At 31.3% G+C, this 57,671-nt stretch carries 55 protein-coding genes and 1 tRNA gene (1 of these 56 only partly in view); 37 read left to right on the forward strand and 19 right to left on the reverse strand.

Annotated elements, in window-relative coordinates; all coding sequences use genetic code 11:
- The 5 genes from porK to IM744_RS15350 all read left to right on the forward strand — a co-directional run.
- A protein-coding gene (gene porK / locus IM744_RS15330; protein ID WP_449421302.1) for a type IX secretion system lipoprotein PorK/GldK crosses the window boundary here: on the forward strand, nt 1-1,067 show its 3' portion. 298 nt of this gene lie to the left of the window's left edge; only the last 1,067 of its 1,365 coding nucleotides appear in the window; its start codon lies off the left edge, out of view; the stop codon is at nt 1,065-1,067.
- An 82-nt stretch (nt 1,068-1,149) separates the two neighbouring features.
- On the forward strand, nt 1,150-1,782 hold the full coding sequence (gene porL / locus IM744_RS15335) for a type IX secretion system motor protein PorL/GldL (RefSeq protein WP_194509032.1): 633 nt from the start codon (nt 1,150-1,152) through the stop codon (nt 1,780-1,782).
- A gap of 47 nt (nt 1,783-1,829) precedes the next feature.
- Complete coding sequence (gene porM / locus IM744_RS15340) at nt 1,830-3,389, forward strand: type IX secretion system motor protein PorM/GldM (RefSeq protein ID WP_194509033.1); 1,560 nt, start codon at nt 1,830-1,832, stop codon at nt 3,387-3,389.
- A gap of 35 nt (nt 3,390-3,424) precedes the next feature.
- Nucleotides 3,425-4,324: a type IX secretion system ring subunit PorN/GldN gene (gene porN, locus IM744_RS15345; RefSeq protein ID WP_194509034.1), complete on the forward strand. Its 900-nt coding sequence runs from the start codon at nt 3,425-3,427 to the stop codon at nt 4,322-4,324.
- A gap of 141 nt (nt 4,325-4,465) precedes the next feature.
- Nucleotides 4,466-5,512 carry an NAD(P)/FAD-dependent oxidoreductase gene (locus IM744_RS15350; RefSeq protein ID WP_194509035.1) on the forward strand — a complete coding sequence of 349 codons (1,047 nt, stop codon included), beginning with the start codon at nt 4,466-4,468 and terminating at the stop codon, nt 5,510-5,512.
- A 40-nt stretch (nt 5,513-5,552) separates the two neighbouring features.
- Here IM744_RS15350 and IM744_RS15355 read toward each other — a convergent pair whose 3' ends face one another.
- Nucleotides 5,553-5,936, reverse strand: coding sequence for a DUF983 domain-containing protein (locus IM744_RS15355; protein ID WP_194509154.1), 384 nt, complete (start codon nt 5,934-5,936; stop codon nt 5,553-5,555).
- 83 nt (nt 5,937-6,019) lie between these two features.
- On the opposite strand from IM744_RS15355, the gene IM744_RS15360 reads away from it, so the two are divergent.
- The 7 genes from IM744_RS15360 to IM744_RS15390 all read left to right on the forward strand — a co-directional run bounded on the left by IM744_RS15360 (nt 6,020) and on the right by IM744_RS15390 (nt 15,322).
- The gene (locus tag IM744_RS15360; RefSeq protein ID WP_194509036.1) at nt 6,020-7,927 is read left to right on the forward strand and encodes an ABC-F family ATP-binding cassette domain-containing protein; all 1,908 of its coding nucleotides are present in this window, start codon (nt 6,020-6,022) and stop codon (nt 7,925-7,927) included.
- Nucleotides 7,928-8,024: 97 nt separating this feature from the next.
- A complete protein-coding gene (locus IM744_RS15365) occupies nt 8,025-9,212 on the forward strand; it encodes an efflux RND transporter periplasmic adaptor subunit (protein ID WP_194509037.1) in 1,188 nt (395 codons plus the stop codon).
- A gap of 3 nt (nt 9,213-9,215) precedes the next feature.
- Entirely contained in the window at nt 9,216-12,413 is a 3,198-nt protein-coding gene (locus IM744_RS15370) for an efflux RND transporter permease subunit (protein WP_194509038.1), read from the forward strand.
- Entirely contained in the window at nt 12,403-13,722 is a 1,320-nt protein-coding gene (locus IM744_RS15375) for a TolC family protein (RefSeq protein ID WP_194509039.1), read from the forward strand. The genes IM744_RS15370 and IM744_RS15375 overlap by 11 nt, the downstream gene beginning before the upstream one ends.
- 19 nt (nt 13,723-13,741) lie before the next feature.
- On the forward strand, nt 13,742-13,924 hold the full coding sequence (locus IM744_RS15380; protein ID WP_194509040.1) for a CPXCG motif-containing cysteine-rich protein: 183 nt from the start codon (nt 13,742-13,744) through the stop codon (nt 13,922-13,924).
- A gap of 140 nt (nt 13,925-14,064) precedes the next feature.
- Nucleotides 14,065-14,976, forward strand: coding sequence for a leucine-rich repeat domain-containing protein (locus IM744_RS15385; protein WP_194509041.1), 912 nt, complete (start codon nt 14,065-14,067; stop codon nt 14,974-14,976).
- 273 nt (nt 14,977-15,249) lie between these two features.
- Nucleotides 15,250-15,322 (forward strand) — tRNA-Met (locus IM744_RS15390).
- Here IM744_RS15390 and IM744_RS20920 read toward each other — a convergent pair.
- The 3 genes from IM744_RS20920 to IM744_RS15410 form a co-directional block, all read right to left on the reverse strand.
- Entirely contained in the window at nt 15,282-16,922 is a 1,641-nt protein-coding gene (locus IM744_RS20920) for a recombinase family protein (RefSeq protein ID WP_379660216.1), read from the reverse strand. The genes IM744_RS15390 and IM744_RS20920 overlap by 41 nt on opposite strands.
- A gap of 7 nt (nt 16,923-16,929) precedes the next feature.
- Entirely contained in the window at nt 16,930-17,097 is a 168-nt protein-coding gene (locus IM744_RS15405; protein WP_194509042.1) for a hypothetical protein, read from the reverse strand.
- 65 nt (nt 17,098-17,162) lie between these two features.
- Nucleotides 17,163-18,017 (reverse strand): hypothetical protein, encoded by an 855-nt coding sequence (locus IM744_RS15410; protein WP_194509043.1) that lies wholly within the window; start codon nt 18,015-18,017, stop codon nt 17,163-17,165.
- Nucleotides 18,018-18,112: 95 nt separating this feature from the next.
- Here IM744_RS15410 and IM744_RS15415 point away from each other — a divergent pair, with 95 nt between their 5' ends.
- Nucleotides 18,113-18,484 carry a hypothetical protein gene (locus IM744_RS15415; RefSeq protein ID WP_194509044.1) on the forward strand — a complete coding sequence of 124 codons (372 nt, stop codon included), beginning with the start codon at nt 18,113-18,115 and terminating at the stop codon, nt 18,482-18,484.
- On the forward strand, nt 18,477-18,695 hold the full coding sequence (locus IM744_RS15420) for a hypothetical protein (protein WP_194509045.1): 219 nt from the start codon (nt 18,477-18,479) through the stop codon (nt 18,693-18,695). The genes IM744_RS15415 and IM744_RS15420 overlap by 8 nt, the downstream gene beginning before the upstream one ends.
- Before the next feature lie 10 nt (nt 18,696-18,705).
- Here IM744_RS15420 and IM744_RS15425 read toward each other — a convergent pair whose 3' ends face one another.
- The 15 genes from IM744_RS15425 to IM744_RS15495 all read right to left on the reverse strand — a co-directional run bounded on the left by IM744_RS15425 (nt 18,706) and on the right by IM744_RS15495 (nt 37,751).
- The gene (locus IM744_RS15425; protein ID WP_194509046.1) at nt 18,706-21,561 is read right to left on the reverse strand and encodes a hypothetical protein; all 2,856 of its coding nucleotides are present in this window, start codon (nt 21,559-21,561) and stop codon (nt 18,706-18,708) included.
- 478 nt (nt 21,562-22,039) lie between these two features.
- Complete coding sequence (locus IM744_RS15430) at nt 22,040-22,654, reverse strand: lipid-A-disaccharide synthase N-terminal domain-containing protein (RefSeq protein WP_194509047.1); 615 nt, start codon at nt 22,652-22,654, stop codon at nt 22,040-22,042.
- Nucleotides 22,647-23,366, reverse strand: a complete 720-nt coding sequence (locus tag IM744_RS15435) for a glycosyltransferase family 2 protein (protein WP_194509048.1) — start codon at nt 23,364-23,366, stop codon at nt 22,647-22,649. Before IM744_RS15435 ends, IM744_RS15430 begins: the two co-directional genes overlap by 8 nt.
- 6 nt (nt 23,367-23,372) lie before the next feature.
- Nucleotides 23,373-24,260, reverse strand: coding sequence for a DUF6268 family outer membrane beta-barrel protein (locus IM744_RS15440; protein ID WP_194509049.1), 888 nt, complete (start codon nt 24,258-24,260; stop codon nt 23,373-23,375).
- 153 nt (nt 24,261-24,413) lie between these two features.
- Nucleotides 24,414-25,421 (reverse strand): S1C family serine protease, encoded by a 1,008-nt coding sequence (locus IM744_RS15445; protein WP_194509050.1) that lies wholly within the window; start codon nt 25,419-25,421, stop codon nt 24,414-24,416.
- 78 nt (nt 25,422-25,499) lie between these two features.
- Entirely contained in the window at nt 25,500-27,143 is a 1,644-nt protein-coding gene (locus IM744_RS15450) for an ArnT family glycosyltransferase (RefSeq protein ID WP_194509051.1), read from the reverse strand.
- A gap of 52 nt (nt 27,144-27,195) precedes the next feature.
- Nucleotides 27,196-27,579 (reverse strand): YHS domain-containing (seleno)protein, encoded by a 384-nt coding sequence (locus IM744_RS15455; RefSeq protein WP_194509052.1) that lies wholly within the window; start codon nt 27,577-27,579, stop codon nt 27,196-27,198.
- 99 nt (nt 27,580-27,678) lie between these two features.
- A complete protein-coding gene (locus IM744_RS15460; protein ID WP_194509053.1) occupies nt 27,679-28,539 on the reverse strand; it encodes a sulfite exporter TauE/SafE family protein in 861 nt (286 codons plus the stop codon).
- A 7-nt stretch (nt 28,540-28,546) separates the two neighbouring features.
- Nucleotides 28,547-29,953 (reverse strand): FAD-dependent oxidoreductase, encoded by a 1,407-nt coding sequence (locus IM744_RS15465; protein WP_194509054.1) that lies wholly within the window; start codon nt 29,951-29,953, stop codon nt 28,547-28,549.
- A gap of 2 nt (nt 29,954-29,955) precedes the next feature.
- A complete protein-coding gene (locus IM744_RS15470) occupies nt 29,956-30,699 on the reverse strand; it encodes a hypothetical protein (RefSeq protein WP_194509055.1) in 744 nt (247 codons plus the stop codon).
- Nucleotides 30,700-30,737: 38 nt separating this feature from the next.
- The gene (locus IM744_RS15475) at nt 30,738-34,304 is read right to left on the reverse strand and encodes a metallophosphoesterase family protein (RefSeq protein WP_194509056.1); all 3,567 of its coding nucleotides are present in this window, start codon (nt 34,302-34,304) and stop codon (nt 30,738-30,740) included.
- Nucleotides 34,301-34,690 (reverse strand): hypothetical protein, encoded by a 390-nt coding sequence (locus IM744_RS15480; protein ID WP_194509057.1) that lies wholly within the window; start codon nt 34,688-34,690, stop codon nt 34,301-34,303. Before IM744_RS15480 ends, IM744_RS15475 begins: the two co-directional genes overlap by 4 nt.
- A 6-nt stretch (nt 34,691-34,696) precedes the next feature.
- Entirely contained in the window at nt 34,697-36,382 is a 1,686-nt protein-coding gene (locus IM744_RS15485; protein WP_194509058.1) for a CRTAC1 family protein, read from the reverse strand.
- Complete coding sequence (locus IM744_RS15490) at nt 36,382-37,041, reverse strand: DUF6796 family protein (protein ID WP_194509059.1); 660 nt, start codon at nt 37,039-37,041, stop codon at nt 36,382-36,384. Before IM744_RS15490 ends, IM744_RS15485 begins: the two co-directional genes overlap by 1 nt.
- Nucleotides 37,038-37,751 (reverse strand): Crp/Fnr family transcriptional regulator, encoded by a 714-nt coding sequence (locus IM744_RS15495; protein ID WP_194509060.1) that lies wholly within the window; start codon nt 37,749-37,751, stop codon nt 37,038-37,040. The genes IM744_RS15490 and IM744_RS15495 overlap by 4 nt, the downstream gene beginning before the upstream one ends.
- A 370-nt stretch (nt 37,752-38,121) precedes the next feature.
- Here IM744_RS15495 and IM744_RS15500 point away from each other — a divergent pair, with 370 nt between their 5' ends.
- The 23 genes from IM744_RS15500 to IM744_RS15610 all read left to right on the forward strand — a co-directional run bounded on the left by IM744_RS15500 (nt 38,122) and on the right by IM744_RS15610 (nt 57,578).
- Nucleotides 38,122-38,886, forward strand: coding sequence for a hypothetical protein (locus IM744_RS15500; protein WP_194509061.1), 765 nt, complete (start codon nt 38,122-38,124; stop codon nt 38,884-38,886).
- A 79-nt stretch (nt 38,887-38,965) separates the two neighbouring features.
- The gene (locus IM744_RS15505; RefSeq protein ID WP_194509062.1) at nt 38,966-39,724 is read left to right on the forward strand and encodes a DUF547 domain-containing protein; all 759 of its coding nucleotides are present in this window, start codon (nt 38,966-38,968) and stop codon (nt 39,722-39,724) included.
- Nucleotides 39,725-39,753: 29 nt separating this feature from the next.
- Nucleotides 39,754-40,338 carry a sigma-70 family RNA polymerase sigma factor gene (locus IM744_RS15510; protein WP_194509063.1) on the forward strand — a complete coding sequence of 195 codons (585 nt, stop codon included), beginning with the start codon at nt 39,754-39,756 and terminating at the stop codon, nt 40,336-40,338.
- 24 nt (nt 40,339-40,362) lie between these two features.
- Nucleotides 40,363-40,635 carry a hypothetical protein gene (locus IM744_RS15515; protein WP_194509064.1) on the forward strand — a complete coding sequence of 91 codons (273 nt, stop codon included), beginning with the start codon at nt 40,363-40,365 and terminating at the stop codon, nt 40,633-40,635.
- Between the two features lie 225 nt (nt 40,636-40,860).
- A complete protein-coding gene (locus IM744_RS15520; RefSeq protein ID WP_194509065.1) occupies nt 40,861-41,328 on the forward strand; it encodes an OB-fold protein in 468 nt (155 codons plus the stop codon).
- A 34-nt stretch (nt 41,329-41,362) separates the two neighbouring features.
- On the forward strand, nt 41,363-41,908 hold the full coding sequence (locus tag IM744_RS15525) for a YceI family protein (RefSeq protein ID WP_194509066.1): 546 nt from the start codon (nt 41,363-41,365) through the stop codon (nt 41,906-41,908).
- A gap of 72 nt (nt 41,909-41,980) precedes the next feature.
- Nucleotides 41,981-42,532 carry a carboxymuconolactone decarboxylase family protein gene (locus IM744_RS15530; protein WP_194509067.1) on the forward strand — a complete coding sequence of 184 codons (552 nt, stop codon included), beginning with the start codon at nt 41,981-41,983 and terminating at the stop codon, nt 42,530-42,532.
- Between the two features lie 68 nt (nt 42,533-42,600).
- Nucleotides 42,601-43,104 (forward strand): DinB family protein, encoded by a 504-nt coding sequence (locus IM744_RS15535; protein WP_194509068.1) that lies wholly within the window; start codon nt 42,601-42,603, stop codon nt 43,102-43,104.
- A gap of 5 nt (nt 43,105-43,109) precedes the next feature.
- On the forward strand, nt 43,110-43,793 hold the full coding sequence (locus IM744_RS15540) for an NRDE family protein (protein WP_194509069.1): 684 nt from the start codon (nt 43,110-43,112) through the stop codon (nt 43,791-43,793).
- The gene (locus IM744_RS15545) at nt 43,790-44,836 is read left to right on the forward strand and encodes an ATP-grasp domain-containing protein (protein WP_194509070.1); all 1,047 of its coding nucleotides are present in this window, start codon (nt 43,790-43,792) and stop codon (nt 44,834-44,836) included. Before IM744_RS15540 ends, IM744_RS15545 begins: the two co-directional genes overlap by 4 nt.
- A 2-nt stretch (nt 44,837-44,838) precedes the next feature.
- Complete coding sequence (locus IM744_RS15550) at nt 44,839-45,525, forward strand: hypothetical protein (protein WP_194509071.1); 687 nt, start codon at nt 44,839-44,841, stop codon at nt 45,523-45,525.
- A 39-nt stretch (nt 45,526-45,564) separates the two neighbouring features.
- A complete protein-coding gene (locus IM744_RS15555) occupies nt 45,565-47,079 on the forward strand; it encodes an FMN-binding glutamate synthase family protein (protein ID WP_194509072.1) in 1,515 nt (504 codons plus the stop codon).
- A gap of 144 nt (nt 47,080-47,223) precedes the next feature.
- Nucleotides 47,224-49,239 (forward strand): polyphosphate kinase 1, encoded by a 2,016-nt coding sequence (gene ppk1, locus IM744_RS15560; protein ID WP_194509073.1) that lies wholly within the window; start codon nt 47,224-47,226, stop codon nt 49,237-49,239.
- Entirely contained in the window at nt 49,233-50,048 is an 816-nt protein-coding gene (locus IM744_RS15565; protein WP_194509074.1) for an SdiA-regulated domain-containing protein, read from the forward strand. Before ppk1 ends, IM744_RS15565 begins: the two co-directional genes overlap by 7 nt.
- Complete coding sequence (locus IM744_RS15570) at nt 50,045-51,100, forward strand: DUF2652 domain-containing protein (RefSeq protein WP_194509075.1); 1,056 nt, start codon at nt 50,045-50,047, stop codon at nt 51,098-51,100. Before IM744_RS15565 ends, IM744_RS15570 begins: the two co-directional genes overlap by 4 nt.
- Nucleotides 51,101-51,112: 12 nt before the next feature.
- Nucleotides 51,113-52,282 carry a Pycsar system effector family protein gene (locus IM744_RS15575; protein WP_194509076.1) on the forward strand — a complete coding sequence of 390 codons (1,170 nt, stop codon included), beginning with the start codon at nt 51,113-51,115 and terminating at the stop codon, nt 52,280-52,282.
- On the forward strand, nt 52,267-53,037 hold the full coding sequence (locus IM744_RS15580; protein ID WP_317175398.1) for an alpha/beta hydrolase family protein: 771 nt from the start codon (nt 52,267-52,269) through the stop codon (nt 53,035-53,037). Before IM744_RS15575 ends, IM744_RS15580 begins: the two co-directional genes overlap by 16 nt.
- Nucleotides 53,038-53,094: 57 nt before the next feature.
- Entirely contained in the window at nt 53,095-54,009 is a 915-nt protein-coding gene (locus IM744_RS15585) for a patatin-like phospholipase family protein (RefSeq protein ID WP_194509077.1), read from the forward strand.
- 1 nt (nt 54,010) lies between these two features.
- Nucleotides 54,011-54,706 carry a DUF547 domain-containing protein gene (locus tag IM744_RS15590; RefSeq protein WP_194509078.1) on the forward strand — a complete coding sequence of 232 codons (696 nt, stop codon included), beginning with the start codon at nt 54,011-54,013 and terminating at the stop codon, nt 54,704-54,706.
- A gap of 92 nt (nt 54,707-54,798) precedes the next feature.
- Nucleotides 54,799-55,824 carry a hypothetical protein gene (locus IM744_RS15595; protein ID WP_194509079.1) on the forward strand — a complete coding sequence of 342 codons (1,026 nt, stop codon included), beginning with the start codon at nt 54,799-54,801 and terminating at the stop codon, nt 55,822-55,824.
- Nucleotides 55,825-56,015: 191 nt separating this feature from the next.
- The gene (locus IM744_RS15600; RefSeq protein WP_194509080.1) at nt 56,016-56,687 is read left to right on the forward strand and encodes a hypothetical protein; all 672 of its coding nucleotides are present in this window, start codon (nt 56,016-56,018) and stop codon (nt 56,685-56,687) included.
- Between the two features lie 68 nt (nt 56,688-56,755).
- Nucleotides 56,756-57,214, forward strand: a complete 459-nt coding sequence (locus tag IM744_RS15605) for a DUF2062 domain-containing protein (protein WP_194509081.1) — start codon at nt 56,756-56,758, stop codon at nt 57,212-57,214.
- Nucleotides 57,195-57,578: a rhodanese-like domain-containing protein gene (locus IM744_RS15610; protein ID WP_194509082.1), complete on the forward strand. Its 384-nt coding sequence runs from the start codon at nt 57,195-57,197 to the stop codon at nt 57,576-57,578. Before IM744_RS15605 ends, IM744_RS15610 begins: the two co-directional genes overlap by 20 nt.
- Nucleotides 57,579-57,671 lie beyond the last annotated feature (93 nt).

Raw genomic sequence — 57,671 nt, forward strand, 5'->3', positions numbered from 1 at the left:
CTAAATTGGCAATTTTAGCTGATGAAATTGGTGAAACTCCTGGAAATGGTGGTATTGGAGAATTTGCATTTAATGATGCAGATCCAGAAAACATGACCGTTTACGAAAAGTATATGGATAACAACTATAGTGGCCTTGGACCTACAGGCTATGAAGGTAGAAAATTAAACAAAGATGTTGATTTGATTTTTGATACTGCAGATTATCCAGATGAATACTATGCTGAAGTAATGGATACAATGCATCTTCCAATTGAAGAATCTTACAATGGTCAACGTACTTGGGATGTTAAGAAATTTAAATTCCAGTATAAGTACATGGATATTCAAAAAGCTGCTAAGAATAGAGATTTGAAGCGTAGTGATGCTATCATAACAGAAGAAGTAGTTGTTTATCCAGATACAACTGCTTGGATTAGAGATTTCTCTTATTCATATAATGAGCCAATGCACAATGATTATTTCTGGCATGACGCTTATGGAGAATATCCAGTAGTAGGTGTGTCTTGGAAACAAGCTAAAGCATTTTGTCAATGGAGAACATTATATCATAACGCTTATAGAAAATCAAAAGGAAGACATTTTGTGAATTCTTATAGATTACCATCAGAAGCAGAATGGGAATATGCTGCTAGAGGTGGTCTTCAGGGAGCAACGTATCCTTGGGGTGGACCATATGCTAAGAATGATAGAGGATGCTTTATGGCAAACTTTAAACCATTACGTGGTGATTATGCAGCAGATCAAGCTTTATATACAGTAGAGGCTGATGCTTACGAACCAAACGATTTCAACCTTTATAATATGGCTGGTAACGTTTCAGAATGGGTACAAGGATCTTATGATGCTGCTTCATATGAGTATATGGCATCATTTAATCCAAATGTGAACAATCCAGATAACGAACGTAAAGTTGTTCGTGGAGGTTCTTGGAAAGATGTGGCATACTTCTTACAAGTAAGTTCTAGAGATTACGAATATGCAGATTCTGCAAGAAGCTACATTGGCTTTAGAACCGTTCAAGATTACATGGGGACTGAGGTAACTAAGAACGCTGCAACAAACTAAACAACAAGTAAATAATTAACAACTAAACTAAATATTAATCAACTTAAGTTTACAACTGACTTAAAAAACTAAAAAGAAAATTATGGCACAGAAAAAATTATCTACAATGAATATGGTCTACGGACTAGGAGCTGCAATCGTTATTATTGGAGCATTATTTAAAATTCAACACTGGCCTTATGGATCATTAATCCTAACAATAGGTATGATTGTAGAAGCTATAGTATTTACAATTTCAGCTTTTGAAAAGCAAGGTAATGATTTAGATTGGTCTCTTGTATATCCTGAGTTAGCTGGTGGTCAGTCTTTAGCTGGTAAAAAGAAAGTTGAAGCACCTAAAGATGCTGAAGGTTTATTATCTAAAAAATTAGACAACTTATTAAAAGATGCTAAAATTGATGGAGAATTAATGGCAAGCTTAGGGAACAGTATCAAGAATTTTGAAGGTGCTGCAAAAGGAATTAGCCCAACTGTTGATGCTATGGCATCTCAAAAGAAATATGGTGAAGAAATGTCTTTAGCTGCTGCTCAAATGGAGTCTTTAAATAGTCTTTATAAAGTACAAATGGAAAGCGCTAGTCGTCAAGCGACAATCAACGAAGAGTCTGTTGTTAACGCTGAGAAATTAAAAGAACAAATGAAATCATTAGCTTCTAACTTATCATCATTAAATGGTGTTTATGGAGGAATGTTAACAGCAATGAATAAAAACTAATTAGTTTTTTTAACTATAATATTAACAACTAAAAAAGACTAATTAACATGGCAGGAGGAAAACAGTCCGCAAGACAAAAAATGATTAACCTAATGTATTTGGTGTTCATTGCAATGATCGCAATGACCATGTCAAAAGAAGTATTATCTGCTTTTGGCTTAATGAATGCAAAGTTTGTCAGAGCAAATGAACTAGCTACATCATCTAACATGGGAATGCTAGAAGGTTTAGCATTAAAGGCAGAGGAAAAACCGGAAGAATTTAGAGTTGCATCTAATAATGCTACTCAAATAAATACAATATCAGAAGGCTTTTTTAAATATCTTGATTCTCAGAAAGCACTTATTCTTGAAAAAGGAAAGTTTGAAAGAGAAGAAAACGGAGATCTTCCTTCAGAAGAGATGGACAAAGGTGATTTTTTAGATGAATACTGGTTTACTGGTGATCGTTTAACTAAAGCTGGAGAAGCTTTTATGGAACGTTTGAATAAGTATAAAGCAGATGTAAAAGCTATACTAGGTGATGACATCAAGTATGAAACAGCAATCGCTAACTTTGATAAGCGTTTTGATACGAATGAAGTCGTAAATAATGATGGAAAGAAGCAACAATGGTTAGATTATCATTTTCAAGGTTTTCCAGCAATTGCATCTTACACTAAAATAACAGCAATGCAAAATGATGTAAAAGCTACAGAAACAAATATGTATAATTTGTTTTTAGGTAATACATTAGATGCAGCAGTTTCTCTTAAAAACTATACTGCAATCGTAATTGCAGATAAGTCTGCATTTTTCGCAGGTGAGAAATTTCAAGGTAAAGTAGTATTAGGTAAATATGCTAATGTTACTCCAACAGGTTTAAGCATTGGAGGTCAATCTATAGATTTAAATAATGCAATTGATTCTACTGGAGCTGCACGTCTTGACTTTAATGTCGGTGGTGTTGGTGAACAGGAGATTAAAGGTACATTCACGTTTTTAGAAGATGGTAAGCCATTAGAAATTCCTATTAAAGGAAACTATGTGGTAGTACCTCGTCCAAACTCTGCAACGATTTCTGCAGATAAGATGAACGTTGTATATCGTGGTGTTGTTAATCCAATGACAATTTCTTTTGCTGGTGTACCTGATAACAAAGTAAGAGCAACTGGTGCTGGATTAAAATCTGCATCTGGTATGGGTAAATATACTATGGTTCCTACGTCTGGTCGTGAAGTTACGATTAGTGTAAGTGCTACTTTAGATGACGGTTCAAACGTAAATGATAAAGCAGTATTCAGAATTAAAGATATTCCTAAGCCTGCTGGTCAAATGGCAGGTAAGAGTGATCCTAAATTACCGAGAAACAATGTTGCTGTAGGTAAAGTTGAGGCAGTCCTAGAAGATTTTGATTTTGATTTACCACTAACAGTAACAGGTTTTAAAATGAAAGTAGAGGGTAAGCCTTCTGTAGTATGTTCTGGAAATAGATTAAATGGTGCTGCAAAATCTGCTTTAGCTAGTGCTAAGCGTGGTTCTCAAGTTCAAATTTTTGATATTAAATCAAGAAGTAATGGACCTGCAATCAAACCAGCATCACCAATTATTATTACTTTAACGAACTAATTCTCTATTATATAACCCAAATTAAAATTAGAAAGATGAATTATAAATTTTTATTATCAATTGTTACCACAGTTTGTATCACATCTAGTATGTTTTCTCAAGCTAACATTTTAAATGCCAAAAATCCTGGAGAGGTTGGTGTTAAAACTGAAGCGCAATTAGCATTAGATTATGACAAACCATTAGAGTATGGTTATGTTGATGATAGAGACATTTTGTTTTCAAAAATGACTTGGGAAAAAGTTGTTTTAGATGAACGTGTTAATTTTCCATTATACTTTCCTGTAGACACCAATAATATTGGTAAAGAAAGACGCTCTTTATATCATACATTGATTAAAGCAGTAAGAGATGGGAAAATAACAAATGTGTATAATGATTCTTATTTTTCTCAAAAAAGAACACAAAAGGAACTTCAAGACATTACAACTAAAATTGATACTTTAGATATTGGTTACGATCAATTAAATGCAGATGGTTTTGTAGATCCTGAGTATATCACAACAACTACTATTGAAGCTTATCATATTAGTGCTTATTTAATTAAAGGCCTTTGGTATTTCGATAAACGTCATGGAGAATTAAAATATAGAATTCTCGGTATTGCACCAGCAGCACCAGATGTTAACTTTTTAGATTCTGAAGATGAGGCTCAAAAAATGCCTAATGCATTATTTTGGGTATTCTATCCAGAGGCTAGAGAAGTTTTACATGAAGGTAAAGCGTTTAACAACAAAAACAGTGCTATGCCATTGACTTTTGATCACTTGTTAAATTCTAGACGTTTTAATGGTTACATGTACAAAGAAGAAAATGTATATGGTGATAGAGAAGTTAAAGATTACGTCGCAGATAATGCGTTAATGCAACTTTTAGAATCAGATCGTATTAAAGAGAAGATTCGTAACTTCGAACAAGACATGTGGTCTTACTAAGAAAAACATAAATTATATAAAAATGCTCACTTTTAAAGTGAGCATTTTTTGTTTTATGACTTCGGAAATTCGAAACTTTTAACAAAAGTCAAATTATTCTTATGAGTTCTTCTTTACATTTGTAATTAAATTGATAAAACTGTGAAACAAGTAGATTATATCATAGTAGGTAATGGATTAGCAGGTATTGCTTTTTGTGAGCAATTGAGAAATGCTAACAAAGATTTTGTTGTTTTTGATAATAACTCACAACAATCATCAAGTGTTGCAGCAGGATTATACAATCCTGTAACTTTAAAGCGGTTTACTAAAGTTTGGAATGCTAAAGAACAGTTAATCTTAGCAATGCCAAAATATAAAGTACTTGAGCAATTACTAAATGTAAAGTTAGATTATCAATTACCTGTATATAGAAGATTCATGTCGGTTGAAGAGCAGAATGATTGGTTCTCAGCTTCAGATAAACCGGTCTTAGAAGACTTCTTATCCACTAATTTGGTTAAGAATACTAATGCTGTTATAAATGCAGATTTCGGTTTTGGAGAGGTGTTGCATTCAGGTAGAGTTAATACTTCGCAACTTGTGAAGTTGTATAGAAATTATCTTCTTGAAAACGATAAACTCGAAGGTGAGGAATTTCAGTATGAATTATTGGAAATAGAGCAAGAGTATGTTCAGTATAAAGACATAAAAGCAAAACATATTGTGTTTGCTGAAGGCTTTGGGGTTACTAAAAACCCATTTTTCAGTCATTTACCACTTAATGGTACAAAAGGAGAAATGCTAACCATAGAAGCTTCAGATTTAAAGATGGATTTTATTATGAAATCATCTGTGTTTATTGTTCCGTTAGGAAAGAATTTGTTTTGGATTGGTGCTACTTATGAGAGAGAAGATAAGACTCATAATATTACTGAAAATGCAAAGGATCAATTAGTAGATAAATTAAAACAGATTATCAAATGCGATTTTAAAATCGTAAAACAAGTTGCAGGTATAAGACCAACAACAAAAGATAGGCGACCTTTGGTTGGATCACATTGCGATTATAAAAATGTTCATGTACTAAATGGATTAGGAACGCGAGGTGTTATGATTTCTCCATATGTTGCTGAGCAATTATTCAATCATATTGAAAAAGGAGAATTATTAGATCCAGAAATAGATATTAAAAGAATTAAAAATTAGAAGTACAGCCAATTTCCGAAGTTGAAATTTAAAACAGACCTTATTTTTTTACCAATTTTTTGTCGTAATTCACAAACATATTAATCCAAATATTTCTTGAAAGACGCATGATGATTGGTCCAAATACTAATAAAGTTATTACAATAGCTATGAAAGCGGTCAATAAAGATGATTCAAAGCCTAAAAAACTAATCAAAAAAGCAGGAACAGCAAATGCAATTCCAACGCCATAACTCACATACATAGATCCATAGAAAAATGAAGGTTCAAGGCGGTATTTAAAATTACAATGAGAACAATTATCATTAATTTTTAATACATCACTAAGCACATAAGGGTTTTTAGTTTTATACATAGATTCCTGTTGACATTTTGGACAAGTTCCCGTAAAAATGCTATAAATTTTAGTGCCTTTTAACATGATATAAATTTGATTACTTTTGCGCTTTGTAAATAAAATACAAATTTAAGGTTTTAATAAATAATTCATTGTAACAAAAGTAGCAAATGCTCAATATTCATAATCTTTCCATTTCATTTCAAGGCGAATACTTGTTTGAAGATATCACCTTTAAATTAAGTCCAGGAGACCGTATAGGATTGATCGGTAAAAATGGAGCAGGTAAATCTACAATGCTCAAAATTTTGTCTAAAGAACTAGAACCAGATTCGGGACAAATTGCAGCAGATAAAAACCTGAGCTTTGGTTTTTTGAAACAAGATATTGATTTTGTCTTGGGGAAAACAGTACTCCAAGAGTCTTACGAGGCATTTAAAGAAATCAAAGAACTAGAAGCTAAAATGGAGTATGTGAATACCCAACTAGTAGAACGTACTGATTATGAAAGTGAAATTTATCACCAATTGATGGTTGATTTAAATGATATTCAACATCAATATGAAATTATTGGAGGTTATAATTATCAAGGTGAAACTGAAAAAATATTACAAGGATTAGGTTTTAAACGTGAAGATTTTGATAAACTTACAGATACCTTTTCGGGTGGATGGAGAATGCGAATCGAATTAGCAAAACTACTTCTTCAAAATAATGACATATTATTGTTAGATGAGCCAACCAATCACTTGGATATAGAATCTATTATTTGGTTAGAAAACTTTTTAAAAGGGTACTCTGGAGCAGTAGTAATTGTGTCTCACGATAAAATGTTTTTAGATAACGTAACTAATCGTACTATTGAGATTTCTCTTGGTAGAATTTACGATTACCCAAAAGCATATTCTCAATTTTTAGTGCTTAGAAATGAACTTAAAGCGCAACAATTAGCATCACAAAAGAATCAACAAAAGCAAATAGAACAGACTGAGAAACTTATTGAGAAGTTTAGGGCCAAAGCTAGTAAAGCAACAATGGCTCAATCGCTTATCAAGAAGCTAGATAGAATGGATCGTATAGAGGTTGATGAAGATGATAATAGTGTGATGACTTTAAATTTTCCTGTGTCTATAACACCTGGTAAAGTGGTTGTAGAAGCAGAGAATATCTCCAAAAATTATGGAGATAATCATGTGCTTTCAAATGTTAATTTACTTATAGAAAGAGATAGTAAAACTGCTTTTGTTGGGCAAAACGGACAAGGGAAATCTACACTAGCAAAAATCATTGTTGGAGAATTAAAACATCAAGGCGATTTAAAATTAGGACACAATGTGCAAATTGGTTATTTCGCTCAAAATCAAGCAGAATATCTTGACGGTAGTAAAACGGTTTTAGACACTATGATTGATGCTGCTAATGAAACGAATAGAAGTAAGGTTCGTGATATTTTAGGATCATTTTTATTTAGAGGTGACGAGGCAGAAAAGTACGTGCGTGTCTTATCTGGAGGAGAACGAAATCGTTTAGCTTTAGCAAAATTGATGCTCCAACCACTTAATATGTTGGTGATGGATGAGCCAACAAATCACTTGGATATTAAATCTAAAAATGTACTCAAAGAAGCCCTTAAGAAATTTGAAGGCACCTTAATTTTAGTATCACATGATAGAGATTTTCTTCAAGGTTTAACTAATAATGTATACGAATTTAAAGATCAAAAAATAAAAGAATATTTAGGTGATATAGATTTCTATTTAGAAGAGCGTAATGTTGAAAATTTACGTGAAGTAGAAAAAAGAACTGTCATTAAAGAAACACCTAAAGAGACCAATAAGCAAACTTATAAAGATCAGAAAAAACTAAAATCTTTAAATAATAAATTGAGCAATATTGAGTCTAAGATTAATGTCTTAGAAAAAGATATCAAAAAAGATGATGTCGAGTTAGCTACTAATTATGATGCTACTGCTGCAGACGCTAGTTTTTTTGAACGTTACCAAACTAAAAAGGATAAACTAAAAAAGTTAATGGCAGATTGGGAAATAATTACACTGGAATTGGATGAATTGAGTTGAAAATAACCAATTTTATTTTTTTTAAGGAATAATTAACAACCATACACTAAACTTACCAATATTTTTGCGGTCTAACTAGTTCAACCAAATTAGATCAATGCGTAATATTATACTCTCCATTATTGGTGTCGTTTTAATTGTAGGCTCATTTTTTATAGCCAAACGATTAATTGATAATAAGAAAAAACCCAAACCAGTACCCGAAAAAGTTGTTAAAACAGTTTTTACCGATACGGTTCAAAATAGTACAATACAAATTGTAATTCCTGCAAATGGTAGTTTAGTAGCTAAACGACGTGTAGAGCTTTATGCAGAAGTCCAAGGTGTTTTTAGAACCAGTGGAAAACTTTTTAAACCAGGTCAAGAATATCGTCAAGGCGAAAATTTAATTCGAATTGATGCTGCGGAATATTATGCAAGCGTTCAGTCCTCAAAAAGCAATCTGTATAATTCTATTGCTGCAATTATGCCAGATTTAAGATTGGATTTTCCAGATGTATTTCCAAAATGGCAAAGTTATCTCAATGGTTTTGATTTAAATAAATCGACACCTAAGTTACCTGAAATGACTTCGGAAAAAGAAAACTATTTTATAACTGGTCGTGGCATTGTATCTAATTACTATAACGTCAAAAATTTAGAGCAACGATTGGCAAAATATAATATAAGAGCACCTTTTAATGGGATATTAACGGAAGCGCTAGCTACTGAAGGTTCTTTAATTAGAAGCGGACAAAAATTAGGAGAATATATTGATCCTTCGGCTTATGAAATGGAAGTCGCTATTAGTAAAACCTATGCTAATTTATTGAAAGTAGGAGAAGATGTTGCTTTAAATAGTTTAGATAAAACCGAAATATATACAGGGAAAGTATCTCGTGTAAACGGAAGCATAGACGCTACCACACAAACCATTACTGCGTATATAGAAGTCATAGATGAAAACCTAAAAGAAGGTGTGTATTTAGAAGCTAATTTAAATGCTAAAGAAGAAAATGATGCCATAGAACTTGATAGAAACCTATTATTAGAAAGTCAACAAATATTTGTGGTTAAGGATAGTTTGTTGGATGTTATTGATGTAAAACCTGTATATTTTTCAGATACTAAGGTGGTTTTAAAAAATATACCAAACGGAACCATTATCCTTAAAAAAGCAGTTCCAGGTGCTTATGCAGGAATGCTAGTTAAAGCTTTTAAAGACGAAAAAGAAGAGCAGCCAATTTCCGAAGAAAAAGAAGAAACAAAAAAGGACATTGTAACAAAATCTAAAAAAGCAAAATAGGTCATGAGAAAACTCATTGAATATTTTATCAGGTACCACGTTGCAGTTAATATTTTTATTTTCGCTTTTATTGTTTTTGGTATTATAGGTGTACTGTCTTTAAAATCATCTTTCTTTCCATTGACAGATTCTAAAATAATAACAGTAAGTGTTACTTATCCAGGAGCTTCGCCTCAAGAAATTGAAGAAGGTATTGTGCTTCAAATAGAAGATAATCTCAAAGGTTTAAAAGGTATAGATAGAGTCACTTCTGTATCTAGAGAAAACAGCGGAACTATTACTGTTGAAATAGAAAAGGACGAGAACATTGACTTCATGTTATTAGAAGTTAAAAATGCTGTAGACCGTGTGCCTTCATTTCCTTCAGGAATGGAACCTCTAATTGTTGCAAAACAAGAAGCTGTTAGAGAAACTATTTCTTTTGCTTTAAGTGGTGAAAATATTCCGTTAGTAACTTTAAAACAAATTGGTAGACAGGTAGAGAATGATTTAAGAGCTATTGATGGTATTTCACAAATTGCGATTTCTGGGTATCCAGATGAAGAAATAGAAATAGCTGTAAATGAAACCAGTTTATTAGCTTATAATTTGACATTTGGTGAAGTTTCACAAGCAGTTAGTAGGTCAAATATTTTAACAACTGGTGGTACTATTAAAACAGATACAGAAGAGTATCTTATTAGAGCGAATAATCGTTCTTATTATGGAGATGAGCTTTCAAATGTTGTAGTAAGTGCTTCTAATGATGGTAAAGTAGTGCGTTTAAAAGACGTAGCTATTATTCGTGATCGTTTTTCAGAAACACCTAATGCAACATATTTTAACCAAAAATTATCTATAAATATATCCATAACTAGTACTAATACCGAGGATTTAATATCCTCTGCAGATAGAGTAAAAGAATACATAGAAGCCTACAATCAAAAACATAATAACGTACAGTTAGATGTGGTTAGAGATTTATCTAAAACACTAAACCAACGTACCGATTTACTAACAGAAAATGCAGTTATTGGGATGTTACTCGTGTTGTTGTTTTTATCTGTTTTCTTAAACACGCGTTTAGCGTTTTGGGTTGCTTTTGGGTTGCCGATTTCGTTTTTAGGAATGTTTATTTTTGCAGGTCAGTTTGATGTCACCATAAATGTTTTATCACTCTTCGGAATGATTATCGTTATCGGAATATTAGTAGATGATGGAATTGTTATTGCTGAAAATATCTATCAACATTACGAAAAAGGGAAATCTCCAATTGAAGCAGCAATAGATGGTACAATGGAAGTAATTCCTCCAGTAGTATCTGCAATTATTACAACCCTTTTAGCATTTTCATTATTTCTGTTTTTAGATAGTAGAATTGGTGAGTTCTTTAGTGAAGTAGCTGTAATTGTTATACTTACGTTAACCGTTTCATTAGTTGAAGCACTCATAATCCTACCAGCGCATTTAGCGCATTCTAAAGCATTAAGAAAGCAGGTTGTAGAAGAAAATCCTTCAAAAATGAAGCGATTCTTCTTAAAGATGCGAATCATTAATAAGGCTGGAGATAATTTCATGAACTTTTTAAGAGATAAAGTATATGCACCAGCAATTACTTTTGTTTTGAATTTTAAACTACTTTCTCTTGGTATTTTTACTGCATTATTAATTTTAACTTTTGGAGCAATTGGAGGAGGAGTTATTGGTATGACGATGTTTCCATCTGTTGCTAGTGATCGAGTTTCTATAGAATTAGATATGCCAAATGGTACGAATGAGAAAGTAACAGATTCTATCATTTCAATGATAGAAGAAAAATCATTTATAGTAAATCAAGAGTTAACCGAGAAGTATTTAAAAGGAACAGATAAGCAGCTTTTTGAAAATACTATTCTAACAATAAATAGTAGCTCGAGCGCAAGCTTACGAATAAATTTATTGCCAGGTGAAGAAAGACCAAATGCAATAAAATCTGATTTAGTAGCAAATAGATTACGTGAATTGGTTGGTCCTGTTATTGGTACAGAACGTTTAATTTTTGGTTCTGGTGGTAACTTTGGTGGTAGTCCAGTTTCTGTATCGCTTTTAGGAAATAATATTGATGAACTTAAAGCAGCTAAAATAGAGTTAAAGCAAGTTTTAGAATCTAACCCTTTATTAAAAGATATAGAAGACAATGATCCTGCAGGAATTAAAGAAATTCGCATTGAACTTAAAGAAAGTGCTTACTTATTAGGCTTAAATTTAAGTACAGTTATGAGTCAAGTACGTTCTGGTTTCTTTGGTACACAAGCACAGCGTTTTCAAAGAGGACAAGATGAAATTCGCGTTTGGGTTCGTTATGATAGAAGTAATAGAGCATCTATTAACGATCTGGATGATATGAGAATCGTAACTCCAATAGGAGAGCGAGTAACACTTAAGGATATTGCTTTTTACACCATAGAAAGAGGAGATGTTGCTATTAACCACTTAGAAGGACAACGAGAAATTCAAGTATCGGCAGATTTAAAAGATCCAAGTACAAGTACTACAGATATTATAGACGATTTAAAAAATATTACTATAGTAGATTTAAAATCTAAATACCCAACCATTTCTGCATCTTTTGAAGGACAAAACCGAGAAAAAGATAAGCTAATGAGTTCTTTAGGCCAAGCAGGAATTCCTATTTTATTACTAATTTATATTGTAATAGCTTTTACGTTTAGAAGTTATAGTCAGCCACTTTTATTAATGCTTTTAATACCTTTTAGTTTAACAGCTGTGGCTTGGGGACATTGGCTTTTAGGGTTTTCAGTAAACATTTTATCTCTTTTAGGTATCATTGCTTTAATTGGTATTATGGTAAATGATGGTTTAGTGTTAATAGGTAAATTTAATTCTAATTTACGTGAAGGATTAAAGTTTGATGAGGCACTTTTAAATGCTGGAAAATCTCGTTTTAGAGCTATATTTTTAACATCTTTAACAACAATTGCTGGTTTAGCTCCTCTACTTTTAGAGAAAAGTAGACAAGCACAATTTTTAAAGCCCATGGCGATTTCTATTTCCTTTGGAATTGCTTATGCAACCATTTTAACCTTATTAGTTTTACCATTATTCTTATCGTTTAGTAATAGCATAAAGAAAAATGGAAAATGGTTATGGACTAATAAAGAGGTGACAAAAGAAGAAGTTGAACGTGCTATTAAAGAACAAAAAGAAGAAAATGAACATTAAATTATATAGTGCTTACGCTTTATTTTTCTTCGGAATAATAGTTAACGCACAACAAGTATTAACAACAGATGAAGCTGTAAAGCTTACGTTAGAGCATAACTACGGAATAAAAATAGCTAATAATATTGTTGAAGTAGCAGAGAACAATACAGGAGTTTTAAACTCTGGTTATTTGCCAACACTAACTGGAAATGCAGGAGCAGCAATAGATGTTCAGGATTCTGAAGGACAACGCGTTGATGGAGATGTTATTACAGCAAAAGATGTAGAAACACGTCGTTACAATGCTTCGTTAAATTTAAATTACACACTGTTTGATGGATTAGGACGTTTATATAATTACAAACGTTTAAAAGAAGAATATCAGTTGTCTGAGTTAGAGGCTCGTGAAACTATAGAAACTACAATGTTGCAATTATTCTCTATTTATTATACTGTAGCTCAACTCTCAGAAAATACAGATGCTTTGGAGGAAACTTTAGTGATTTCAAAAGATAGATTAGTACGAGCTGGATACCAGTTCGATTACGGACAGAGTACAAAGTTAGGCGTTTTAAATGCGGAGGTAGATATCAATAATGACAGTATCAATTTTATAAACGCAAAACAACAATTACGAAATACAAAGCGTGATTTAAACGTTGTTTTAGGGAATCAAATTAGTGAAGAGTATCATGTAGATACAGATTTAAGTTTTTTATTTGATTTAAATAAAGAAGAGCTTTTAGATAAAACGAAAGCGAATAATGTGTCTTTGATGCAGGCAGACAGAAATATAAATATAAGTCAGTTTGATATTAAAACCAATAAAGCACAATTTTTACCCACAATTGGTTTAGTAGGATCTTATGGTTGGAATGAATCTTCAACAGATAATCCTTTAGCTTTTACTGTACAAAGTACTACATCTGGCTTGTCTGCAGGATTAAATTTATCATGGAATCTATTTGATGGTGGAGGCACGTTGACACGCGTTAAAAATGCTAAGCTAGTTTTAGAAAATCAAAAGCTTCAAAAAGAACAACTTAACATTGATGTAGAGCGTAATTTTAATAATGCTTGGGATGATTATCAAAATAAATTGTTGATTTATCATGTGCAAGAAGATAATATCAAGACCTCACAAAATAATTTTGAACGTACACAAGAAAAATTTAAAATTGGTCAAGTGACTTCAATTGAATTTCGTCAAGCACAACTTAATTTGCTTAACTCAGAGTTAAACAGAAATCAAGCTAAATACGATGCTAAATTAGCAGAGTTGACTGTGCTTCAGTTAAGTGGGGAATTATTAAATGTAGATTTTTAATTTCCGAAGAACATCAAATATGCAAGAGTATTTTTTTCAATGTCCATATTGTTGGCAATCCATCTCAATGCTCATAGATGTTTCACAATCTCAACAACGTTATATTGAAGATTGTGAGGTGTGTTGTAATCCTATTCAACTGCAAATCAATATCGAAAATCAAGAAATCACTAGTTTTGAAGCCCAGAATATAGAACAATAGTTATATTTTAAATCACTAATAATCAATGTTTTAAAATATTTTCGATGAATAACATTGCGGTTCATCGAAAAATATTGTCATTTAACCGATATTCTGTTACATTCGTAGTAGAAACGTTTCCCTCAGCCAAATCTATCACTATGAAAACTGCTAAACTTACATTATTACTTTGTTTTGTTACCTTATTGTCCTTTGGTAGCGTTTCAACAAAAGAAAAAGAGGCTTTAAAAGCAATTTATAATTCTACAAATGGTGCACTTTGGACTACTACTTGGGATTTAGGTAAGCCTGTTCAAGAATGGTTTGGTGTTACAGTAAAAGGGGATAAGGTCATTGGACTTAATTTAGAATTTAATAACCTAAAAGGAGAAATTCCTTTAGAAATTGGAGATTTAGTTCACTTACGACATATCAATTTTTTTAGAAATAAAATTTCAGGAGGTATTCCTTCTTCAATAAAAAATTTAAAATCATTAGTTACTTTAAATTTAGCATTTAATATGCTCTCAAATCCTTTACCAGAAGAAATTGGAGCATTAGAATCGTTAAAGAATTTAAAGTTATTTATGAATAGGATAGAAGGCCAAATCCCTTATTCAATTGGTCAATTAACAAACCTTAGAACTTTAGAGTTATACAACAACAAATTAACAGGAGAGTTACCTTCATCTATAGGAAATCTTACTAAGTTAAAGGAGTTATTGGTTAGTAGTAATCAAATTTCAGGCAAGTTACCTGCAACGATAGCAAAGGTTGAAGGACTAAAAGTTCTTAGTCTTTTTGAAAATAATTTTTTCGGAACTTTGCCAAGTTCAATCTGTAATTTAACAAGTCTTGAGGAGTTAGTAATCTCTGATAATGCGTTCTACGGAAAATTGCCTAATCAAATTGTTAATCTTACAAAATTAAAAGTATTGCTTATTGGTAACAATGATTTTAAAGGAGAATTAGTTGAACTTCAAAATCAATTTCCAAATTTAAAGCAATTTGATTTCGTAGATATTCATAATCAAGGAGCAATTGCTACACTTGATACAGAAGATGATGATTAATAATAATTTTTATAGTTAGTTTTGAATTAGTATTTGCTCTCATCATGTTTGTGTTGAGAGCTTTTTTTATGAATTAATTTTTATTTAAGAATGATTTCAATCTGTAATTGACTGTTAAATAGATGAATAAATTCTAATATAATTATCTATTAAAATCTTGACGAAATATGTTGGTAATATCTAAAAAAGCTTATATATTTGCAGTCCTAAAATGATTGAGTCGGTATTATGAGCCGAAAGTTAAAAGCTAAGACAATCTTTTAGATATTAAATCGCGGGATAGAGCAGTAGGTAGCTCGTCGGGCTCATAACCCGAAGGTCACTGGTTCGAGTCCAGTTCCCGCTACTAAGTGAGACTCAAGTGCTTTATGCGTTTGAGTCTTTTCTTTTTTATCGACATATAGATTTAAAAATGAATGAGTTAATTCAAATAGTAAGTTCAATTTGCTGGTTCGACATTCCTTATTTTTCATCGAAAATCTAAAACCTTCTGGAAATAGAATATTCTGAAATGTTCTCTTATTGTGATAATCTAATGATTCGTAGAATTCACGAGGGTTATCGGCGATTTTTAGAAAATATTTCATTACTTTTTTGTGGTTCGATAGTTTTGAAGGCAGTTTAGCTAACAATTGCTTTTTGCTATCGATTAAGTCTTTTAATTTTAAGCCATGTTTCTCGAAGATTTCTTTAGATATTTCATCTGTAGCATATCTAAATTCAATTTTATCATACTGCTCTTGGAGCTTATTTATTTCAGAATTAATTTGCCTCTTCTTGTCACCTGTTGATGATAATTCTGTTGTGATAATTTTCTCTAATTGTTTTGAGAATAACTTCTGAAAAGATTTAGATAATTTTAAAGAATCAACTGTTTCTGCAAATTGCTGATGGATACCATCAGTAAGTGATTTAGTTCTTGTATTAGCATTCACTGTCTTATTACATGATGAGCATTTGTAATAAAAAATATGTTTACGTTTATTTAAATAGGAAGTCATATTTGCATCACAATCCGAACAAACCAAAAACTTAGGAACTAATGGGGTTTCTATCTTTCCGTTTATTTTAGGTATACCAATTTGAGTAGAGTTATTTAATTTATGCTGCAATAGATCAAATTCCTTTTTTGAGATGATGGGTTCCCAATGTCCTTTAATTTCAGTATCAGGAATTAAGCTATTAGTAAAAAAGCCAGCATAGAATAAATTAGACCACATCTTATTAAGACTCTGCTTTGGGATATGTAAACCTTCCGATTTAAGATAATCTTGAATTTCTTTATCTGTGTGACCTTTGTAAAGTTTAAGCTTAAAAGCTTCTTTAATCAATACGCTATCATCGTTAAGCTTTATTTCTTGTTTAGCCTGAACTTTTAACGGATCTGAAACTCTCGGGCCAAAATGGTCATAACCTCTAGGAGCACGACCTAAAAATATGCCTTTCTCTAAAACATTGATCATTCCTGGTATAATGACATCCTGACGATTGAAGTTTTCTTTTTGAGCATATAGGAGTTGTGTAGAAAACTCATTTTCATTACGCTCTGTAAACGTATTATGACCAGTACTTACAGAATATAGATACACATTGTACTTGCGTCTTAAACTCACGAACAATTCAATATGTTCAGAACCTGCACGACCAAAACGACTTGGAGACCAAATCAAAATCATTTGAGGTCTTTGAGGTTTTGATGTAGTTTTAATAGCATTTAAAAGCTCGTTAAGTGTTTTTTGAGTATTAACACGTCTTGAGCTTTCATATTCTGCATCAAACTCTTTAGTGATTACTAAACTGTTTTCTTGAGCGCAAGATTTAAGTCGTTTAACTTGAGTTTCAATACTTCCATTTTTTAAGAATTGTTCTTTGGAAGAAACTCTTGTATATGACCACACAATTGCACCTCTAAAATCTGAAATGCTAAGCTGTTTAGTTCTACTCATTTTGTATTTATTTTACTGAATCATAAACGAGTTTAGTAAATTGATATAAACTCAAGGCTAATTCATGTTTTTGTTCTTCGTTTGCTATTGAATGCTCAATTGAAAGACATTCGTCAAGCTCTGTATTATCTAATAATTGTTTCTGTTGTAATTCCTGTAGCGATTGTCGGCCCATAACGAGATAGGATTAAATCGGGCTGTGTTTTCAGGAACCGAGAGTATTCTACATTAGTTTTCATCTTATTTAGTAATTAAAGTTAATTTATAGTTGTCTTGAGATCTGACGTCTATAAGAAGTTTAGTACCTAGAGGTAGTTTGTTATTTAGAAAAAAATCAGCAATTTCATCTTGCTTAACATGTTTTTCAGTAATAATTCTAGGTTTTATATGGTTATCATCAAAAGCGATTTCTACAATTTTTGGACGTTTAAATATTACGATATCTCTGATTTGGTTTTCAATATCTGATAGGTATTTAAGATCCTTTTCAGTAGAATTTAAATCAAAACTTACCACTTTAGAAAGTCTATTGAAGATAGGAATACTAATAATCGTATCATTTGAATACAGACTATTTAGTTTTATTAAAACCTCGTTATTATTTGATAAGAAATGATGCTCGCCTTTATTTGGGACATAAATCATAGAGTGAGGCTGTTTACCATTCATTAGGCAAGACTTTATCATATCTGTAAATGGATTCAACTCTTCTCTCAAGGTGTTCATAATCATATCATCTGAAAGTTGATTTTCTAAAACGGCTTTAGCTGTAGTCGATAATCCGCTCCTTTTAGCTTTTAGATTTTTCTTTATGACATCATCTGCATATTTCTCTACCTTTGGTTGATACCAAACATCTTTTGATAATTGGGCTAACCTGTCTGAATTGATTCCTATATCTGATAATTCTTTGATAATACCCATCCAAATGGCTTGAGGAATATTCATTCTGCCATGCTTCTGATTATCAAAGTAAGGCAGTATTTTTTTACTCTTCCAGTAAGTTACTTGTCTTGAAGCAATATTTAGATGTTTCGGTAGGATGTACTTTTTATAAAGTAGTTCGCCAAAACGGATATAAGAATCGTCACTCATTATTTGTAAATTTACACGAATGTAAATATTTTATTTTAAAAATGATTGCATTGTAAATATAAATTTTTAGTTTTGTTTGAAATATTTAAAACTAAATGAAAACAGATATTGAAAAACGTATTTGCCCATATAGTGGAGTTGAGTTCATTCCTAATAGAACGAATCAGGTCTTTGCTAATGACAAATATAGAATCGCCCATAACAATCAAAAAAGTAATTCAAAACGCAAACGCTTATCAGCTATAAATAAACCCTTATTAAAGAACTATGACATTCTCAATCTAATTATTGGAGATGAACAAGAAAAAGTAGCTCATAAAGAATACTTAAGAGGAGCAGGTTTTTCGTTTTCTGTTTTCACTCATCTACATAAAGACTTACATAAAGATAAATACTATTATGCGATTTATGATTTTTATTATATCAAATTGGACGATAACTACTATAAAATAATAAAAAATGGTTGATATAGATTTACATAATATACAAATCCTAACTTCTCAAGATATTGATTTGGTGCAAGTCTCTCATGTAAAGGAGGTAGAGATGCAGAATAACTATTTGAAGTATGGATTAGCTATTGGTGGAGTATTGATTATTGGTCTACTAATTTATTCGCTTTCTAATTATCCAGAGAAACAAAAAAGAATGAAATTTTGGAATCATAAAATCACATGATATTCAATTATTAATTTTTATTTATTTCGAATATTTCAATTTTATTTTTCATTTCTTTCTGTTTGTCTTTTTGTCCATCAAATCCGTAGAGAAATGCTAATACTTGATACATGTTGCAAAGATATTCGCTTCTGTCTAGACTCATGTCTTCTAATATTTTTACGCCTATTTCTTGGCTAGTAATTGCATGATTTATATTATGTTTTTTTAAATATAAATGAGATAAATCACTGTAATAAGCAGCTAAATAAAAATCGTTTCTGTTTTTCAAAGGGAGAGATTTATGGAGTACTATTCCCGATTTTATATGTTTTATTGCTGTATCATATTCACCGCCAAGCGCAAAAGATTTTGCTAGGATTCTATATTCAATACTTAATTGTTGATCATTATAAAGGTTATATTTTTCTCGTAGTTTTTGAACCTCAGCAAAATGTTTTAAAGTATTTTCTAAATCTCCTTCTTTTAGATAAGTATTAGACAAGTTATTTGATGTGACTATTACTTTTTTTATAGTTTTTGGTAGGTTGTCTCTAAAAATACTTAATGCCTTTTTAAAGCAGTTAATTGCTTTTTTAGGACTCCCATCTTCTGCATATCCCAGAGCTAGATTATTATACATTATTGCCAAATTCACATCATTGAGTCCTAGATATTTTTCAGCTCTTTCTGCTAAATCTATTAATTTTGGTAATATGCTTTTTGATTTAAAATAAAACCTTTTTGCAAAAAGAAACTCATTTTCAAGAAGTAACAAAGGTTGATATACACTTCTTCTAAAAGGCTCTTTTACAGAATCTAAAATTGATTCTGCATATTTTAAAAAGCGAAAAGATTTTTTTGGTGAATTATAACCCTCCTCTATTCGGCTTGCTAACCAACTTATAAATAACATACTTGATATAAATGGATTTAATTGCTTCCTTTCATGGTAGATTAAAACCTCTTGAATGATTTTATGTATGCTTATTCTCTCTCGATTATTATTGAACTCAACGAGGCCTTTCTTTTCAAGAGCGTTTAAAATATTTATAATATGTACTTTATTTTCATCATATAGTTCTTTTCCATTAATAAGAATTAAATCTTCTACTAATACATTATAAGATGGCAGGAGTATAAGAAAAGCTAAATAGTTTCTTTCTCCATTTTTTAAATTTGGTAAACTGAATTTTTTAATAAGAAAGTTGAAAAGTCTAATGGGTCTGATTTCATCATTTATGTCAATATCTATGGCCAAGTTTTCATCATCCAAACGCTGTTCTTTTAACGAAGTAAATAGAGAATTTAAAGTTACGTCAAAACTGTTTTCAATTGTTTTAGCTACCAATTCAATTACAAGAACATTATAGTCTACATAGTTGAAAAACTCAAGGAATAAATTATCTTCAATTTTGTCTTTGCTTGAATTTGATAAATAGATTTGCTTTGCATCTTCAAAACTTATTCTTGGTAATTTAATTGAAGGCAAAGTTTTATGATAGCTTCTAGTTAGGATTAGCTTTTTCCAGGAATATAGTGATGATAAAGATTTTATATCCGAAAACTCATCTTCACATTTTTGGATATCAATAACTAAAAGATTATTTCCGTCAATCTTGTTAAGTTCGTTTAGGATTAAATTGAAGGATTGAGTTATATCATTACTCGTAGATAGTTCAATTCCAAGATTCGCAATAAGCACATCATCTAGTAGAATGGCATTAGGTATTGATTGTTCTACATTAACCCATATTAAATGATCAAACTGTTCATGATTTTTAATGTATTTTTTTGCGAATGAAGTTTTACCCATACCACCTTCAGAATGGATAAGAATCATTTTCTTCTCTTGTAATTTATCGTTGGTTTTTACTGAAAAATCCTCCCAACCTAAAATTTCTGCAGTATAGATGTCAGGGAGCACGTTCAAGTTTTTTGGATATGTTCTCGGTCTTGAACTTGATTGACTTTTTAATATGTTTATTTCTAAGTCATGGGTCTCTTGTTGTATCTTTATTTGTTCTACATCATACTTAAGTGATTCGAATTCTACTTGAAGTAGTTTTGTTAGTTTTCTATTTACAAGTTCTTGAAGTTCATCATCAGTACGTTTTAGTAAGTTGAGAATAGTGTTTTTATTCAATAACCTATCTTCCTTTTCTTTGTTTTGAGAGTTTTTATATATTTCAGATAGTAAAACGCTAAACAGGACGTTAACTGGTTTGCTTTCAAATTTTGGGTCTTGGAGAATAGTATATATATCTTCTTTAATTTTTTTAATAGAATCTTCAGGCGATGAATCTCCAAATTCCCAAACAATATGTTTTGTAAAAGTAGATGCTTCACTATTAATTATTGTAATAGTATCTTGGCTAACTGCTTGTATTTCGTCTCTTTCATCTTGAGCAATGTTTTTTCCTAATTTTTTATTCTTTCTTAATTTAACCTCTTTAATTAATATCTCTTTTACTTTTTTAGAGCACATGGCAAATATAGAGTTGTCATTGAAATTTAAATCGTTAATCCACTTTGTGAGAAGTTTTTCTTTTTGAGAGATTGATGAATTTGTTGCAAAACAAAATGATATATCTTTATTAGATGAGTTGTATTTTAAGTAAAGTAAAAAGAAGTTAAAAAGGGACTTCTTTATTTCAGGTGAGTTTAAACTAAAAGAAGATGCATAGGATTTTACTTGGGTAAAAATGAGTTCTTCTCCCACTTCTTTAATGTCGTCTTCAACTTCTGTAAGTGTTTCAATATTTCTGTTGTTTACAAAATTATTAACCCATTTTTTAAGTGTACATAAATACTGATAATAGAACCCTCTGTTTGTAGCTATGGCTTCAGTTTGTACTCCAAAAACATCAATTATTTTTTTATTCATTATTTAAATCAGTATCTCCAAATTTATTTTTTTATAATTTATTTAGGAACTCTATACTTTCCTTAAAGTAGTAGAAGTAATTCTATATAGTCAAATTACTCAAATAATGGCATATTAAAACATTTTCAACACACTTTAATTCAAATTAATCTACATTAAAAACGCTTAAAAACTAATTGTATTCGTATTAAAATGCTTAAAGTTTCAATAACGGCCTATTTGAATATTAGATTTTTTGCTAGTTTGTTGTAAATTAGACTTATATGCTTAAAAATCAAAAAAACGGATAATGCATAATAAGAATTGGTAAGGAAAAATTAATGCAATTAACCCTTCTATCTCCCGATAGCTCAATCCAAATTTCAACTTGAAATATACTGCCTAAATTATAATTGAATGAGGGAATTTATAGCCTTTGAAAATGGTGTTTTAAACCAAAGATATAATTCCAGCACAAATTAATTGAAACCAGTATAACTCACTTTTTTAATAATATCACATTTCTGATATAAATTATGACTCCAACGATATGACCAATAAAAAGAACAGGATCTTTTCTAATTATTGCATAAGATAAAATGAGCGTTGAACCAATGATACTTAAAAGCCAAAAACCAAAAGGCAATAAAGATTCTCCTTGTCGTTCTGAGTACCACCATTGGTAGATGAAACGTAAAGTGAAAACTATTTGAGAGATAATTCCAAGAAGTAAAAGCCATAATGGGATTGTCTCATTATTAAACAAATTATTTACATCAATGATATTATTGTTATAGTAGTAAATAACAAGAATTGTTGGTGTTAATAACAGTAGCCATCTGAGTATTACATTTAGTTTTTGCCATTGGTTTTGAATTTGTAGATTTCGTATGTAAATAAAATAAGTCAATATTTGACCTAACATAATGGCAAAATCATCTCTTAAATAACCATAAATAAATAACAAGAAGGAAGCGAATAAACTTAAAGACCAAAATAAAGAAGGTGTTACAACTTTTTTTTGTTTTTCAGAAGTTAGCCATTGTATAATCAGTCTTGATGAAAACAAGACTTGAGCTAAAAAGCCAATTGAATAAATCAGCCAACTACTCATTATTACTTTTTTCTATCTCATAGTTAATATACTTCTTCTTCATCCATAAGTAAGCAAAACAATCCATTAATGGACCTAACAATCTATTCCATAAACCATATTTTGCTTCACCTGCAATTCGGGGAAAATGTTGAATAGGAATTTGTTTTATCTTGCCATCTTGAAGTAATATCATTGCAGGGAGAAACCTATGTAGTCCCTTAAACATTGGAATTTTTTTAGCATAACTGCTTTTAATAACTTTTAAAGGACAGCCAGTATCATCCATACCATCATGGGTGAATGTTCTACGAATACCGTTTGCAATAGTAGATGACATCTTTTTTACAAACGAATCCTTTCTGTTAGCTCTTACGCCAGTCACTAAATCAAATTCGTCAATATGCTCTAGAAGTAAATTAAAATCTGAAGGAGAAGTTTGTAAATCTGAGTCTATATAACCAACAAGTTCTGTATCTAAATGGTCAAAACCTGCTTTAATTGCTACACTTAATCCTTTATTTTTAGAAAGACTTATAAAATAAAAGTCCTTATTTCTTTCGCAAATTTGTTCAATTAATTCTTGGCTTTTATCATTTGACCCATCATTTACAAATAAAATTTTTGTGGGTACTGTTGCAATTTTCAGATAGGATAACAATTCTTTTTCTACTCTGAGTAAATTGTCTTCTTCATTATAAACAGGTACTATTATGGTAAGTCTATAAGTCATAATAATTTATATTTTGAATCGAACACCTGTTCGTAAATACAATGAATTGGAATTATCTAATGATTTTATGTTGTTTTTACCTCCATCTCTTAAGTTCACGGTATTACTAAAAATGTAGGATGTTCTTGCATAAAATTGAAGATGTTTGGTAAAATGATATTCATATTGCAAACCACCTAGTATTAACGACATATTAATACTTTCGGCTGTCTCTGTATTATCTACAGCTACGCCTCTTTGTAGATTGGAAGTAACACCGTCTAATTCTGCATATAACTTTAATCTATGAACACTTGATATATGATATTGTAAATTGGATTTTGGAACACCAACATTATATGACCACGACGGATTAAACTTTTTATAATAACTTATAAAAGGTAACGGAAAAGGAAATCCACGATTGCCTGAATACGATACTCCAAGGATAAGTCGCCAAGGTTTTGAAACATTTTCATCTTTTGTTTTATCTTTAATAAATACAACATCCCCAGACAATACAATATCTTCAAGGTTTAGGTCATTGGCAGTTAAATTAGAACTAAATCCAGGTTTTAACTTTACACCAAACCTCCAATCCTTATTTATAGGTGTCGTATATCCTATATTCAAATCTAATAATTGAAAGCCGTCAATCTCTGTTTTGTCAAATGACGGATTATCATCCATTTTTAAATCAAGATGACTGTAATCTAATCCAATCAAAAGGTAGGTTTCTTCTTTTTTTAATTTAATGGGGTAATTAAATAATGCTCTTATTCTACTATATTCAATAGAAGAACTACTAGCAGGAATACTTGTGTAATCTATACGTGCGAGGTCGTTTAATTGAGCCGATAATTGAGTTGAAAAAAGGCAAATAAGGATACCAATTTTTAAGGTGAGTTTATTCATAGTTTTATTTTATTTTAATTTTTTTTATGTAATGTGAAATGTTTGTTTATATAATAGACGCTTCTTTTCGCCTTTATCTAAGACTTTAGAAAAAGAAGTAAAATTTTGTAGTGCTATAATATCTGATTTGTTGTAATTTAAATTCTCTTTTTTTTAATTAGAAAAACTTGCTTCAAGAACCAATACTTCGCCTTTTCTTAAAATTTCAATCAATACTTGATCACCTTCTTTAAGGTTTTCAATTTGTTTTTTTATGTTCCCTAAATCGTGCGGCGCATTACAACTTAATCCTTGAATACTTAAAATGATATCTCCACCAAGCCATAGCTTTTGTCCAAATATTTCACCTTGAACAAGACCTGGTTTAAGACCTATATTATCTGCAAATGAATTAGGTGTGATACGCTGTACTAAAACGCCAGACTTTTGAGGTGTATTGAGAATTCCTGCCAATCCCTCACTCAAAAACAAGCCATCGAATCCCGTCCAAAAACTATTGACATCAAATAATGTTTTTTTTGCGGTATCAATATCAACTGCAAACCCTAATCCTTCGAAACCACCACTTTGGGATAAAATAAAACTTACAATACCAATAAGCTCGCCTTTCATATTGAGCATTGGACCACCCGAGTTGCCATGATTAATGGAAGCATCGGTTTGTATGAAGCCAGCCATCTCGCCATTGGTGAGCATGTTTTTACTCATCTTTCTACTAATATAGCCAACCGATAAACTATGCTCAAGACCTAAAGGAGCACCAATAATCATAACTTGTTCTCCAATTTTTGACGTTTTGGATTCCCCCATTTTAACTGCTTGTAAATTAGGAGGAACACTTCTCAATTTTAAAAGTGCCACGTCTGCAGCAGACGAACTGGATAGGACATCGGCTTTAAAGGATGTACCATTTTGGAGCTTAACACGAACTTCATTTGCAAATTCAACAACATGAGAGGCTGTCATAATAAGACCATCTGAACTGATGATTACACCAGAGCCTAATCCTCCTGAAGACGTGACTTGCTGGTCTTTAATTTTATATTCTGTAACTTCAATAGTAACAACAGAAGGGTCTAACTGTTCAAATAAAGCAGATATATCTTGAGCTTCGGCGCAAGAATAACAACTAAATAGTAATAAAAAATATAGTGTTTTCATAACAAAGGGTTTTTATATATTTATAAATTAACTTGATATTTCTAATGCTTTTGATTTATTTTTCGGTTTTACAATCTATTAGTTGTTATAATAGATGTCCCATTTAGCATATTCTTTTGTACTGTTAAAATCATCTTTAAGAAAAGATAAATCGTCACTTAAACCATGTCTTTTTCTTACCAATAAATAGGTGTTCTTATTATGTGAAAGTTCTCTTAACTTTGATATAGTCGTATCATCTTTTACATCCCAAAGATGTTCTCTCCATAGCGCATCATGCTGAAATTGAACTTCACGATTTGTAGTATTATGACCTGAATTAATAGTGATTTCGTTCGCATCTGAATAGAGCGGAATGGATGAAAGCAAATAATTGTAAACCAAAATGGTTTTATGTTCTTTTCCATTAGTATTTATAAAATCCATCATCTCACGTGTAGAATTTATCGATTGGCTATTGTTTTTCATAACAGACGTTGAGACTTGTAGTATGGCTATACTAAATAGAAATGATAGAATAACCGGTTTGTACATTTCGGTATTCTCAATAAAATAATAAACGATAAAGGCACTCACAGTTATTAAAAAAGCCGCAATAATTGCTGATGATGATACCTCAATAAAATCAGGTTTCTTAATCCACAAACTCAAAAGCGTAAAAAAGAATAAATTCAACAAAACAAAATAGCTTAAAGCAATTATTTTTTTGTTTTTTAATGTTAATGCACTCAACCGAGCTGCTATAAATATGGCAACCATCCAAAAGACAGGCAGGATATATAGAATAAGCTTTGTGCTGAATAATGAAAAAAGAATAAAAAGAATACTACTTGAAACTAGCAATAACTTAGTTTCTTTTTGTAGCATAAAAATAGAGTTGACTCCACCACGGAATTTAACTATAGTGCTTAACCACCATGGGAATAATAATCCAATAATAATCGGAATATAGAACCAAAAAGGTTTTGAACGGTTGAAGGAATTTGATGAAATTCTAGATGCAATTTGTTTATTTATAAAATAATCCCAAAGACTTGGGTTTTCTGCAATAACGAAAATATACCAACTTACGCCTATTCCTAGACATAATAACAGCCCTAATATATTATGAATAGTCATATCTGTGCCACTTTTGAAAATGACCTTGTACGTAATGACATATACCAAAATAAACAGTAAAGCAACGGGTCCTTTAGTCAATAGGGCAAGTCCGATAAGGATATAAAACAAGTAAAGAAAAAGTAATTTACCTCTACTTGTGTAATATTGCCAGCAATAGATGGATCCGATAATAAAAGTGGTTACATAAACATCTGTAGTGAGGTTGCGACTAGCTATAAGAACCATTGGCATCGAAAAATATATCAGGCCAGAGAAGAAGGCAATCTTCTTGTTTTTGTAAAGCAAATTAGCAATACCATAAATTAGCAATAATTGAATAATCACAGCAACTTGTAAAAAAAATCGCGCTCCAAATTCGTTGATACCGAAAAAACGATACCCTAAAGTGGTGATGTAATATGTTATTGGCGGTTTATGAAAATGGAAAATACCCAGTAATTGAGGATTTAAATAATCTCCAGAAAGAAACATTTCTCGGCTTATTTCAGCATATCGAGCTTCACTAGTTTCAGTAAAGCCGTACGATCCTAGACCAATAATTAGTAGGGCAAAGGCTATGCAAACGAATGCAAAATAATAGTAATCTAAACCTCTCTTCATTGTCGCAATTGCATTTTAAGAATTAATTTAATATTGCAGTAGTAAGGATTCATTATTTAGTCATGTTTTCCCAAGCTGAATCTGCAAGATTTTTTTTGTCTTCAGAGTTTTTATTCCATTGTCTTTTTGCATCTATAATTCCAAAAAGCATGCGAGTAAAAAAATATAATTTACCTTCCTTTATCACCCAACTTTTAGGGTTGGGGATAATTTCTTTTCCTTGCGACATAGCAAAGGCGCAAAAGCCACCATATTGTGGTATAAACGTTTCTGGTGAGTTTTTAAATTTCACTTTGTTTAACTCTGATGAAAATTGAAATTCAGCACCTTCATAGTTAAATGTGATGGATGCATTTCCTTTTTTTTGGCTTCCATTGAAGAATGATACCACATCAAATCCTTGTGCAGCAACGCCGTTTTTTAAATTTAGTGACATTTTATTTTTAATTTATAATTGTTTATATATGAGTAACTTATTGTATAAATCCACTTTCTTTTATTCCATTATCTAAGATGTTAAAATTATTACTTTAGCTTATTGAATTAAGGTATAGAGCATAAATGCTCCAACTGCTATAAACATTATTGAAATAGCAACTTTCATTTTATCTGCTGGAATAATTTTTTGCAACCTTGGACCTATTTGTCCACCAATAATTACGCCTGGTATTGTAAATATGATGAGGTTAACAACTTGATTCATAACATCACCGCCTTCTGTAGCAAATTCATAAATATGACCTACTGAAGCAACCAATACCGTAACTACAACCACAAAAATTGATGTAGCAACTGCTACTTTTGCTGGCACTCTGCATTTTGCTACAAGATGGTAATCTTGTAATTCCGCGAGACCTACTGAGATCATTCCTAAGAATGCACCACCAACAGCAGCAAACATTCTACCCATATTCTTATTACAAACGGTGTAGTTATATACATTCCCTTCAGCATCTGTAAGTGAACTTTCAAAATTGGTTTTAAATTCTTTTTTATTTGCAGCTTCCAGTTTTTCTTTTTCTTCTTCTCTCCACGACGTATATAATTGATAACCAATAAAGATGATGCCTATAGCGAAAATTGTTTTGAGTATTAATGGTGCGATTAAATCTCCATAAATAGCGCCTAAAATAGCAAAGGGAATTGAGTATAATAAGAGGTTAAATCCTAATTTAAAGTCAATTAGTTTTGCTTTCCAATAGGCTTGTAAACCAGACGCAAATCCAAAAAATTCCGTAATTAAAGCCACACCAATCGCTATTTTTGGCTCTAATCCTAAACCAATCATAAAAAGAGGTGAAAAGAAAACGGCTCCGCCTATTCCTGAAGACATTGCAATGGTTGCAATAGCTATTGAAATGGGTAGTAAATACCAAAACTCCATTGTAAGTTCCATAATTTATCTATTTAAAATGATTTCTAACACCATAACTCGCTAACACACCTTCTCCAGTGGCAGCTGCTACCTGAGCAATAGCTCCTTCACGACAATCTCCAGCAGCAAAAATTCCTTTTATGTTAGTTTCCCCAAGGCCAGAAGTTGTGATAAAACCGCTTTCATTTAATCCTATATAACCCTTGACATTTTCTGTATTTGGGATGAGACCAATAAAAATAAATGTGCCATCTGCATATAGTTCTTCTTGTTCTCCAGTAATTCTATCCTTGACTTTTAAGCCTTTAAAATTGCCTCTTTCATCTTTTATAAATGCTAAAGATTCTTTGTTCATATGAGTTTCAATATTTTTAATCGAAGGCAATTTTTCAATATAGGTTTCTGATGCTGTGAATGTTTCTCCCCAATTAACAATGGTCACTTTCTTGCAAAATGATGCAAGAAAGATGCCTTCTTCCAAAGCACTATTTCCGCCTCCTATAACTATAATTTCTTTATCTCGGTAAAATGCACCATCACAAGTAGCACAAAAATGAATACCTGCACCAATTAATTCTTCCTCATTAGGGATTCCTAATTTTCTGTAGGTTGAACCTTGAGCCAACACAATTGTTTTACTTTGGTATTCGCCCATATTAGTAGCTACAGAAAAAATATTGCTCTTCTTCTGGATTGAATTAACACTTACACCCGTTTCAATTTTGGCACCATAGGTTTTGGCCTGTTCAGCCATTTTCTTCATTAATTCTGGACCTGAAATGTTAGTGAACCCTGGATAATTTTCGATTTTTTCAGTTAAAAAAGCATTGCCTCCAATATTCTTTTTTTCAAGAATTAATGAGTTGAATCTATCACGTTGTATGTAGATGGAAGCTGTTAATCCAGCAGCTCCTGCACCAACAATGATACTGTCATAAATGTGTTTTTCAGCTTCAGCACCAATCTTTAATACGTCTTTTAAAATGGCATTATCTGGATTGGTGTATGCCTTTTCATTAATAAAAATGGTAGGTATAATACGTTTTCCATTATTGGTTTCTTCCACTAACTTTGCTGCCCATTCGTGTTTGTCTACTTCGATGAATTGAAAATTGATACCATTATCTTGGAGATAGGCTTTAGCACGTTGACAGTCTGGACACCAATTAGCTCCATATAATTTTATAATCCCTTGAGAATTAATTCCCAAAACACTTGCAAGAGCCGCATTGTCTGGATTTGTATATGATTTTTCATTAATTATTAGGGTTGGAATGATGCGTTTTCCATTATTTATTTCTTCAACCTTGGCGGTTGCACTTTTATCAATATCCACATCTATAAAGTTGAAATCTATATGGTGTTCTTTTAGATACGCTTTTGCCCTTTGGCAGTCTGGGCACCAATCGGCTCCATAAAATTGTATTGTATTCATAGTTAGTTTGTTTTTAGTTGTTCAATAGCTTCCTGAAAAAATGCAACGCCTTCAGATTCTACTATGTTATTTGTGTTGAGAATAGCACCCTTGAATTCATCATATTTCCATTCACCTGTTGATAATTTTGGTAATCCAGAAGGATTAATAATACTACCGTTTTTATATCCTGAGAGATATAAATAAAAATCCTTAGATACAGTATCTGGCATTGCCAGACCCAATCCCACTGATATTTCAGATTCGGGTATTGTAGTATAAATTCCTGTATCGAAATGATGTGGCCAAATTCTTATTGGGTTATTTACCTTATAAATGGTTTCTATTTTTTCAATAACAAATTGAGCCAAAATTCGCTGATGCATTAATTCAATCAATTTGCCAACATTAAGCAACTTGAAGGTGAATGTATTTGTAATGGTATATGGAAGTTTGTAGTGCAGTTTATACTGATACTCTTTATTCAAAAATGCTTTAGAAGTATCTTTCAACCATTTTAAAACTTCGGAATGTTTAGCACCATCTAATCGGAAAGCTGTAGTTCCTTGATTAGATTTCCATTCTAGTGAAAACCGTTCATAATCTAAACATAACATATCACCATTATCTGATAGTGTATGTGTATATAAACAGCCGTTTTCTGTACTAAAGCCTAAATTTGTATGACTGTCATCTGCTTTTTTTTCTAAAAAACTTATTCCTGCTGCAGCTAAATATTGCGCTGCTAAATGCATTTGTTTTTCCATTGTAAATTATTTAAAATTGCTTTTTAATATAAGTTTCGTTAAAAATCGAAATCCAAAGAGATATTAAGTCGTCCACCATCATCTGAGCTGAAATACGCAAAATTTGCTGTTGTAAACCCTGCGAGGTTAAAATAGAGACCAGCACCAGGTGACGTATACCATGCATTGGAATTGTCATTGTCTACCCATAGACGACCATAATCAAAGCCACCATAGGCGCCCCAAGAAATTGGGATAATAGAATTACGAATTCTTCCTAAAGAGACTCTCACGTCACTGTTTTGGTAAAAGGCACTTTTACCACTAAATCGTTCTTGTCTATACCCTCTTAAACCCTCTCCATCTCCAAGCGTAGCGGCTTGATGGAACTCAAAGTCATTACTTAAATTAAAATGCGCTTTAAATTTTGTGGCATACACAAGAATACCACGTCTATCAATTTTAGTAGTTAATCGAAGTTCTGGAATGACATAGGCAAAGCCTTTATCCTCATCAAAATTTGCTTTATATCCAGCCGTAAACTTGAATCCAATACCTGATTTAGGTAATGCTTCATTATCAAAATTCTTATACTCATAAGAAGATTCAACATTAAAGAAATCTTGTCCATCAAATGCTTTTGGATTAATAGAAGCTGTTTCAATAAAGCGATTACTTGTTTTGTCAACTTCAACGTTTTCATATCCAAGGCCAAATTTTATGGTGCTTCCTTGATAACCCCTGTAAATTAAAGAAGGTGAAAACGAAATTCTTTGTTGGCGAACTCTATTAAAATCTGTTCCTAAGTTGTCGTCAAAATTTAGGGTTTCATTTCCTAATCCAAAAAAGTTACTAGTATTACTAGCACTTAAATAACCTGCATCAATCCCTAAGTTTATACCCTCAAATAAATTAGCGAACTCTCCAGAATATTCAATTTCGGCTCCTGAAGTTTCTGTAAGATATACAGCACTTATGCTATGCTTTGCGGTAAAAGGATTTCTACGTAACGAATTCTTGGTGTAATTAACACGAACTCCAATTTTTAAACCATCATCAGGATTTGCTCCTATGATTGGCACTATGGTATGCGTATCTCTTCTGTTCTTTTTGAAATAATAGGTGTTTAAATCATAATTATCTGAAAGCGTTTTAGAAACAGGCGTCTCAAATGTATTTGGTTTCGATTTTTGGTCAAAGACTCTTAGGTTTCGTTTGTTGTTAATTCGGTAGGTATCGTTATTTTGACCTCCTATAATTTTAATTTTTATATAAGCATTACTTTCACCATTGACTTCAAAAATATCTTTATCATCAAGACCATACACCCATAGCTCATTGGTTACGGATTTATCATAATCTACATCCCAAAATTTGTCTTTCTTTTCTCCATTTTTTATACGATAGATACTTACATTGGTAATTCCGTTTGGCTTACGAGTAATCACAAAATAATCGTCTTTATCTGTTCCAGTAATAAGAACACAAGAGCGCAAATACTCGTATAGACTTACCGCGTTTTCTTCAACTTTTGCCAATCTACCTAATAAAGCTTGCTTGGTACGTTCTACTTTTATCTGGTCAATCTCTTCTGGGAAATTTTTGAATGCATTGTCTATAACCTCTTCGGTTAGATGTTCTTTTATAAAACGCGCTTCTCTTAGCCAGTCTTCTTGTGTATGGTTGATTAATACGGCAAGATCTACATCATCACCAGCATCATTAAACCATTTTGTAGAATTATAACTGGCATCATAGCGTTGCATAAATCGTAACGGCGGACTTAATGTTGTGAGTGCTCCAAAGGCAAATCCATCAAAATCTGAATAGACTTGATCTCTATCTCGCGGAATGGGTTCGTATAAGTCCTCTCCATTTTCTTGTTCTTGCACTGCCCATTTCCATTGGTCTGCGTGACGGTCCCAATCACCAATTATATTATCAAATAAACGTGTTCTAATGTATAGACCTTCATTTATTGCTATTTTATCCTTTCGTCTTAATTTTTCTAAAAGATCCATAGTACCTTCTATTTTATCGGTACTTCCAAGACTTTTTACTTCACCATGACCTTCGGTAAGACGCTCTTCAATAAAATACATTTTGTCACCATAGTCTTCATTATGAATGCCTAATGCTTTCTGTTTTGGGATATAATACAGTTCTGTATTGGCGTGATAGATGTCTAATGCATCTTCAAGGTCACCAATTGTTAATGATCCATAAGGATTAGCAGTAGTCCAGTAATCTTGTAACAACTGAATAAAATAAGTATCCTCTACATCTGCATCTAAATACTGCGTTTTAAAGATGAAATACTGAATAAAACGAAGTGCACTCTTTTTTGCTGATCGCATAGCAAACTCACGCCCATCTTTGGTTTTTAAACGAAGCGAATTGGTTTGATGTCCTCCTCCTTTTCTTATTACTGAAAGACCTCCATATAACGTATCTAATAATGCAGACTTTACTTTTATTGGTGTTTCGTAATCTTTTCTAAAATGCTGTCCCCAAATCATTTTATAAAAACCCGATCGTTTCAATTCTTCTGGCTGATAAATTGATTTTTCTACAAAAGTTGGTGTTTGTTCTTCGTTGTAATCTGGAATTACAATATTATCTTCTGGTGCAATAATTTCAGAAGTAAAAAGAGGTGTTGTAAAGTTGTTGGATTGTCCATAAAACGCGACCCACATAGAGCCATCTTTGTACTCTACAATTTTTGAAAAACCAGGTTCGTTAATAGCACATTTGCTTTTTCTAATTTTTTTGGCGTTTTCAATTCTTCCTCCAGCACCACTTATAACTACAGGAATATTTTTGTCTATAATGAATTGCATATTTTGTTCGTGGCCCGAAACAAACACCACGTTTTTAGATTGTTGTGCAATGGTAAGCAGCCTTTTGCTAAATTCTTTGTAGTACTTATTATTTAAGTTTTGAGGATTTATACCAAATGAATATGGGTTTCCATATTTTCCATACGTAGCGACAGGATGAGAAACTGCAATTAAGACTGTTTTGCCTTGACTTTTTACAATCTCGTGTTCTACTTCAACGTAAAATTCAGATTTATTCTTGATATCACAATTGTCATTAATATTTGGTGTTTTGTCCCAATTAGAAAGTACCCATTGAGAATCTAATATTAATAAATCTACGTCGTCATTAATTTTGACCTTTTCAATAGGGCATCCTTTTTCCGGCTGAAAAACATCTTTATTATGGAATATTTTTTCTAAATAATCTTCTTGCGCTTTCAATCCTTTGAGTCCAGATTTCCAGTCTTTACTTCCTGGGATAAAATAAATGCGTTTAGAAAATGGCTTCCATAGTTCGGCATAAGCGTCTAGTTGCTGTTTGGCTTGCTGGTTATCTTTTGAAAAACCTTGCTCAGATGCATTATTCCCTAATAATAAGAGTGTTGCATTCTCATCATTTGTCATTGCATTTTTAATAGCGTCAAGAACAGTCGTGTTTTTTGCTTTTTCTGGATGTATTGCTAAATTTCCGGTTGCATAGAAGGAATGTGACACTTTCTTATCTGGAAGTGTATTAGTTTGTTGTGCAAAAGCGGCACAAACAACAAAAAAAACTAGTAATGAATGAATTAATTTATGGTTCATAATTGGTGGTTTTTAGAAGTTTTAATAAGTAGCATTTTTAGTGCTATTAAAATTGAAAATAGTAGTAGTGATAAGTAGCACATAGGTGTTCCGTTATCAAGTTTTGGGCATTCGCCTAGTCCGTTGAATTGCATTACTGAAGCTATTATGGCAATGAGGAACGCAAGACCTGTATACACGAAATACATGGTGTTATATTTTTTGAGAAGATGAACAATTAATGGAATTAGAAAACACACCATCACAATCGCACAGACAGGAATAAGCCAAATCTTTGGGCACCCATTCCCAGTTTGAATTTCATCCCAAACCAATTCACCAGATCCATAAAGACCAATAATGAGCAGTATAGTAATAATGCTATATATTATTTTTTCTAGTTTCATTTTAATCTACTTCTTATTATTTATAATTGAATCTTGCTCGACTTGTTTCAATCTTTCAGCTTGAACATTGACAATTGAATTGATTTTTGGCGTCTTTATATAATCTGTTTCCCCATTTGTATATTCAACTAAAACAGATTTTACTTCAGAGTCTTTATCAAGGCCAAAATGCAATAAAGCGGTTTGATCACTTGCCAGTCCTTCTCCTGTAACCAACCATTCTGATAGTTTTCTTGAATTTGTTTCGACAGTTACTTTTGCACCTAGTGCTTGGGCATTGTCTTCTAAATCTATTTGTATAAAATTATTTGTTCCGCCTTTATTTATATAAGCTAGTGAAGGGCTATCAATATTCACCCAGATCATATCTAAATAACCGTCTTGATTAAAATCACTTACTAAAGCTGTGATGGCAAAATGCGGATTTACAACACCGCTTTCCTCTTCAGTAGGCGCAAATGTTCCATCTTCTTTTTGTACTAAGAATCTGCTTTTTAACCTAAATAATTTATTAGGCGCTAAATCCACATAATTCTCTGCCACCATTAAATCTTGAAGTCCATCATTGTTCATATCGGCAAAGGTGCAACCCCAAGAAAACTCGTAGTCAGCAATCATTGTTTCGTTGGCAGTATCTATAAATTTAAAATCACCATCATTTCTAAAAAGCAACCACTTTTCGTTAAAGCGAGAAGCATCTTTAATATCGCCTTTGGCTAAAGCTCTAGGTAAGGTGCTTCCGGTATTAGAAAACATAAAGTCTACTAAGCCATCATTGTTATAGTCACCAATGGCTAAACCCATTGGATAGGCAAATTTATTAGTTAATGGATTTTCTTTCATTGTAAATGTTAAGTCGCCATTATTTTTATAAGTTCTAACTTCACCAGTATCGTGCACAACTATGAGGTCTAACCAAGAGTCGTTATCGATATCGATTAAGCTACCTTGAAAGGTGTTGTGTACATAATCTAAACCTGCTTCTTTTGTAATGCTTTTGAAAGTATTATCACCATTATTTAAGAGTAACTCGCTCGTAGAACCATAGGTAGGATCTTCAAAAATGGTTTGTCCTTCCATCAATTCTTTTTTGATGTAGGTTCCTAAGAAAATATCTAAAAAACCATCTTTATTAATATCACCAACAGTAAATCCAGATGGTGTAGATTTTTCATTCATTGGTGTATCAATAAGCGTTTCCTCGAAGGTTCCGTTTGTATTATAATACAGATGTAAACCGTCTTCTCTACCAACCAATAGGTCGGTAAACCCGTTGTTGTCAAAATCGGCAGAAACGGCACCAGTTGACGTTGTTGAGGTTCCTTTTTTTGGTAAGTGTACTTCCGAAGAAATGTTGACAAACCTATTATCTCTAAAGGCAAATAGTGCGTCTTCTTGATCCATTCCGCCACCAAAAAACACCTCGTCAATATTGTCATTATCGACATCTATTAATGCAGAAGGTGCAATAGGTAACGATTTATCACCATTGTATTGATGTGTAAAATCGAGATCGACCTTTGAAAAGATAGGAACCTTACTAGTGTCTATTGTAACATCATATTTTTCTGAATTGGCATCGTTCCAGAAAAACCATAGCACGAAGATTAATAATGCCACAATTATTAATCCTAACCCGATAAAAGTTTTCTTGAAAACGCTTAATAAATTTCTTGTGTTTTTACTGAACATTAGTGTTGATTTTTAGTTAGTTTGTTTAGTTGATATAATGACAAAGAGAAGAGAATAAAGTGCGTGACATTCATTAATATTGGAAGCATATGTTTGCCAATAGAAGGTGTTATTTTTCCTATTAGAACCAACAGAATAAGAATGACTATGGGACTAAAAAAAGCCATCCATTTTTTGTAAAAAGTACCTCCTTTTAAAATTGTAATAGTGAATACTACTGAAAGTGTAGCAATTACTATTCGCAATGCTTTTACAAGAATTTCCATATGATTGGTATAGTGGTCTAGTAAATTTTGATAGGTTATGATATCCATGGATTCCTTTAAATGAACAATGTTTCCAATGGAAGATCGAGAACCTATCCAAATACCTCCAACAGCAAATGCTATGAAGCCAATAGCTAAAACGACTCGTGCTAAGGTTTCATTACCAGAGCGTAACATTCTGTAAATATGTATATAACCTGCAAAATAAAATGGTAATCCAATAACCGCTAGAAAATGTCCTATTGTCAAATGCTTTTGCGACACAAATTTGAAAAACTCATAGTTTGATGCATGCTCTAATATTTGAGGTGAATAATGTAGAAAATACTCTCCCAATCCTACAAGAAGGGAAGCTACAAGCCCTAAATATCCAAATGTTCTGGTTAGTTTCATGGATTTATTAAAAGGTTAGATTTTCCATTTGTTATTTTTAGAGAATGATTGATGACTTGCATTGAAATCGTTTGCGCATCATAAAAAATCAATCCTTCTTTTCTCATTAAACTCAATACGTTGCTTACTGTTTGTCTTGATGTATTGGTTAGGTTTGCTATATCTTTATGAGATAACAGGTTTTTTGCAACCAGGTTTCCTGCTTCATCTTTCTCTCCAAATTCTTCCAAATAATCTATAATAAAGTCCTTGATTCGTTCTGGACTATCTTTATATAGTAAATCGTTTAGTCTGCGTTCTAATTTTTTAATACGTGTTCCATAGATTTTTAAAACACCGTTTTTTAATGACTTATGTTTTTCTATAAGCTTTTCCATTTCATCAGCTTCTATGTAGCAAACGATGCAATTTTCTAAAGCATAGGCTACTTCCTCTTTTGCAGTTTCATCATCATATAAAGAGAGTTCTCCAAATATATTTCCGCGTTTTACAATATATTTCACAGTATCGTTTGAGGTATTTACAATTTTTACCGTTCCTTTTTTTAAAAAAAAGATGCTCTTTTTATTTCTATTAACTAGAGAAATTTTAGTTCCCTTATCAATGTTTTCCATTTCTAGGATTTCGCACATTCTCATCATAGTTACCATACCTAATTTTTTAAAAAGGTTGAAACCATCTAGAAACCAATATTTTGTTAATCCATTCATTACTTAAAGTGTAAAATGTTGATTATGTATATGTTAAAAGTACTGTAAAGGAATATCAAGAAATAGTGAAATTTTCATAGAAGTTACTTCATACGACACTTTCTAAATATTCTTCTGATTTAAGAGACGCTATGAAACTCAAAACTGACAAATTGTATTTAAAGTTTTGAAAACGCTTTTTCAGATTGCTCAAAAAATTATTCATCATGAGCTTCAAAAACAGATTATTTTTCTAGAAGTTACTTCACACGACAACAGCGTTGTAAGTAAGTTGATTAAATAAGACTCATGCTTCAAACATACCTTATTATGAAGCATACCATCGTTGTCTTATTTTTCTTATCCATTAGTAGTATGGGTTTTTCTCAAAATGTTCGTAATTCAAAAGGTAGAAAAAGGTGAACTTTATTTTTATTGGGGTTGGAACAGAAGTTGGTATAATAATTCTGATATTCATTTTAAAGGAAAGGATTATAATTTTACTTTAAGTGATGTTAAAGCAAAAGATCGTCAGACACCATTTAGTATTGATAAATATCTAAATCCAGGAAATGCAACCATACCTCAATACAATTTCAGAATTGGTTATTATTTTAAAGATAACTATAGCCTTTCTATAGGTATTGACCATATGAAATATGTAGTGGTCCAGAATCAACAAGTTCTAATAGATGGTACTATTAGTAATACGTCTTCAAGTTATGACGGAAGTTATACTAATGAGTCTATTATACTGGCCGAAGATTTTTTAAAATTTGAACATACCGATGGTTTGAACTACTTGAATGTTGATATTCGGAAAGATTTCAATCTAATTAATAAAAATAAATCGATTGCTATTGATGGTTTGGCTGGAGTAGGATTAGGAATTTTAATACCTAGAACAAACACCACCTTGTTAAACAACGAGCGCTATGATGAATTTCATTTATCTGGTTATGGGCTGAATGGGCTCACAGGACTAAAGACAACGTTTTTTAATTGGTTTTTTATACAAAGTGAATTAAAAGGAGGATACATAAATATGCCTAACATTAGAACAACAAGATTTACTGCAGATTCTGCAAGTCAAAACTTTTTATTCGCACAAGCAAATATTGTTTTTGGTGTTCAGTTTAGCTTAAGTAATAAATAGAAGTTGAAGCCGTATTTTTTTCTAAATAGTTGTCAGGTTTTCATTAAAACCGAGTCCAATATATTAAAGCCACAATAAAATGAGGAAATATATTTTAGTACTACTTTTTATACCATTTATGTCTTGCGTGCAAAAAGCAAATTCAGTTTCAGATTTTGCTTATAGTTCCAATTCAGAAATTTCTAGTCGTGCAACAATAATGAGTCACCAAAAATGGAATGCTTTATTACAAAAACACGTTTCAACCTCGGGAAAAGTTGATTACCTAGGATTTAAAAAAGATAGTGTAGCATTACAATCTTATTTAGATTTATTAGCTAAAAACCTTCCCCAAAAAAGCTGGTCAAAAAATGCAACCTTAGCGTATTGGATTAATGCTTATAACGCTTTTACTGTGAAATTAATTTTAGATAATTATCCTGTTAAAAGCATAAAGGATATTAAAAAACCTTGGGATCAAGAATTTATTATGTTAGAAAACAGAGCCTATAGTTTAGGGGGAATTGAACATAAAATTTTAAGAAAAATGAACGAACCTCGTATTCATTTTGCCATTAATTGCGCATCCTATTCTTGCCCTAACTTATTAAATGAAGCCTATACGGAAGATAAGCTAGAACAACAGCTAGAGCATGCAACAGCTTCCTTCATTAATGATAAAACCAAAAACAAGATAACAAAAGATAAAATTGAAATTTCAAAAATATTTGATTGGTTTTCTAACGATTTTAAGAAGAATGGAACACTCATTGATTTTTTAAGCAAATACTCAACTTTAAAAATCAATGCAAATGCCAACATTAAATTTAAAGCGTACAACTGGAACTTGAATAGTTGAATTTTTCTTAAATTGGAGAAAATATATTTATGGAAACCATCCAAAAAGAAGATACAAAAGCAATAGTAGAAAAATGGGTTAACGAATACAGCGAGGCGCTTTTTTCTTGGGCTTTTTATAAAACATCTTCAAAAGAAACTGCTGAAGATTTGGTACAGGATACCTTTCTTGCTGCCTACAATAAAATAGATTCATTTAAAGGTAATAGTCAACCTAAAACCTGGTTGTTTTCAATTTTAAATAACAAAATTATTGATCATTATAGGTTGAGTGCAAAAACAACCAAAAAGACTATTAGTCTATCAGAAGATAGAGCCTATGAGATTACAGAAGGCTTTTTTGATGAAGCTGAAAATTGGAAGAGCACGACCATAAACCCTATTTGGAATCAAGATGAAGAGTTATTAGATAATCCAGAGTTTAATACTGTCTTGAAGAATTGTATGGAAAGTTTACCTGAAAAATGGAATTTTGCCATAACCTCAAAATATCTAACAACTAAAAAAGTAGCTGAGATTTGTCAGGATTTGAATATTACGGTGTCTAATTATTGGCAGATCGTTCATAGAGCTAAATTGGCTTTAAAAAATTGCTTAGAAGTAAAATGGGTATAATTTGCATTAAAAAAAAACTAAAAAATGCTACTAAAAAAAATAATGGATAAAATGATTAATTCTTGTAAGAAAACGGCAGAATTAATTGATAAAAAATTTCTCACGCCTTTGTCTATAAAAGAGAAGGTGCAGTTATATATTCATAAATCTATGTGTAAGACGTGTGCAGCTTACGAGCGTCAATCTAAAATTATTGATAATGCAGTCGCAAAATTATTTCACAGCAAACCTAAAATAGATACGAATTTATCAAAAGAAAGAAAGCAAAACATTATGGATAAAATAAATAAGTCCTGAATTATTAGTTGGTTGATTGTTTATTAATTATTGGTTGGTTAATAGCGCTTAAAGCACTGCAAGAAATTGTGGTGCTTTTTGTTTTATTACAATCAGAAAACTTCTCAAACTTTTGAAAACTAAGTAGATACAGGTATTTCAATATTTTTTTCAATTTAATTGTCAGGAACTAATGTAGCGAAAGTCTATTCATTCAGTTAAACCAAATTTATAAACAATCTTTAAATGACAACAAAGAAGAAAATATTAATTATCCTAACCACAGGAGTTTTAATTGCAGTTAGTGTAGCACTATATATGTTCAACCAACCCGCTAGAGATGTGCAAGCAACCACAACAGATTATAGTTTTAATGCAAGTACTATTGTTAATGAATATCTCACAGATGCTAATGCTGCAAACGCAAAATATCTCGATGAGGAAGGTGTTTCTAAAGTATTAGAAATCACTGGCATCGTTGCTACTATTTCAGAAGATTTTAATAATCAAAAAGTAATACTTCTTAAAAACGATACAGATAAGGCTGGTGTAAGCGCAACTTTTACTGAAGAAACAAATGCACATACCAATAACGTAAAAATTGGTGATGAGATTACCATAAAAGGAGTCATACGTTCTGGAGCAGCATACGATTCTGATTTAGAAATGTATGAAAACGTGATTATAGATAAATGTGACATCGTGTCCAAATAAACAAGTAAATAATAATTAATTAAAATTTAGAAAAATGAAAAAAGTAATTTTAACAATGATCGCCCTAGTGACTATTTCACTAACAGTTTCTGCTCAAAAACAAGTGAGCACAAAAACACACTTTAAATTCTTTTCTTCAACATCTGTAGAAGACATTGAAGCAAATAACTATGCTTCTGTTGGGACAATTGATCCTGCATCTGGAGATATTGTTTTTTCTGTACCAATGCAGAGTTTTGAATTTGAAAAAGCATTAATGCAAAAACATTTTAACAGTGCGAAATTTTTAGATACCAAAGCAAATCCAAAAGCAAAATTAACTGGTAAAATCGCGAATCTTGAAGCAGTTAATTTCTCTAAAGATGGATCTTACGAGGCAGATGTAAAAGGTAATTTAACCATAAATGGTGTTACCAAACCTGTTACTGAAAAAGCAACAGTTGTAGTAAAAGATGGTAAAATTAGCCTTAATTCTAAATTTAATATTACGTTGGCAGACTATGAAGTTGCCTTTGAAAAAGGTAAACCATCTACAAATATTGCTAAAACAGTAGAAGTGACGGTAGAAGCACATTATTAATTCAAAAAATAGATCAGATAAAAAACAATCTTGATTTAATAATCAAGATTGTTTTTATAAACACCAATAATTATGGCACACTTAAAATTAGGAAATTATGCAACGTCACCAATTTCTCAAGACATTTTAGATAAAACACAAAAAGCACTAGGTTTTGTACCTAACATGTATAATAAAATGGGGAATAACCCTGCCTTGCTAGATGCTTACACATATGCTTATAATTCCTTTAGAGCCAATTCAGGCTTTAATTCTGTTGAGCAAGAAGTGGTTTTTCTTTCCGTAGCCTACGAGAATAATTGTGAATATTGTATGGCAGCACACAGTTTTGTGGGTGATATGATGAGCAAAGTCCCTACTGCAGTCACAAATGCTATACGTGATAATAAACAAATTCCAGACACTAAATTAGCAGCCTTATCAAAGCTTACACGCTCGCTTACAGCAAATCGCGGGAATGTTTCACAGGATCAAATAGATGAATTTTTAGAAGTTGGATATACAGAAGTTCATGTACTTGGTATTATAGCCGGAATTGCGGTTAAAACATTAAGCAACTACTCAAATCATCTTACGAATCCAGTAGTAGATATTGCTTTTGCAGGGAGAAGCTGGAAAAAATAAGCTTGTATATATCCAAATTCTGTGTCAGGAAACCATATAAGACGTCTATTTTTTTAAATAAAGCACAAATGCAAATCTATTGTAAAGAGAATTTAAACGAGATAAAAAAGGTATTGCTTCAATTAACTAATGAGCAATATACATTTCAATCTACAACCCTATTTGGGGCAACAATAGGACAACATGTAAGACATATTCTCGAATTCTATCAAAGTGTTTTTAATGGTTTTGAATTTAAACTTATAAACTATGATAACCGAGAACGAAATTTATTAATTGAAACCGATACGAATATTGCTATTCAGGTGATTGATGAAATATGTTCAAAACTAAATGAAGACCTTAGTGATATACATATGATTTTAGAGGGTAATTTTTGCGCTGAAGAAGGAAAGAAAATTAAAATTGAAACGTCTTTCTTAAGAGAATTGGCCTATTGTCTAGAGCATAGTATTCATCATCAAGCATTGATTAAAGTAGGTTTACTAGAAGTTAAATGTTTGAATTTTATAGATGATACGTTTGGGTTAGCACCTGCAACAATAAGACATAGAAAGCAATGTGCTCAGTAAGTTTCGTGCCAGTAGAAGATGGTTTTCTTTTCACATCTAACAGAGATGAAAAAAAGTATCGCCCTACTATTGAACCAAAAATATATATTGAAAATAAGGTAAAGCTACTTTACCCTAAAGATGAAAAAGCTGGTGGTACTTGGATTGTAACAAGAGAAAACGGCACATGTATAGTGCTACTGAATGGCGCTTTTATAAATCATCAAAAAAAAGAGGATTACCTTAAAAGTAGAGGCGTTATTTTAAAAGAGATAATAACAGCGGAAGATCCAAAGTTTTTTTTTACTGAAATGAATTTAAAACAAGTGGAACCCTTCACGTTAATTATTTTTCATAACAAACAATTAACAGAAGTGAAATGGGATGGTGTTGAAAAACATATCATTCCAAAACAAATTAACAAGCCGCATTTTTGGTCTTCGGCAACTTTATATAATTCAGATCAACAAAGAATACGTCAAGAATGGTTTCAAGATTTTTGCACTTCAAAATCAAGGTTAACCATTGATAATATATTATCATTTCATAGTAATACGCATTCTGAAAATACTGAATATGGTTTAGTAATTAATCGCAAAGATAAAACCCAAACTGTTAGCATAACGCAATTAGTAGTAAAAAACAATAAAGTTGAAATGACCTATCTCGATAGAGTTAAAAATAAATTTACTAAAAACATAAGGTTTTGAGAACACTAAAAAACACCATTCATAGAATCCTAAATTGGGAACATTGGAATACAAATGTGATTTATTTTCCCATATTTTTCTATTGGATTTTTTTGAGCATCAAAGCACGCTCATTAGGTTTTTTTAATGCGAGTAATCCTAAAATAATAAATGGTGGTTTTGCACTAGAGAGTAAAAAAGAAATTTATGATTTAATACCGACTCAATATTATCCAGACACCTTGTTTTTTAAAGCTCATGAAACAGTGGATAATATAAAAAATGCTTTAGAAAACACTTCTATTAATTTCCCTTTTATAATTAAACCAGATATAGGTTTACAAGGACTGAGAGTAGAAAAGATTAATTCTTGGAAATCATTAAATGCATATTTACAAAAAACGAATTATGATTTTTTAGTACAGAAATGTATCAAATATCCATTAGAAATAGGAGTATTCTATTATAGAATGCCTAACGAACGTCAGGGAGTTATCTCTGGAATAGTGAACAAGGACTTTTTAATTGTTGAAGGTAATGGCATAAATACAGTACAAGAACTTGTAGAACAAAATTCAAGATTTGCTTTGCAATTAGCAACCCTAAAGAAAAAATATGGGGATAAGTTAAACGCTGTTTTACCTAAAAGAGCAAAACTTAATTTGATGCCATACGGTAATCATGTGAGAGGAAGCAAATTTACAGATGTGAGCCATAAAATTAATGATAACCTATTGCAAACCATCAATAACATTTGTTTACAAGTTCCAGATTTCCATTTTGGAAGATTAGATATTATGTTTAATTCTTGGGAAGATCTAGAACAAGGTAAAAACTTTTCTATTATTGAACTTAATGGTGCAGGAAGTGAGCCAACTCATATTTATGATCCCAAACATTCCATCTTTTTTGCTTGGAAAGAAATTATAAAACACTACAATATTTTATATAAAATTAGCACCCATAATCATCAAAAAGGATACTCTTATCTCAATTTACAAGAATCTAGACAATTAATTATAGATAACAAACGGTTAACTAATTATTTAAAATCTATCTCATAACTATGAAATGGATAGCTACATACCGTTTAAATAACAAACCCTTTTTACTCGGATTTATAATTAGTCTCATTGGGTCTTTGCCTTTAGGATATCTCAATGTAATTGGTTTAGAAATTTTGATGGAGCAAGGTAAATTGGCTAACATATCCTTTATTATAGGTATTATCATTGTTGAGTTTTTTGTTCTTAGAATAACCAGTTATGGTGCAAAGTGGTTGGTAAAACAAAAAAAGCTATTAATTTTCATAGATGTTTTTACAATCCTATTTTTTGCAAGTATTGCATTATATTTTATTAGTAATATTAGTAATGATGAAAGTTTTAGTTTATCACAATTACAATTTGCGAAATACCCACTGATTCTTGGAGTGCTTCTATGTGGTTTAAATGCAATTCAATGGCCTTATTGGTCGGGAATTTACATGTATGTTTTCCGAACTAATAAACTTAAAACAACTAAAAAAGCTAATTACATATTTATTATTGGAGCCTTGATAGGTACAGGAGTTGGTATGTTGTTTATCGCATACATCGGACAATATATTTTGGCTGAAAACAACATTGAAATGACTCATTATCTCAATTCGGTCTTCGCTGTATTATTTTTCATATTAGCAGCTATTCAAATAGCCAAACTGTTTATACATCAAAATAAAAAAGTAAAAGAAGCTAATACAACAAGGCTTTGATTTACAAAAAATAATAATATCTAAAAAACACAGAAAAACATGAAGCCAAGAGAAATCTTTATCGCATTAGCAACATTTATTTTACTAACCATTGGGGTAGTTTCACTATTTTGGAAATCCATCTTATGGAGTTTGATTGTCTTTGCGCCACTACTAATTATTGGTATCTATGATATTACTCAAAAAAAACATGCGATAAAAAACAACTTTCCAGTTATAGGGCGTTTGAGATATCTTTTAGAATCTTTCCGACCTGAAATTCAACAATATTTTGTAGAAACCGATACTGAAGGCACACCTATAAATCGCATGTTTCGGTCGTTAATTTATTCTCGTGCCAAAAATGAAAATGATACCACACCTTTTGGGACTAAATCAGATGTTTATCACGTTGGGTATGAATGTATGGCGCATTCCATGTATCCAAAGCATCATGATGAAGTAGAACAGAATCCAAGAATTCTATTTGGAGGAAAAGACTGTAAACAACCTTATAATGCGAGTATCTTAAATATTTCTGCTATGAGTTTTGGCTCGTTAAGCAAGAATGCAGTTTTAGCATTAAGTAAAGGCGCCAAATTAGGAGGTTTTGCACATAATACAGGTGAAGGTGGATTAAGTCCATACCATTTAGAAGGTGGTGGCGATTTAATTTGGCAAATAGGAACTGGGTATTTTGGTTGCAGAACGAAAGATGGAGATTTCTGTAAAGATACCTTTGAGAAAAAGTCTTTAATAGACAATGTGAAAATGATTGAAATCAAGCTTTCACAAGGAGCGAAACCAGGTCATGGAGGTATTTTACCAGCATCAAAAAATACGGAAGAAATAGCGAAAATTAGAGATGTAGAACCACATACAGAGATACTTTCACCAACGTATCACAAGGCTTTTAATAATGCTGAAGGTTTATTGCATTTTGTGCAGCAATTGCGAGAACTTTCAGGAGGGAAACCTGTTGGGTTTAAGCTTTGTGTAGGTAGTAAAGACGAGTTTATTGAAGTTTGTGAAGCTATGAAAAAAACTCAAATTCTTCCCGATTTTATAACCGTTGATGGAGGAGAAGGCGGAACAGGAGCAGCACCTGTTGAATTTTCTAATTCTATTGGGTTACCACTACGTGAAGGTTTGTCATTTGTAGTAGATAGTCTAATACAATATAAGTTTAAAGACCAAATCAGAATCATTGCTTCTGGACGCGTTTTTTCAGCTTTTCACATCATTCGATTAATTGCATTAGGTGCAGACACAGTTAATAGTGCTCGTGCTATGATGATGGCAATTGGTTGTATTCAGGCATTGCAATGTAACACTAATACCTGTCCAGTTGGTGTAGCAACTCAAGATAAAAGTTTAATGAAAGGTCTAGACGTTAATGATAAATATGTTCGAGTAGCTAGTTTTCATAAAAGAACGGTAGATAGCTATTCTGAAATGATTGCTGCTGCAGGATTGCGTAATGGTGATGAGATTCAACGAAAACACATTTTACATCGTAAAGGGCCAAATAAAATGGTGACTTACGAAGAATTATATCCAGAACTTCAATATTAAAACAATGAAAAATATATTATTAATCATACTTGTAATCATAGCTATAGCTATGCTCATCATTGGAATTTTTTGGAAAATGGTAGCACCAGCGCTTACAGGAATCGGGTTTATTATTATTTCAATTTTATTTAATAAAAAACACTAATGAAAACAACCGTAATTTCATCAGAATTGTCTTGGTTATATTTCAATCAATGTATTATTGATGAAGCTGCCGATGTTACAAATCCGCTATACGAACGCATTAAGTTTTTGGCTATTTTTTCTTCAAATTTAGATGAATTTTTTAGGGTAAAAGTAAATCATTTAGCAAGTGATAAAAGCACTAGAAAAAGCAAGCTGTTTAACACAATCTTACACGAAATTAATCTACAACAAGAGCAATTTGGTGACATTTGGAGAACTCAAATTATTCCTGAATTACTACAAAACAATATCATTGTTTATCAAGGACAGCCCATTGACACCTGTCATTTAAAAGAAATTGGACGCTATTTTAAAAGCGAGGTATTATCGTTTATTCAAATTGTTTTTATTAAAAATGAAACCGATACTATTTATTTTTTAGACAACAGAAGGTTGTACTTTTTGGTTAAACTAAAAAACCCCGAAAATCGGTTTGAATATGCGTATATCAATATTCCATCAGATAAATTAGACCGCTTTAAACTACTTTCAAAAAAAGATCACACAAATTATATTATTTCTTTGGATGAAATTATAAAGTCATGCTCGCACTTTATTTTTGCAAATTACACCATTGTGTCTTGTTTTGCCATTAAGATGAATCGTGATGAAGATTATGAAATTGAAGATGAAGATTCTGGTAATTTAATAACTAAGATTAAGCATAAAATCAAAGAACGAAAAACAGGCCTGCCTACTCGCTTTTTATATGATACCACAATGCCTGTTGAAGATATTGTATTATGTAAAAATACGTTTCAACTTAAAAAACGGGAAATGGTTTCTGGCGGAACCCATCATAATTTATTTGATTTGTTCAAATTCCCAAATCCATTAAAACCAAAACTTCAAGGTCCAAATTATCCAGCTCTTGAGCATCCAGCTTTTGAAAATTCAAATTCAGTTTTTGATGTCATTGATTCAAAAAACCAACTCTTACATTTTCCATATCATTCGTATCATTATGTACTACAATTTTTTAACCAAGCCGCAATAGATAGTCGAGTAACTAAAATTAAGGTGACATTATATAGAATTTCTACGCAATCCTTAATTGCAAATGCCTTGATAAGTGCTGCTAAAAACGGAAAAAAAGTAACTGTTTTTGTAGAAGTAAAAGCACGCTTTGATGAAAATAATAATTTGTATTGGGCACATGAAATGAAAAAAGCTGGAATCAAAATTATTTATAGCATGCCAAATTTAAAGGTTCATGCCAAAATAGCTTTGGTAACTATGAAAATTGATGCCAAAACCAGTAAAGAATATGCTTATATGGCCACTGGTAATTTCAATGAAAGTACTGCCGCAATTTATGCAGACCATGGCTTTTTTACGGCTAAAAAGAACTATACATCAGATATTGAAAAGGTGTTTAGGTTTCTTGGAACTAAAGAAAAAAACAGTGAAATGAATACGCTTTTAGTAGCTGGTTTTAATATGAAGGAGCAGATGATCAGTATGATTGATAACGAAATAGAAAATCATATTGCTGGTAAATCTTCAGGAATTTTTCTAAAAGTTAATGGTATTGATGAGAAAGATATTATTGATAAACTTTATGAAGCGAGTCAAGCTGGTGTTAAAATCACCTTAATTGTTAGAGGAATTTGCAAGTTGTTACCTGGTATAATTGGCATAAGCGAAAATATAAAAGCGTACAGAATTGTAGACATGTATTTAGAACACGCAAGAATTTACAAATTCAATAATGCGGGAAACGAGAAGCTATTTTTGTCTTCTGCAGATATGATGGGTAGAAATTTAAATAGAAGAATTGAAGTAGGATTTCCTATTGAAGATGAAAAATTAAAATCTGAAATCAATCAAATCATACAATTTCAATTAGATGATAATACTAAAAGAAGGACTATAAATTCTGAAGGAAAAAACGAATTAATTCCAGATAAAAAAGCACCAAGACGAGCGCAATTAGATAGTTATAATTGGTTAAAAGAACATGTTACATGCTAAAAAAAATTATCTATATCGCAATTCTTACAGTCACTCTCTCTTGCAATACCAATTCGCAAGCATTATTTGATATAAGTAAACATTACGATTTAAAAACACCGTCAGAATATTTTGAAATGCCTTATGAATTAAGAGAAATATCAGGAATTGATACTATAGACGCACACCAACTTATAAATCATAATGATGAAAAAGGTGAACTGTTTATTTATGATTTAAAAAATAAATCTATCAAAAAAACAATTCCTTTTGGTGAAAATGGTGACTATGAAGATGTTGCTGTCGTAGGAAAAACAACTTTTGTATTACGTTCAGACGGAACACTTTATGAAATAAAAAACTATTTAGAAAGCCCAAAAACAACTATTCATAAAACTTTTTTAACAGCAAAAGATAATGTGGAAGGTCTCTGCTATGACAAAGAAAATAATCAGTTATTATTAGCAACTAAGGGAAATAAAGTGAAGAAAATATATACTTTTTCTATTGAAAACAAAGTGTTGAATCCAAAACCTATTTTTGAAATTAACCCAAAAAGCATCAAAAAGCACTATCACGTTAAAAATGATTTTTCACCAAGCGCCATTGCCATTCATCCTCTTACTAAAAATTATTTTATACTTTCTTCAATAGGAAAAATGCTTGCAGAGTTTGATAATAAAGGAAATTTGATACACCTCTATAATATAAATTATACCCATTTTAGACAACCGGAAGGTTTATGCTTTTCTGAGAATGGCGATATGTATATTTCCAATGAAGCCAAAGGCAGGAATGCAACTGTTTTAAAATTCAAATATTTATTATGAAAAAAGCACTTTATTTTATGCCAGATATTAGTGGATTTACAGATTTTGTAAATAATACTGAAGTAGAACATAGTATTCATATTATTTCCGAATTGCTTGAAATTTTACTAGATAATAACACCGTAGATTTAAAATTAGTGGAAGTAGAAGGTGATGCATTATTTATGTATGTTACAGATATACCGAGTTATGAAAAACTAACTCAGCAAATAAATGTAATGCACGAAGCCTTTCATAAACATACTCAAAATTATGACACCATGCGAATCTGCAATTGTGGTTCGTGTAGGACAACAACAAATTTAGAACTTAAATTTTTAGTGCATTATGGTGATTTGAATTTCATTAAAGTGAAGGACATTATTAAACCTTATGGTAGTGAAGTTATAAAAATCCATAGGTTGTTAAAAAATAAGATATCTTCAAATGAGTATATGTTGTTTACTATAGCAGTTTATGAATTATATAAAAGCGAAATCGATGATGGTTGGAACAAAAACACAGAAATCTACGATTTAAAAAGTCTCGATTATTTCTATAAAAATTTAGAAATTATAAACGCTAAAATTGAAGTAGAAAATACAGAGTCAGAGGAACAAATAGAAAAACCTATTCTTACATTAGAAAAAACAATAAACGCCAACATTCAAGATCTTTACACCTATATAAGTGAACTAAAATATAGACATCTTTGGGATAAAGAAGTCAAGAGAATTGAATACGATGCCAATAAAATAAATAGAATTGGCACAGAACATAATTGCGTTTTAAATTTTGGAAACATGAAGTTTGAAACCATTACCGAACCTTCTTCAGACCATTTAACCTATGGCGAAAAAACTAAAGAAATGCTGTTTACTGATGCCTTTACATACTTGATTAAGCTTCATAAAATAGACCAAGACACCACCAAGATTGTTTTAGATATTTATATCACTTTTTCTACAGTAGGCACTTTTATGAAAAATACCATCACAAAAAAAGTAACCAAAATGTGGAAACAAAAATTAAAGCAATTGGAAGCACTATCAAAAAATAAAATTCAACTATAACTCACTTTAACAATGCATTTAATAGTTCAAAAAACCTCAAAATTTGTATTAGATTATTTGAATACAAATTTAAGCACATCATACATCTACCACAATTATCAACATACACATTATGTGGTTTCAAAAATAGAGGAAATAATAGCAACTGAAAATTTAACAGACGAGGAGAAGCAAATTGTATTTCTTGCTGGTTGGTTACACGATATAGGCTATACCATTGACAAAGCCAAACATGAGGATCATAGTATGTCTATCGCAAAAAAATATTTGGACGAAAATAATTATGATGCTGCTAAAACAGCTAAAGTTTTGGCCTGTATTAATGCTACAAAGCTTCACGAAACACCAAATAATAAGTTGGAAGAAATTGTTCATGATGCAGATTTTGCGCATTTAGCAGATGCTAATTATGAAGCCATATCAGAGAATCTTCGATTAGAATTCGCTGATACCAATTGTGGTACGTATTCAAATGAAGCGTGGGCACAAGAAAATATTAAGATTTTTAACAATCATAAATACTACACCAAACATGCTAATTTAAATTGGAATCCGATAAAAAGTGAAAACCTAAAAGCATTACATAAGCAATTAAAAAAACAAACTAAAAAGTCAAAAGAAAAAACAGATTCAAATAATCGTTCAGAGCGAAGCGTTGATACTTTGTTTAGGGTGACTTTAAAAAATCATATTACATTAAGTGATATTGCTGATACTAAAGCTAATATTTTGCTTTCAGTAAATGCCATTATTATTTCTATGGCGTTGTCTAATTTAATTCCAAAATTCGATAATCCTAGCAATGAGTATCTAATATATCCGACCGTTATTTTTGTGAGTTTCAGTGTGGTTTCCATGATACTCTCTGTTATTGCAACACGACCAAACGTTACTTCTGGAAAATTTACCAAACAGGATGTAGCCAATAAGAAAGTGAATCTTTTATTCTTTGGTAATTTTCATAAAATGGCATTGCCAGAATTTGAAGAAGGCCTCACTCAAGTTATGAATGATAAAGATTATTTATACAGTTCCATGAGTAAAGACTTGTACTTTTTGGGTAAAGTTCTAAATAGAAAATATCAGATTTTAAGATGGACTTATTCCATTTTTATGATAGGAATTGTTGTTTCTGTAATAGCCTTTGCTGTTTTTTATAAATTGTTATGCGTAGTAGTATGATTTCTAAAAAAGTAACATTCAAGAATAATAAAGGTCAAACTCTAGCAGCTCGACTTGAATTACCTGAAAATGAAACACCAAGAGCATTTGCCCTATTTGCGCATTGCTTCACCTGCAATAAAAACTTAACTGCTGTGCGAACTATTGGAAAAACCCTAACTGAAAAAAATATTGCGGTGCTACGCTTTGATTTTACAGGTTTAGGCGAAAGCGAAGGCGATTTTGAAAGCACCAATTTTTCATCAAATGTGGAAGATTTATATAGTGCTGCTCAGTTTTTATCAGAAAATTATCAAGCACCTTCGTTATTGATTGGTCACTCATTAGGTGGTGCTGCAGTTTTGTTTGCTTCCGCAAAAATTCCTTCGGTAAAGGCCATTGCAACCATTGGTGCACCTTCAAATCCGGAACATGTAGCACATCTTTTTAAAAATAGTGTTGACGAAATTAATGCATCTGGAAAAGCTCTTGTATCCATTGGCGGAAGAGATTTTACCATTCAAAAACATTTTTTAGATGATATTCAAGACAAAAACATCAAGCATAATTTGGATGCATTTAAAAACTCGATTCTCGTTATGCATTCACCACAAGACACAACAGTTGGAATAGAAAATGCTGCCGAGATATATAGAGCGGCACGTCATCCAAAAAGTTTTGTATCCCTAAATGGAGCTGATCATTTATTGTCAAACAAAAGAGATTCTGAGTATGTAGGTCATATTATTGCGACTTGGGCAGATAGATATTTGTAGCCTAAATATTGTCAGTATTACCGTTTTTAGACGTCTGTTATTTTAAACAACAAACTTATGAGAGCACTTGTAATTTCTGGTGGTGGTAGCAAAGGCGCTTTTGCAGGAGGTGTTGCAGAATATCTTATCAACGATTGTTGTCATCATTATGATTTGTTTGTTGGCTGCTCTACAGGTAGCTTATTATTGTCTCATTTGGCCATTGGGAAAATAGATAAAATCAAGAAAGTATATACATCGGTTTCACAGGATGATATTTTTAGTATTAATCCTTTCAAGATAAAGAAAACTAAAACTGGCTTTAAAACCTCTATACATCACTTTAATACCATAAGAACATTTTTAAAAGGTTGTCCAACTTTTGGCGAAAGCGATAATTTAAGACAGCTTATAAGAAACAGCATATCACGCGAAGATTTTAATGCTATAAAGAAGAGTAATAAAAAAGTAATTTTTACGGTTTCAAATCTTACTTTAGATACGATAGAATATTATAATTCAGACGATTGCACCTATAATGATTATTGCGATTGGGCTTGGGCTTCTTGTAATTTTACGCCTTTCATGAGTATTTTGGATAAAAATAATTATCAGTATGCTGATGGTGGTTTTGGTAGTTATGTACCCATTTTATGTGCCATAGAAAACGGAGCTTGTGATATTGATGTCATTATTTTAGAAAATGAAAATAACGATACAAAATATCCTATAATTACAAATCCATTTTCATTATTATTCAGAACTTTTAAATTTATGAACCATCAAAATAGTGCGAAGGATATCATTATTGGGAAACTCATTGGATTAAATAAAAAAGTCAATATCAATTTTTATTATACGCCTTATCAATTAACAGATAATCCTTTAATTTTTGATGCAGAACAAATGACACAATGGTGGAAGGATGGCTTTGAATTTGCCAAATCTAAAAACCCTATTAGTTTTTGCCATATTCCAAATACAAACGATTAATATGATTATTATAAATTCTTTAGTAGCGCTTTCAAGTGCATTATTGTTTAATGTTAAACTAAATAAGAATACAACCGTTGAAGAACAAAAATTAAGAGCTATTTCTATTGCAGATCTTCAGCAACAGTTAAAGAATGATGATGCTAAGAAAGCTTTTTGGATTAATATATACAACGCGTATTTTCAAATATTGTCTAATTCAAAAAAGGCTAAAAGGAAAACCATTTTCACAGAGAAGTCAATTGAGATTGCACAGAATACATTTAGTTTAGATGATATAGAACATGGTATTTTGAGAAGATACAGAATGAAAAAGAGTTTTGGATATCTGCCTAATCCTTTTGTGTCGTCATTAATTAAAGCTTTAGCAGTTCAAACAATAGATTATCGCATTCATTTTGCTCTAAATTGTGGTGCTAAAAGCTGTCCACCCATCGCTTTTTATACTCTTGAAAAATTAGATAAAGAATTAAATTTTGTCACAGAATCATTCCTTTATTCTGAAACTTCTATCGACGATAATAATAAAACCATATCCACATCAAAATTACTATTTTGGTATTGTGGAGATTTTGGTGGTTATTTCAAAATAAAAAGTGTTTTAGAAGCTATTTTAAATCAAAATTTAGCTAATTATAAACTGATGTTTAATGAGTATAGCTGGGAAGCCCAATTAAGCAATTATATAACAGATTAACAGATAATAAAATGAAAAGCAGATAGATTTATCTAATTTTTTCATATAAAAATTAAATAAGGAGACAACTACCTAAATTTAATAAAAACCAAATGACTAAAACAGATTTAATAATAAAAAAAACTCTTGAATACCTCAAATATCCTTCTGTAGTAGGCTATGAACAGCCATTTATTAATAAGCTTGAAAAAGATTTCAAATCTCTTCAATTAAGTACTCAACGCCACTCTGGTTTATTGTCAGTAAAAGGAAATCTACCTAACTCTAATATTGTTTCAGTTCACATTGACAGACATGGTCTTATTTCAAATGGGAAAGGAGAATTAGAGTATGCTGCTTACCGTGTTAAAAGTCAAAATACCAATAGTGAAATTGAGCCAAATAAAAAGATGTGGGAAAAAATAGCATCTCGTTTTGAAAATGAAAAGGTTTACGCCTATGAACCAACAACTGGAAAAAATATTGGAAGCGGAAGAGTTGAAAAATGTTATATATGTCCTGTTAGAAATAATTTTGTTTTTCAAGTGGAAGAGTTAGTCCATTTAAAATCAGGCATTCCTGTAAGTTTTTCATCTCATTGCGGAAATAGCAAAAAATCAATAGAAGGTCAACTAGATAACGTGATTAATGCAGCATTGGGTTTTGCATTGTTCAAATTTGGATTTCAAGGCACTCTATTGTTAACTGAAGGAGAAGAAATTGGTGAAAGTTGGAGTCATATTTACAACTATTTTTTAGACCAAAAAATAGAAACAAGCAGACTTATTGTACTAGACACAAGCCCATTTGAGGATGATAAATCTATCAATATGAATTCCGTTATTCTTCGTAGTAGAGATAACAACTCGGAGTTTGAGCCAGTATTAACACAAACGATTAGAGAGAAATGTGCATCTCTAAATATTCCATTTTTAGTGAAGGATGAATACTTAACAAATTCTAAAAAAACAACTAATATTGGAAATACCGAATTAGGGCATTTAATATCTAATAGTAAAAATAAAATTTCTGGCACAACTGTGCAAATAGCAACAATGGGTTATCATTCAAATAAAGAAAGAGCCAATTATGAAGCAATTCATAATGTTTTTAGGATATTATCGGAAACATTAATTTAATATATATAAGAATGTAAATAGCAAATAGGATGTTGGGTTATTCCAAAATAACAAATGTTCTAAATGATGTTTAAAATAAAAATTTTACACACTATAAACTCATATTTTATAAGCAGTATTGAAACGCTCAACTTAACAATTATGTATACGAAATGACATTTTTTTATAAAATAGGTTGCTTTATTTTTTATATGCTATTAATTTCTTCTGAATGTAATGCACAAGAAATCATAAAAGCCTTTAATGAAAACAGTTTCTCTAAACAGGAAATAGCAATGCTAAAATCTACATATGGACAAAACAAAACCTTTATTGAAGATTACGAAAAGCAGATACTAATAACCTTGTCATATTTTCCCGAACTCAAAAATGTTAATATAGTTTTTAGGGAAAGAAACAGAAAAACACCATTGGCAACCCGACCAACTTTTTTAAGCATGTTTTGTCAGGCTAAAAAAAGAACCTATATCATTACCATTAGCAATAAAAGTACCGATTATCTCAACACTATTATATTTAAAAACTTAACATTCAATGCTCAAATAGGCGTTTTATCACACGAATTGGCTCATATATCAGATTATCTGAATAAAGGATTTGGCAAAATGCTCGTCATCGCAAAAAATGAGTTGTTTTGTCCTAAAGCTGTTGATACATTAGAATATAGTACCGATTTATCGAGCATCAACCACGGATTAGGCTATCAACTTTTAGAATGGAGCACTAATGTACGAGTCAATCTCAAAAGAGCAAATTGGCTTGGGGCAGTTAATTTATCGGAAGATGAAAAAAGCGAACGGTATATGAATCCTTCAACTATAGCAGAAGTAATTTCGAAACATCCATTGTATCAAAAAGACTGAATATCAAGAGAATTTGTCAGGATTGAAGCGTTTTTGTGTCTATACCCTAAGTAACTGATATTTTAAAAATGCGACTCACCTTTCAGACTTTATTTCAGAAAATCAAACAACCTTTTCAACAAGGGTTAGGTGTCAATGAAATAATTAAAGCTGTTATTGTGAGTTTACTGTTTACGGTTATTCCTGTATTTGGAATTACCACAATTCTTTTAACTTTTTTGGCTATAAAATTCAAACTTAATTTACCAATTATGGTTGTTGTGAGTTATTTAGCAACTCCTTTACAGTTTATACTTTTTATACCATTTATACATATTGGAGAGACTATTTTTAATACCAAACACACGTTATTAACTGTTGCCGACATTAAAATAGCTTTTGAAAGCTCATTTTTTCAAACTATAAAACAACTTTTTTTCGAATTAATTTGTGGTGTAAGTGGTTGGTTATTATTGGCGTTACCAATTGCACTATTAAGTATCCTATTAATTAATAAAATATATAAAAATGAAATCATTAAAAATTAAAAGCATTTTAGTTTTCATAGTGCTATTTCATACAATTTCTAGTTTTTCACAAGAACAATTATCTGTAAAAGCATTTGAACAAGGTATACAAAATGATGTTCAGTTATTAGATGTGCGTACAAAAATTGAATATAATGAAGGCCATATTAAAAATGCGAGTCAAGCCAATTGGTATGATAAGGTTGAGTTTTCAAAAAAAATAGATACATTAAGTAAATCAAAACCTGTCTATCTTTATTGTAAATCAGGTGTTAGAAGTAGCGCAGCTTCAAAGCTATTAACTTCAAAAGGATATAAGGTTTTTGAACTCAAAGGAGGCATTGATCAATGGATTTTGGAATCAAGAAGTGTAGTTCATTACTAATTAAAATCACATATATCACTACTAAATTTTATATCGAGATAGTGTAGGGAGGTTTATAATAACACTCTAATTATTAAGGTAGAGTTAAAAGTT

The sequence above is a fragment of the Psychroserpens luteus genome, assembly GCF_015319355.1.
Taxonomy (GTDB): Bacteria; Bacteroidota; Bacteroidia; order Flavobacteriales; family Flavobacteriaceae; genus Psychroserpens; species Psychroserpens luteus.

What these genes read in the sequence shown, in the direction of transcription:
- porL (WP_194509032.1), top strand. Translation starts at nt 1,150, where the DNA reads ATGGCACAGAAAAAATTATCTACAATGAATATGGTCTACGGACTAGGA.
- porM (WP_194509033.1), top strand. Translation starts at nt 1,830, where the DNA reads ATGGCAGGAGGAAAACAGTCCGCAAGACAAAAAATGATTAACCTAATG.
- porN (WP_194509034.1), top strand. Translation starts at nt 3,425, where the DNA reads ATGAATTATAAATTTTTATTATCAATTGTTACCACAGTTTGTATCACA.
- IM744_RS15360 (WP_194509036.1), top strand. Translation starts at nt 6,020, where the DNA reads ATGCTCAATATTCATAATCTTTCCATTTCATTTCAAGGCGAATACTTG.
- IM744_RS15365 (WP_194509037.1), top strand. Translation starts at nt 8,025, where the DNA reads ATGCGTAATATTATACTCTCCATTATTGGTGTCGTTTTAATTGTAGGC.
- IM744_RS15370 (WP_194509038.1), top strand. Translation starts at nt 9,216, where the DNA reads ATGAGAAAACTCATTGAATATTTTATCAGGTACCACGTTGCAGTTAAT.
- IM744_RS15375 (WP_194509039.1), top strand. Translation starts at nt 12,403, where the DNA reads ATGAACATTAAATTATATAGTGCTTACGCTTTATTTTTCTTCGGAATA.
- IM744_RS15380 (WP_194509040.1), top strand. Translation starts at nt 13,742, where the DNA reads ATGCAAGAGTATTTTTTTCAATGTCCATATTGTTGGCAATCCATCTCA.
- IM744_RS15385 (WP_194509041.1), top strand. Translation starts at nt 14,065, where the DNA reads ATGAAAACTGCTAAACTTACATTATTACTTTGTTTTGTTACCTTATTG.
- IM744_RS20920 (WP_379660216.1), bottom strand. Translation starts at nt 16,922, where the DNA reads ATGAGTAGAACTAAACAGCTTAGCATTTCAGATTTTAGAGGTGCAATT.
- IM744_RS15405 (WP_194509042.1), bottom strand. Translation starts at nt 17,097, where the DNA reads ATGGGCCGACAATCGCTACAGGAATTACAACAGAAACAATTATTAGAT.
- IM744_RS15410 (WP_194509043.1), bottom strand. Translation starts at nt 18,017, where the DNA reads ATGAGTGACGATTCTTATATCCGTTTTGGCGAACTACTTTATAAAAAG.
- IM744_RS15415 (WP_194509044.1), top strand. Translation starts at nt 18,113, where the DNA reads ATGAAAACAGATATTGAAAAACGTATTTGCCCATATAGTGGAGTTGAG.
- IM744_RS15420 (WP_194509045.1), top strand. Translation starts at nt 18,477, where the DNA reads ATGGTTGATATAGATTTACATAATATACAAATCCTAACTTCTCAAGAT.
- IM744_RS15425 (WP_194509046.1), bottom strand. Translation starts at nt 21,561, where the DNA reads ATGAATAAAAAAATAATTGATGTTTTTGGAGTACAAACTGAAGCCATA.
- IM744_RS15430 (WP_194509047.1), bottom strand. Translation starts at nt 22,654, where the DNA reads ATGAGTAGTTGGCTGATTTATTCAATTGGCTTTTTAGCTCAAGTCTTG.
- IM744_RS15435 (WP_194509048.1), bottom strand. Translation starts at nt 23,366, where the DNA reads ATGACTTATAGACTTACCATAATAGTACCTGTTTATAATGAAGAAGAC.
- IM744_RS15440 (WP_194509049.1), bottom strand. Translation starts at nt 24,260, where the DNA reads ATGAATAAACTCACCTTAAAAATTGGTATCCTTATTTGCCTTTTTTCA.
- IM744_RS15445 (WP_194509050.1), bottom strand. Translation starts at nt 25,421, where the DNA reads ATGAAAACACTATATTTTTTATTACTATTTAGTTGTTATTCTTGCGCC.
- IM744_RS15450 (WP_194509051.1), bottom strand. Translation starts at nt 27,143, where the DNA reads ATGAAGAGAGGTTTAGATTACTATTATTTTGCATTCGTTTGCATAGCC.
- IM744_RS15455 (WP_194509052.1), bottom strand. Translation starts at nt 27,579, where the DNA reads ATGTCACTAAATTTAAAAAACGGCGTTGCTGCACAAGGATTTGATGTG.
- IM744_RS15460 (WP_194509053.1), bottom strand. Translation starts at nt 28,539, where the DNA reads ATGGAACTTACAATGGAGTTTTGGTATTTACTACCCATTTCAATAGCT.
- IM744_RS15465 (WP_194509054.1), bottom strand. Translation starts at nt 29,953, where the DNA reads ATGAATACAATACAATTTTATGGAGCCGATTGGTGCCCAGACTGCCAA.
- IM744_RS15470 (WP_194509055.1), bottom strand. Translation starts at nt 30,699, where the DNA reads ATGGAAAAACAAATGCATTTAGCAGCGCAATATTTAGCTGCAGCAGGA.
- IM744_RS15475 (WP_194509056.1), bottom strand. Translation starts at nt 34,304, where the DNA reads ATGAACCATAAATTAATTCATTCATTACTAGTTTTTTTTGTTGTTTGT.
- IM744_RS15480 (WP_194509057.1), bottom strand. Translation starts at nt 34,690, where the DNA reads ATGAAACTAGAAAAAATAATATATAGCATTATTACTATACTGCTCATT.
- IM744_RS15485 (WP_194509058.1), bottom strand. Translation starts at nt 36,382, where the DNA reads ATGTTCAGTAAAAACACAAGAAATTTATTAAGCGTTTTCAAGAAAACT.
- IM744_RS15490 (WP_194509059.1), bottom strand. Translation starts at nt 37,041, where the DNA reads ATGAAACTAACCAGAACATTTGGATATTTAGGGCTTGTAGCTTCCCTT.
- IM744_RS15495 (WP_194509060.1), bottom strand. Translation starts at nt 37,751, where the DNA reads ATGAATGGATTAACAAAATATTGGTTTCTAGATGGTTTCAACCTTTTT.
- IM744_RS15500 (WP_194509061.1), top strand. Translation starts at nt 38,122, where the DNA reads ATGTTCGTAATTCAAAAGGTAGAAAAAGGTGAACTTTATTTTTATTGG.
- IM744_RS15505 (WP_194509062.1), top strand. Translation starts at nt 38,966, where the DNA reads ATGAGGAAATATATTTTAGTACTACTTTTTATACCATTTATGTCTTGC.
- IM744_RS15510 (WP_194509063.1), top strand. Translation starts at nt 39,754, where the DNA reads ATGGAAACCATCCAAAAAGAAGATACAAAAGCAATAGTAGAAAAATGG.
- IM744_RS15515 (WP_194509064.1), top strand. Translation starts at nt 40,363, where the DNA reads ATGCTACTAAAAAAAATAATGGATAAAATGATTAATTCTTGTAAGAAA.
- IM744_RS15520 (WP_194509065.1), top strand. Translation starts at nt 40,861, where the DNA reads ATGACAACAAAGAAGAAAATATTAATTATCCTAACCACAGGAGTTTTA.
- IM744_RS15525 (WP_194509066.1), top strand. Translation starts at nt 41,363, where the DNA reads ATGAAAAAAGTAATTTTAACAATGATCGCCCTAGTGACTATTTCACTA.
- IM744_RS15530 (WP_194509067.1), top strand. Translation starts at nt 41,981, where the DNA reads ATGGCACACTTAAAATTAGGAAATTATGCAACGTCACCAATTTCTCAA.
- IM744_RS15535 (WP_194509068.1), top strand. Translation starts at nt 42,601, where the DNA reads ATGCAAATCTATTGTAAAGAGAATTTAAACGAGATAAAAAAGGTATTG.
- IM744_RS15550 (WP_194509071.1), top strand. Translation starts at nt 44,839, where the DNA reads ATGAAATGGATAGCTACATACCGTTTAAATAACAAACCCTTTTTACTC.
- IM744_RS15555 (WP_194509072.1), top strand. Translation starts at nt 45,565, where the DNA reads ATGAAGCCAAGAGAAATCTTTATCGCATTAGCAACATTTATTTTACTA.
- ppk1 (WP_194509073.1), top strand. Translation starts at nt 47,224, where the DNA reads ATGAAAACAACCGTAATTTCATCAGAATTGTCTTGGTTATATTTCAAT.
- IM744_RS15565 (WP_194509074.1), top strand. Translation starts at nt 49,233, where the DNA reads ATGCTAAAAAAAATTATCTATATCGCAATTCTTACAGTCACTCTCTCT.
- IM744_RS15570 (WP_194509075.1), top strand. Translation starts at nt 50,045, where the DNA reads ATGAAAAAAGCACTTTATTTTATGCCAGATATTAGTGGATTTACAGAT.
- IM744_RS15575 (WP_194509076.1), top strand. Translation starts at nt 51,113, where the DNA reads ATGCATTTAATAGTTCAAAAAACCTCAAAATTTGTATTAGATTATTTG.
- IM744_RS15580 (WP_317175398.1), top strand. Translation starts at nt 52,267, where the DNA reads ATGCGTAGTAGTATGATTTCTAAAAAAGTAACATTCAAGAATAATAAA.
- IM744_RS15585 (WP_194509077.1), top strand. Translation starts at nt 53,095, where the DNA reads ATGAGAGCACTTGTAATTTCTGGTGGTGGTAGCAAAGGCGCTTTTGCA.
- IM744_RS15590 (WP_194509078.1), top strand. Translation starts at nt 54,011, where the DNA reads ATGATTATTATAAATTCTTTAGTAGCGCTTTCAAGTGCATTATTGTTT.
- IM744_RS15595 (WP_194509079.1), top strand. Translation starts at nt 54,799, where the DNA reads ATGACTAAAACAGATTTAATAATAAAAAAAACTCTTGAATACCTCAAA.
- IM744_RS15600 (WP_194509080.1), top strand. Translation starts at nt 56,016, where the DNA reads ATGCTATTAATTTCTTCTGAATGTAATGCACAAGAAATCATAAAAGCC.
- IM744_RS15605 (WP_194509081.1), top strand. Translation starts at nt 56,756, where the DNA reads ATGCGACTCACCTTTCAGACTTTATTTCAGAAAATCAAACAACCTTTT.
- IM744_RS15610 (WP_194509082.1), top strand. Translation starts at nt 57,195, where the DNA reads ATGAAATCATTAAAAATTAAAAGCATTTTAGTTTTCATAGTGCTATTT.